At 39.0% G+C, this 49662-nt stretch carries 47 protein-coding genes, 1 tRNA gene and 1 pseudogene; 26 read left to right on the forward strand and 23 right to left on the reverse strand.

The features are described 5' to 3' along the window. Positions 1-83: 83 nt before the first annotated feature. Positions 84-1577 carry a glycerol kinase GlpK gene (glpK, locus tag C7B62_RS09025; RefSeq protein ID WP_106235003.1) on the reverse strand — a complete coding sequence of 498 codons (1494 nt, stop codon included), beginning with the start codon at positions 1575-1577 and terminating at the stop codon, positions 84-86. Positions 1578-1924: 347 nt separating this feature from the next. On the opposite strand from glpK, the gene C7B62_RS09030 reads away from it, so the two are divergent. Next, positions 1925-3736 (forward strand): ABC transporter ATP-binding protein, encoded by a 1812-nt coding sequence (locus C7B62_RS09030; RefSeq protein ID WP_106235006.1) that lies wholly within the window; start codon positions 1925-1927, stop codon positions 3734-3736. A gap of 85 nt (positions 3737-3821) precedes the next feature. On the opposite strand, the gene C7B62_RS09035 is transcribed toward C7B62_RS09030, so the two are convergent. Both C7B62_RS09035 and psbX read right to left on the reverse strand, forming a co-directional pair. Then, positions 3822-4976, reverse strand: coding sequence for a Ycf66 family protein (locus tag C7B62_RS09035; protein ID WP_106235009.1), 1155 nt, complete (start codon positions 4974-4976; stop codon positions 3822-3824). 256 nt (positions 4977-5232) lie between these two features. Further along, complete coding sequence (gene psbX / locus C7B62_RS09040) at positions 5233-5352, reverse strand: photosystem II reaction center X protein (RefSeq protein WP_106235012.1); 120 nt, start codon at positions 5350-5352, stop codon at positions 5233-5235. Between the two features lie 240 nt (positions 5353-5592). Here psbX and C7B62_RS09045 point away from each other — a divergent pair, with 240 nt between their 5' ends. After that, entirely contained in the window at positions 5593-5880 is a 288-nt protein-coding gene (locus tag C7B62_RS09045; RefSeq protein ID WP_106235015.1) for a YggT family protein, read from the forward strand. A gap of 194 nt (positions 5881-6074) precedes the next feature. On the opposite strand, the gene C7B62_RS09050 is transcribed toward C7B62_RS09045, so the two are convergent. The 3 genes from C7B62_RS09050 to C7B62_RS09060 form a co-directional block, all read right to left on the reverse strand. Next, positions 6075-6437, reverse strand: a complete 363-nt coding sequence (locus tag C7B62_RS09050) for a hypothetical protein (protein WP_106235017.1) — start codon at positions 6435-6437, stop codon at positions 6075-6077. Between the two features lie 111 nt (positions 6438-6548). Further along, on the reverse strand, positions 6549-7904 hold the full coding sequence (gene accC, locus C7B62_RS09055) for an acetyl-CoA carboxylase biotin carboxylase subunit (protein WP_106235019.1): 1356 nt from the start codon (positions 7902-7904) through the stop codon (positions 6549-6551). A 66-nt stretch (positions 7905-7970) separates the two neighbouring features. After that, positions 7971-8210 (reverse strand): hypothetical protein, encoded by a 240-nt coding sequence (locus tag C7B62_RS09060; protein WP_106235021.1) that lies wholly within the window; start codon positions 8208-8210, stop codon positions 7971-7973. A 278-nt stretch (positions 8211-8488) separates the two neighbouring features. On the opposite strand from C7B62_RS09060, the gene C7B62_RS09065 reads away from it, so the two are divergent. Next, positions 8489-9013, forward strand: a complete 525-nt coding sequence (locus C7B62_RS09065; RefSeq protein WP_199194119.1) for an NADPH-dependent FMN reductase — start codon at positions 8489-8491, stop codon at positions 9011-9013. 52 nt (positions 9014-9065) lie between these two features. On the opposite strand, the gene C7B62_RS09070 is transcribed toward C7B62_RS09065, so the two are convergent. The 3 genes from C7B62_RS09070 to C7B62_RS09080 all read right to left on the reverse strand — a co-directional run bounded on the left by C7B62_RS09070 (position 9066) and on the right by C7B62_RS09080 (position 12730). Beyond that, the gene (locus tag C7B62_RS09070; RefSeq protein ID WP_106235023.1) at positions 9066-11567 is read right to left on the reverse strand and encodes a HAMP domain-containing methyl-accepting chemotaxis protein; all 2502 of its coding nucleotides are present in this window, start codon (positions 11565-11567) and stop codon (positions 9066-9068) included. Between the two features lie 197 nt (positions 11568-11764). Further along, positions 11765-12295, reverse strand: coding sequence for a chemotaxis protein CheW (locus C7B62_RS09075; RefSeq protein WP_106235026.1), 531 nt, complete (start codon positions 12293-12295; stop codon positions 11765-11767). Positions 12296-12364: 69 nt separating this feature from the next. Beyond that, positions 12365-12730: a response regulator transcription factor gene (locus tag C7B62_RS09080; protein WP_106235029.1), complete on the reverse strand. Its 366-nt coding sequence runs from the start codon at positions 12728-12730 to the stop codon at positions 12365-12367. 699 nt (positions 12731-13429) lie between these two features. Between C7B62_RS09080 and hmpF the strand changes: the two genes are divergently transcribed. Further along, positions 13430-15148: a pilus motility taxis protein HmpF gene (gene hmpF / locus C7B62_RS09085; protein ID WP_106235031.1), complete on the forward strand. Its 1719-nt coding sequence runs from the start codon at positions 13430-13432 to the stop codon at positions 15146-15148. Between the two features lie 76 nt (positions 15149-15224). Here hmpF and C7B62_RS09090 read toward each other — a convergent pair whose 3' ends face one another. From C7B62_RS09090 to C7B62_RS09100, 3 genes are all read right to left on the reverse strand, one after another. After that, complete coding sequence (locus C7B62_RS09090) at positions 15225-15989, reverse strand: aminotransferase class IV (RefSeq protein ID WP_106235034.1); 765 nt, start codon at positions 15987-15989, stop codon at positions 15225-15227. A gap of 16 nt (positions 15990-16005) precedes the next feature. Next, entirely contained in the window at positions 16006-17913 is a 1908-nt protein-coding gene (locus C7B62_RS09095; protein ID WP_106235036.1) for a PP2C family serine/threonine-protein phosphatase, read from the reverse strand. 113 nt (positions 17914-18026) lie between these two features. Then, positions 18027-18737, reverse strand: a complete 711-nt coding sequence (locus C7B62_RS09100) for a 1-acyl-sn-glycerol-3-phosphate acyltransferase (protein ID WP_106235038.1) — start codon at positions 18735-18737, stop codon at positions 18027-18029. 201 nt (positions 18738-18938) lie between these two features. On the opposite strand from C7B62_RS09100, the gene C7B62_RS09105 reads away from it, so the two are divergent. Continuing rightward, positions 18939-19715: an ABC transporter ATP-binding protein gene (locus tag C7B62_RS09105; RefSeq protein ID WP_106235041.1), complete on the forward strand. Its 777-nt coding sequence runs from the start codon at positions 18939-18941 to the stop codon at positions 19713-19715. A gap of 250 nt (positions 19716-19965) precedes the next feature. Continuing rightward, on the forward strand, positions 19966-20643 hold the full coding sequence (surE, locus tag C7B62_RS09110) for a 5'/3'-nucleotidase SurE (RefSeq protein WP_106235044.1): 678 nt from the start codon (positions 19966-19968) through the stop codon (positions 20641-20643). Here the strand turns inward: surE and C7B62_RS09115 are convergent. Both C7B62_RS09115 and C7B62_RS09120 read right to left on the reverse strand, forming a co-directional pair. After that, positions 20633-21133, reverse strand: coding sequence for a thioesterase family protein (locus C7B62_RS09115; RefSeq protein ID WP_106235121.1), 501 nt, complete (start codon positions 21131-21133; stop codon positions 20633-20635). The genes surE and C7B62_RS09115 overlap by 11 nt on opposite strands. A 160-nt stretch (positions 21134-21293) precedes the next feature. Further along, positions 21294-22091, reverse strand: a complete 798-nt coding sequence (locus tag C7B62_RS09120) for a DUF2993 domain-containing protein (protein WP_106235046.1) — start codon at positions 22089-22091, stop codon at positions 21294-21296. A 338-nt stretch (positions 22092-22429) separates the two neighbouring features. On the opposite strand from C7B62_RS09120, the gene gap reads away from it, so the two are divergent. From gap to C7B62_RS09140, 3 genes are all read left to right on the forward strand, one after another. Next, a complete protein-coding gene (gene gap, locus C7B62_RS09130; protein WP_106235050.1) occupies positions 22430-23467 on the forward strand; it encodes a type I glyceraldehyde-3-phosphate dehydrogenase in 1038 nt (345 codons plus the stop codon). A 184-nt stretch (positions 23468-23651) separates the two neighbouring features. After that, on the forward strand, positions 23652-24944 hold the full coding sequence (gene eno / locus C7B62_RS09135) for a phosphopyruvate hydratase (protein ID WP_106235052.1): 1293 nt from the start codon (positions 23652-23654) through the stop codon (positions 24942-24944). Between the two features lie 262 nt (positions 24945-25206). Continuing rightward, the gene (locus C7B62_RS09140) at positions 25207-27750 is read left to right on the forward strand and encodes a glycogen/starch/alpha-glucan phosphorylase (protein WP_106235055.1); all 2544 of its coding nucleotides are present in this window, start codon (positions 25207-25209) and stop codon (positions 27748-27750) included. 373 nt (positions 27751-28123) lie between these two features. Here C7B62_RS09140 and C7B62_RS09145 read toward each other — a convergent pair whose 3' ends face one another. Further along, a complete protein-coding gene (locus tag C7B62_RS09145; RefSeq protein WP_106235058.1) occupies positions 28124-28684 on the reverse strand; it encodes a manganese efflux pump MntP family protein in 561 nt (186 codons plus the stop codon). Between the two features lie 514 nt (positions 28685-29198). Further along, a complete protein-coding gene (locus tag C7B62_RS09150) occupies positions 29199-29405 on the reverse strand; it encodes a hypothetical protein (protein ID WP_106235060.1) in 207 nt (68 codons plus the stop codon). A 117-nt stretch (positions 29406-29522) separates the two neighbouring features. Here C7B62_RS09150 and C7B62_RS09155 point away from each other — a divergent pair, with 117 nt between their 5' ends. The 10 genes and pseudogenes from C7B62_RS09155 (at position 29523) to C7B62_RS09200 (ending at position 34879) form a co-directional block, all read left to right on the forward strand. Then, entirely contained in the window at positions 29523-29990 is a 468-nt protein-coding gene (locus C7B62_RS09155; RefSeq protein ID WP_106235062.1) for a cupin domain-containing protein, read from the forward strand. A 213-nt stretch (positions 29991-30203) separates the two neighbouring features. Then, on the forward strand, positions 30204-30794 hold the full coding sequence (locus tag C7B62_RS09160) for a TetR/AcrR family transcriptional regulator (RefSeq protein WP_106235065.1): 591 nt from the start codon (positions 30204-30206) through the stop codon (positions 30792-30794). 66 nt (positions 30795-30860) lie between these two features. Then, entirely contained in the window at positions 30861-31271 is a 411-nt protein-coding gene (locus tag C7B62_RS09165; protein ID WP_106235067.1) for a thioesterase family protein, read from the forward strand. Positions 31272-31372: 101 nt separating this feature from the next. After that, positions 31373-31801 (forward strand): potassium transporter TrkG, encoded by a 429-nt coding sequence (locus tag C7B62_RS09170; RefSeq protein ID WP_106235070.1) that lies wholly within the window; start codon positions 31373-31375, stop codon positions 31799-31801. Between the two features lie 20 nt (positions 31802-31821). Beyond that, positions 31822-32715 carry a hypothetical protein gene (locus C7B62_RS09175; RefSeq protein ID WP_106235072.1) on the forward strand — a complete coding sequence of 298 codons (894 nt, stop codon included), beginning with the start codon at positions 31822-31824 and terminating at the stop codon, positions 32713-32715. Between the two features lie 18 nt (positions 32716-32733). Continuing rightward, positions 32734-33144, forward strand: a complete 411-nt coding sequence (locus C7B62_RS09180) for a hypothetical protein (protein ID WP_106235074.1) — start codon at positions 32734-32736, stop codon at positions 33142-33144. Continuing rightward, a complete protein-coding gene (locus tag C7B62_RS09185) occupies positions 33141-33431 on the forward strand; it encodes a nucleotidyltransferase family protein (protein WP_106235076.1) in 291 nt (96 codons plus the stop codon). The genes C7B62_RS09180 and C7B62_RS09185 overlap by 4 nt, the downstream gene beginning before the upstream one ends. Continuing rightward, positions 33428-33604, forward strand: a pseudogene (locus C7B62_RS09190) (DUF86 domain-containing protein); the annotation flags it as partial. The gene C7B62_RS09185 and the pseudogene C7B62_RS09190, both read left to right, overlap by 4 nt. A 4-nt stretch (positions 33605-33608) precedes the next feature. Further along, on the forward strand, positions 33609-34184 hold the full coding sequence (locus C7B62_RS09195) for a glutathione binding-like protein (protein WP_106235081.1): 576 nt from the start codon (positions 33609-33611) through the stop codon (positions 34182-34184). A 23-nt stretch (positions 34185-34207) separates the two neighbouring features. Continuing rightward, entirely contained in the window at positions 34208-34879 is a 672-nt protein-coding gene (locus tag C7B62_RS09200) for a glutathione S-transferase family protein (protein ID WP_106235084.1), read from the forward strand. Positions 34880-34973: 94 nt separating this feature from the next. On the opposite strand, the gene C7B62_RS09205 is transcribed toward C7B62_RS09200, so the two are convergent. The 3 genes from C7B62_RS09205 to C7B62_RS25360 all read right to left on the reverse strand — a co-directional run bounded on the left by C7B62_RS09205 (position 34974) and on the right by C7B62_RS25360 (position 38915). Further along, a complete protein-coding gene (locus tag C7B62_RS09205; RefSeq protein WP_106235087.1) occupies positions 34974-35732 on the reverse strand; it encodes an SDR family NAD(P)-dependent oxidoreductase in 759 nt (252 codons plus the stop codon). 1501 nt (positions 35733-37233) lie between these two features. After that, positions 37234-38361: a hypothetical protein gene (locus C7B62_RS09220; protein ID WP_106235094.1), complete on the reverse strand. Its 1128-nt coding sequence runs from the start codon at positions 38359-38361 to the stop codon at positions 37234-37236. Positions 38362-38405: 44 nt separating this feature from the next. After that, positions 38406-38915, reverse strand: a complete 510-nt coding sequence (locus tag C7B62_RS25360; protein WP_146132074.1) for a hypothetical protein — start codon at positions 38913-38915, stop codon at positions 38406-38408. 138 nt (positions 38916-39053) lie between these two features. On the opposite strand from C7B62_RS25360, the gene C7B62_RS26850 reads away from it, so the two are divergent. Further along, on the forward strand, positions 39054-39179 hold the full coding sequence (locus tag C7B62_RS26850) for a hypothetical protein (RefSeq protein WP_255413995.1): 126 nt from the start codon (positions 39054-39056) through the stop codon (positions 39177-39179). Positions 39180-39364: 185 nt separating this feature from the next. Here C7B62_RS26850 and C7B62_RS09230 read toward each other — a convergent pair whose 3' ends face one another. The 3 genes from C7B62_RS09230 to C7B62_RS09240 all read right to left on the reverse strand — a co-directional run bounded on the left by C7B62_RS09230 (position 39365) and on the right by C7B62_RS09240 (position 42000). Next, positions 39365-39610, reverse strand: coding sequence for a hypothetical protein (locus C7B62_RS09230; protein WP_106235099.1), 246 nt, complete (start codon positions 39608-39610; stop codon positions 39365-39367). A 269-nt stretch (positions 39611-39879) separates the two neighbouring features. Beyond that, positions 39880-41262, reverse strand: a complete 1383-nt coding sequence (locus C7B62_RS09235; RefSeq protein WP_106235102.1) for an ABC transporter substrate-binding protein — start codon at positions 41260-41262, stop codon at positions 39880-39882. A gap of 24 nt (positions 41263-41286) precedes the next feature. After that, a complete protein-coding gene (locus C7B62_RS09240; protein ID WP_106235123.1) occupies positions 41287-42000 on the reverse strand; it encodes a PspA/IM30 family protein in 714 nt (237 codons plus the stop codon). Between the two features lie 476 nt (positions 42001-42476). On the opposite strand from C7B62_RS09240, the gene C7B62_RS09245 reads away from it, so the two are divergent. Further along, positions 42477-44333 carry an L-histidine N(alpha)-methyltransferase gene (locus C7B62_RS09245; RefSeq protein WP_106235104.1) on the forward strand — a complete coding sequence of 619 codons (1857 nt, stop codon included), beginning with the start codon at positions 42477-42479 and terminating at the stop codon, positions 44331-44333. Between the two features lie 40 nt (positions 44334-44373). Next, positions 44374-44724, forward strand: coding sequence for a helix-turn-helix domain-containing protein (locus C7B62_RS09250; RefSeq protein WP_106235107.1), 351 nt, complete (start codon positions 44374-44376; stop codon positions 44722-44724). 112 nt (positions 44725-44836) lie between these two features. On the opposite strand, the gene nagA is transcribed toward C7B62_RS09250, so the two are convergent. Then, entirely contained in the window at positions 44837-45994 is a 1158-nt protein-coding gene (nagA, locus tag C7B62_RS09255) for an N-acetylglucosamine-6-phosphate deacetylase (protein ID WP_106235109.1), read from the reverse strand. A gap of 140 nt (positions 45995-46134) precedes the next feature. On the opposite strand from nagA, the gene purE reads away from it, so the two are divergent. From purE to C7B62_RS09275, 4 genes are all read left to right on the forward strand, one after another. Next, positions 46135-46626, forward strand: coding sequence for a 5-(carboxyamino)imidazole ribonucleotide mutase (purE, locus tag C7B62_RS09260; protein ID WP_106235111.1), 492 nt, complete (start codon positions 46135-46137; stop codon positions 46624-46626). Between the two features lie 212 nt (positions 46627-46838). Then, positions 46839-47714: a beta-carotene hydroxylase gene (gene crtR / locus C7B62_RS09265; protein WP_106235114.1), complete on the forward strand. Its 876-nt coding sequence runs from the start codon at positions 46839-46841 to the stop codon at positions 47712-47714. A gap of 31 nt (positions 47715-47745) precedes the next feature. Then, complete coding sequence (locus C7B62_RS09270) at positions 47746-48684, forward strand: o-succinylbenzoate synthase (protein ID WP_106235116.1); 939 nt, start codon at positions 47746-47748, stop codon at positions 48682-48684. Positions 48685-48908: 224 nt separating this feature from the next. Then, a tRNA-Asp gene (locus C7B62_RS09275) sits at positions 48909-48982 on the forward strand. Positions 48983-49662 lie beyond the last annotated feature (680 nt).

Below are 49662 nucleotides of genomic sequence, written 5' to 3' on the forward strand. Positions count from 1 at the left end.
GTAGTAGGTAGTAGGTAGTAGGTAGTAGGTAGTAGGTAGTAGGTAGTAGGTAGTAGGTAGTAGGTAGTAGGTAGTAGCATTCTTTATTCAATCCAATTCTTAGCCCTGGCAACCGCTTTTGACCACATGGCAAAGTTTTCCTGTGCCTGGGCTTGTCCGATACCTGGCTCGATCTTTTCTACTTGGCGATCGCTAACTAATTTTTGATAGTCAGACCAAAAGTTAATAGTTAATCCTGCACCAAAGGCTGCTCCTTGAGCGGTAGCATCAAGCATTTTGGGGCGCTCTAAGGTCACTCCTAAGACATCTGCCTGGAACTGAGTCAAAAAGTTATTTTGCGCCACTCCACCGTCAATTTTAAGCAGGGTCACAGGACAATCACTATCTTGATTAATAGCATCAACTACTTCCTTGACCTGATAGGCGATCGCTTCTAAAACTGCCCGTACCATATGTTCTCGTTTAACACCCCCTGTAATACCCATAAAAGCTCCCCTAGCTTTCATATCCCAATGAGGCGCACCCAAACCACTAAGAGCGGGAACAAAGTAGACTCCATGGGTATTTTCTACCTGATTACATAAAGCCTCAGTTTCCGTTGCATCGTTAATCAGCTGTAAGCCATCCCGTAGCCACTGAATCGAAGCTCCTGTTGTAAAGATTGCCCCTTCCAGGGCATAGTTAGTTTGCTCTTTAGTACTCCACGCCACTGTAGAAAGAAGCCGATGATGCGATCGCGTTATCGTTGTTCCTGTCTGCGCCACGATAAAACATCCCGTGCCATAAGTACATTTAACTAGTCCAGGGCGATCTCCACCGTGGGCAAATAAAGCAGCCTGTTGATCGCCAAAGATTGCCGTAATCGGAATTTCAGCATTTAAGATATTGCGTTCGCTCTTGCCAAATATACCCATACTGGGTTTAATTTCAGGCATAATCTGGCGAGGAATGTTAAATAATTCCAGTAAAGACTCATCCCAGTCTTGGGTATCGAGATTCATTAACATAGTACGGCTGGCATTACTCACGTCTGTAGCGTGAACTTTTCTACCTGTTAAATTCCACAATGCCCAAGTGTCAATTGTTCCAGCCATGACGTTATCCCAATTGGTATCAGGTTGATGCTCCTTAACCCAATCAATTAGCCAGCCTAACTTAGTCGCCGAAAAATAAGCATCTAAAACCAAACCTGTAGTTTGCTCGATCACTTCGGCTTTGCCTTGGGCTTTTAGGCGATCGCAGCGATCGGCAGTACGGCGATCCTGCCAGACAATTGCCTTATGCAATGGTTTTCCTGTGGTTTTATCCCAGAGTAAGCAGGTTTCTCGCTGTACCGTTAGACCAATTGCGGCAATTTCTTGAGGGTTTACTTTTTTCTCTGTAATCACCTGCTGCATACAGCTACTAACAGCTTGCCAAATCTCAGCTGCATCGTGTTCTAACCACCCTGGTTGGGGATAATATTGGGTTAATTCTTGATATGCCTGATCGACAACATTCCCTTGGCGATCGAATAAAATGGCTCGATTGCCTGTAGTACCAAGATCGAGAGCGAGAATATATTTACTATCGGTCATAAGAAATACCAAAAGTCTGCTTATTGTAGATTTACAGCAAAGTTATGGTTAAAAAACATTATCTTAAGTTTTTTTAGCAATCTTGACAAAAATGTTACATAAATACTTAATCAATTGATAATTCAGCCAAAAGGACTGAGAAACTTGTCACCTACTAGCAAAAATGATACATTAACCACTAGTAATTTCCATTTGTGAGTCTATTAAGTAGAATATTGCAGCCATGAAGTAGTTCCTGCACCCCTCAAATATTTACTAGGTACAAAAAGACGCAGATATTAAAGGTATAACAGTTTGCTTTTGTGCCTAATTGCAGGACATAGTTTGAGTTTTAAAGTTTAAAACAAATGCAATATTTCAATTTATTCGCTAAATATAGCCAAATTTTGCTACGTTCGTTGCCCTTGATCTGGCAATCTGCTCCCAAAGAAGTCGCGTTTATAACTTTTACTATGTTGGTAAGAGGTATCTTTCCTGGGTTCGGTATCTGGATTAATAAACAAATAGTTGACGCTGTAGCAGGTGGTCTAAACTCTCAGCAACTAGACAATTATCAGAGTTTATTTTCTCTAGTTATTGCTTGGGTAGGAGCAATTTTATTACAAAGTATTCTAGAGCCATTTTATGATGCTAGTTTGAGAAATACCACTGAAAAACTTACGGTACATATTAATCTACTAATTCTTAATAAAGCTAATAGCTTTGTTGATTTGATTTATTTTGAGGACGCTAATTTTTACAATGAAATTCAATTAATTGAAGAAGAAGTAAACCAACAACCCTTTAATCTAATTCTGTTTTTTGGTAATGGCTGTCAATATTTGCTCAATCTCGTGACAATGTTGGTTTTGCTATTTCCTCTTGGCTGGTGGATTCCTCTATTACTTTTAGCTACATCATTCCCCCAGGTTTATTTTACTTTTAAAATTCAATGGGATCTTTGGACAACAATGTCATCAAAAAGTCCTCAATCTCGTAGGATGAAATATTATTCTTCCGTACTTTTAACAGATACTTATGCCAAAGAAGTGCGTCTGTTTGGATTAGGTTCATTATTTAGGCAACGCTATCAAGAAGCTTTTGACGATAAATATCAAGCCATGCGTAAGATAAGAGGTAAAAAGGCTTTGAGCTTAAGTATCTGGGAAATTTTAAGTGCTGGGGGTAGCGCGATCGCCTTTTCTCGAGTAGTAGTACAAGCAGTAAATAAGCAGATTACCGCAGGAAATATCTTGCTATTTATTCAAGCTTTAAATTCGATTCAAACCAGCTTGCAGGTTTTGGTTTCAGAATTTTTGGGTTTGCAAGAAGCTCTAATATTTATGGAGCGTGTGTTTAAGTTTTTAGACAGCAAGCCAACGATGGATCTTACTGTCAGTAATAAAAATATTCCCAACCCAATCGCCTCAGCAATTGTCTTTGATAATGTATCTTTTGCTTACCCCGATGGCAGGCTGGCATTAGAGGGGGTTTCTTTTTCCCTCAAAGCAGGTGAAACATTAGCTTTAGTGGGGGAAAATGGTGCAGGAAAAACCACCATCATTAAACTTTTAGCTCGACTTTACGATCCTAGTGCAGGCAGAATTTTAGTAGATGGGATCGACCTCAAACAGCTAGATATAGATCGGTGGCGACAACAAATAGCAGTAGTGTTTCAAGATTTCTGTCACTATAGTTTAACTGTCGGCGAAAATATTGCCTTGGGAAATTTAACCGCCATAGATAAATTAGATCACCTAAAATTGGCAGCAACAAAAGCGGGAATTGCCGAAAAGATAGAGCGCCTAGAACACCAATACCAAACCTTGTTAGGTAAACAATTTGATGGGACAGAACTTTCTGGAGGAGAATGGCAAAAAATTGCGATCGCCAGAGCCTTTATCCGCGAACAACAAGCACAGCTATTAGTCTTAGATGAACCGACGGCAGCTTTAGATCCTCGCAGCGAATACGAAATCTACAGCCGTTTCTCAGAATTAGTCAAAGGTAAGACAGCGATTTTAGTTACTCATCGCCTTGCGTCTGTTTCTATGTGCGATCAAATTATAGTTCTCAAAGCAGGTAAACTCATAGAACAAGGAACTCACGAGACATTGTTACAGCAGCAAAAAGAATATGCTTATCTTTGGCAAATGCAAGCTCAAGCTTATCAAATTTAGCTGCAATTGAGCGAAAATTTAAAGCGATCGTTTTTATTAGGGTGTCTAAGTAGATAGTATATCCATACTTTGTGTTGTGCTTTAATTAGTCGTAGTTGTTGTTGAAATTGATTGGTGTGCGACGTTGAGGTGAGTCATTATAGTCGTCATAATCATCTTGCTCAGAGTCACTATTTTCTGAATCATAGTCATTATCGTAATCATCCTGTGCAGAGTCATCGTAATCATCGTCTGCATAATCAGTTCCTCCGTTGTCTAGAGGCTGATAATCGACAACATAATCTCCAGGAATCGGCTTTTGCTCATCATCATAACTTCTTCCTATGTCAGAATCATTGTAATTATCCCCTGCATCATTCTCAGGGTAATCCTCGTCTGGTTCATAGCTTCTACCTAAATCCGCTGGGTTTGGTCTGCGTCTAGGTTCAGTGGGGGGAGTATAGCTTTCACGAACAGGTTTGCGATCGCGTTCATCGTAACTATCTACAGCAGGGTTCGTGGGACGACGAGGACGGGAAGCAGGTTTAGGAACATCATCCCACTCATCATAGGCATCTCTAGCGGTTGCCGCAGGACGACGACGGGGAGAACGACTATTAGGTTCTTCGTTGCCATAACGATCGCGTAGCGGACGCGAAGTTTCATCGCGAGGTGTACCAGTAGGATAATCTCCTTGAATGTCTCTGGCTACAGAATCTCTATTTTCAGGACGGCTACGAGGTGATCTACGTCTAGGTGCTTCATCCCTCAGATCTGCTGCTGGTGCAGTTCTAGTTCGGCTGGCAGGACGACGATTAGAGCGAGGTGTTGGATCGTCGTAGCCTCTTAATCTAGGACTGCTGTAGTTAGGCTCGGCCCCTTCATAAACATTATCATAAGGGTCGATTTTATCTAATTCCGCCTCAGTATAGACTCTAGTGCGACTCACAGGGCGATCGCGATCCACAGTGGCTGTGTTGCGTCTAGCTTGTTCCGTTGCTACACCGCGCATTCTCACACTCTCAAAAGCAAAGAAAACTGCTGTACCCGCTAGCAAAAATTGGCTAAATTGTAAAATCGGGTCGAGTCGCCAACCATTAAAAATTAAAATAACGCCACATAATAAACCTACAGCAGCAAAGAAGATATCATAATCCCTTGCCAACTCTGGGCGAATTGAGCGCAGGAAGAATAAACCTGCCCCTGCTATTGCTAAAAACAGACCCAAAATAAAAGCTGGGCCGCCCCCTAAATTGACCATGAATACTCTCCCAATCTAAATTCTCTTGGTTTTAATTAACACCTATTCTATCCATACCTAATCTTAAGTAGTGTATCTTCTCTGATTACCCAATCTCTTTTGGCATTAAATTGGGACGTTAAAACTAGTTTCTAAAACTAAAATTCCAACTTAAAATACAACGGCGAAACCTTGGTAATATTACCTTTTCTCTAATTTAGAGATGATTCCGCCGTCTAATTGCTTATGTTTTGGTAGCTAGAATCAGCCAGCTAGTTTATCCCCGTTCGATTTTATCGCTTTGACTCAGGACGATTAAAGCAATGGTTGCGGGAATAACTACGATTACTGCACCCAAACCGATACTTAAAAGAAAATTGAATAGAGAAGGGGTCATAATTTTTTATCCTGACTATATTTTGGTTTTAACTTTAATAGTTAATAGTTTACGTTCTTTTATAATTCTAAAAGTTTTTTAACCAAAACTAAAGTTTATTATGATGTTGGCTGTTCGATTATTTTTATTGGATTTATTTTGCCTTAAAGGCATCGAGGTTCTCAAACAACAGTACAATACATAATATATATTTACATTAAGTAATCTTTATCTCTGGCATTTAACATTTAGTTTGAGATTATGAATTCAACTATCACCACCCTCGGCCTTAGCTTGCTATTAGGATTAATGACAATTTTGTTTATTTTTAGAATTGTCCTTACTTGGTATCCTCAAGCAGAGCTAGGCAAGTTTCCGTTTAGTCTAGTGGTTTGGCCAACTGAGCCTTTTCTTCAGCCTCTACGTAAGCTAGTTGCGCCGATTGGGGGAGTTGATATTACACCAATTATTTTAGTTGGGGTGTGTACTCTGCTGAGAGAAATTTTAGTTGGTCAGCAAGGATTGATTACTATGGCTCTAAATCATTAGACTTTACCGACAAAGCGATCTTAGAGTGTGAGCTACAGTTCCACAATCAATCAACCGTTCGTTACTGTAGGGTAATCGCATCAAACAGAAAAGTAGTTTTGTATAAGTCGAGATACTATAGGCTTGTTTAGTATACGCATTTTCCCTTGGGCGATCGCCAATATTTAGACATTAAGATAATTAATATTTAATATTTATCTCATTGATTGAGTTGAGATTTTTTTAATTTTTATTAATTGAGAGAAGACAAAAGACCAAAATCGATCATGAATGGGCATTGTTCCGTAGAATACAGCCATCGCCAGACTAAATCTGTTGAGTTGAGCAGTAGTTGTGGAAGTATCCCAAATAGCTAAGACAAAGGTTGTTGCACCATTAATAATTGAATATGTAAAACTTAGATAAAAAAACTTATTGATTAACTTTTTTAAACTAACTGTCTGTTGTTCTGTCCTAATTTTTTTTAAAAAGTGTTCCAGAGCAAAATTAAATGAGCCAGCAATAAAGCCACAAATCATTGCTACTAATGTAATTCGATTTAGCTCGATTAATATCATATACCTTGCAACTTACTACAGAATACTTCATTTGTGTCTTATAAATTGAATTACATAACCTACAAACATAGTTAGCGATCTCATTTGGATTGATCTCATTTTAGTGATTGATTATGAAATCGCATCACTAAGATGCTCGGCAATGAAATTGGTGTAAATTTCTCCTTTAACAAAGGCGGGAGTTTCTAAAATTCGCTGATGAAACTCAATGGTAGTAGGAACTCCTGTAATCGCGCATTCTCTTAAAGCTCGTCGCATCCGCTTAATTGCTACATCACGGTTTTCACCCCAGACAATTAGTTTGCCAATCAAAGAGTCATAATACGGAGGAATCTCATAATCAGTATAAACATGAGAATCCATTCTTACTCCTGGTCCTCCTGGCGGTAAATAGGCACTAATGCGTCCAGGTTGGGGACGGAAATTGTGCTTAGGATCTTCAGCATTAATTCGACATTCGATCGCGTGACCACGAAGTTCCACTTGCTCTTGGGTAAATCTTAGTTTTTCTCCTTGAGCCACCCGAATTTGTTCGGCAATCAAGTCTATGCCTGTGACCATTTCGGTTACAGGGTGTTCTACCTGAATACGGGTATTCATTTCCATAAAGTAAAAATCCCCCGATTTGTCGAGCAGAAACTCAATTGTCCCTGCACCAACGTAATTAATTGATTTAGCTGCTCTAACCGCAGCGTCTCCCATTTTCTGGCGTAGTTTCGCGCTTAATACCGCGCTGGGGGCTTCTTCCAAGAGTTTCTGGTGACGACGCTGAATCGAACAGTCTCGCTCTCCCAGATGAACGACATTACCGTGACTGTCAGCCAGAATTTGAAACTCAATGTGTCGCGGATTTTCGACAAACTTCTCTAAATAAACCCCGCCGTTACCAAAAGCAGCCTCCGCCTCACCCTGAGCAGCCTGAAACATTCTAACTAGCTCCGCTTCTTCTCGTACCAAGCGCATTCCTCGACCACCACCGCCTGCGGTAGCTTTAATCATCACAGGATAACCAATTTGAGAGGCGATCGCTTTAGCTTCTGACTCATCCCGTAGTAGACCATTACTACCAGGGACAGTAGGTACTTTTGCCTGCTGCATCGTTTTCTTGGCGGTCGATTTATCCCCCATCGCCAACATCGCTTCTTTTGAGGGACCGATAAAAGTTAGCTGGTGATCGTTGCAAATTTCCACAAAGCGAGCATTTTCTGCCAGAAAGCCATAGCCAGGATGAATCGCCGTGGCATTACGAGTTAAAGCAGCAGCAATAATATTGGGAATGTTGAGATAGCTTTTACCCGATGGAGGAGGTCCAATACAGACACTTTCATCGGCCAACTGAACGTGAAGAGCTTGGCGATCGATAGTAGAGTGTACGGCTACAGTAGCAATGCCCATTTCAGCACAGGTGTGTAAAATACGTAGAGCAATCTCTCCTCGATTGGCGATCAGAATTTTGTCAAACTGCATTCTTTGAGTAGGTAACTAGAGTCATATCTTAGAATAGAGCCTTTTTGGGTACTAAAAAAGCCAAGCTTAAGTATCGCTCAATTCTGAGGGCGGACGATCGTCACTCCAGCCCCACCAAGCAGTACCACAGTTACACTGATAAAACTCTTGATATTTGCGTTTATTAGCGACGCTTACAGGAGCGCGACGATTTAACCAAACACTTTGTGCCTTTGCTGGTACTGCTTGACAATTGGGACAACAAAAATTGAGGGCATGACCTGCGGATTTTGTCCATTCTGGTGGAACTAAGGCAAAAGCATCCATAAAGCTGGTTCAAGATTATGTAAGAGATATGTAGGGTAACTTATCTAGCTTAAGTGTAGAAATAAGTTATGGTTTACTCGTATTATTGTACTTTGCTTTAATCAAAAAGCTTTAAGCTCTAAGCTTTCAGATGAACCACCTGCGATCGCCTAATGTTTGTTAGTTTTGAGCATTTACTATCTGAAGAACAATATAAATCCGCTTGAAACGTTTTTGCTTTGACTTAAAAGTATTTTTTGTCCACCTTCATGTCAGCACTGATATATTTTGTTACTCAAATGAAAAATCTGCAAATCTTAGCTATCTCAGGTAGTTTGAGAGCCAAATCGTCTAATACGGCTGTTTTACAGGCTGCCAGTATTTTAGCTCCAAAGGAAATAGAAATTATTCTTTACTCTGGACTGGCAAACTTACCACACTTCAATCCAGATTTAGATTGTGAGCCTTTACCCGATGCAGTGATTTCTCTGCGTCAACAAATCAAATCTAGTGACGCAATTATGATCTCTAGTCCAGAGTATGCTCATGGTGTTCCTGGTTCATGCAAAAATGCTCTTGACTGGCTAGTAAGCAGCACCGAATTTCCTGGCAAACTCGTAGCGTTAATTAATACAAATCCCAGGGCGACTATTGCTTTGAGTTCTCTTAGAGAAATATTAGTCACCATGTCGGCTCAAATTGTTGAACCAGCTAACCTAACTCTCAACCTTGCAGGTAGAGGTTTAAATACAGAGGGAATTGTCGCAGATGAAGAATTATCAAAGTCTCTAGGCAAGGCGATCCGAAGGCTGGGCGAAGCCTAATCGCTCTGTTGGCGGAAGCTATAGTTGAGATTAATTATAGAGTAGCTTTGGTTTACGATTCTCCCTTATCAATACGAAATCTTTCTACAGAAGAAAGTAAACCACGAGCAATACCTACAAGACTTTGTAGCGCACCACCAACCCTTTGTGACTCATGAGAGGTAGCTTGAGCAGTCAATTCTACTGACTGCATTACCTGCGCTACCGCCCGCGAGTTTTCTCGTTGTTCGACAGTATCAGCAGTAATGGAGCGTACCAGGGTATCAATGCGATTCGATACCTGAATAATATCTTCTAGGGCAGTTTTCGCCTGTTCCGCTCTTTCGGTTACGTCAATTACCTCCTGAATACCTTCTTCCATGGCAGTCATTACCGACCCCGTTTCACTTTGAATCTGTAGTACGATTTGCTCAATTTCTTTCAAAGATTTACCAGAGCGATCGGCAAGCTGTCTAACTTCATCTGCAACCACTGCAAAACCTCGACCTGCTTCACCCGCTTTTGCTGCCTGAATTGAGGCATTAAGAGCTAGTTGGTTGGTTCTTTCGGCAATTTGGGAGATCAATAGCACAATTTTGGAGATTTCTTGCGATGCTTCGGCTAGTCGTTTTACTTTACGAGCCGTTTCTGATACCGTTTCTCTAATTTGGAAAATCCCTGATACAGTACGTTCTACCGCCTTACCACCTTTGAGCGCAGTTACCGACGACGAACGAGCAACTTCCTCTGCTTCACGAGCATTTTCAGCTACCCTTTCAATCGATTCAGTCATCATCTGGACTGAATTTAAAGTAACTGCTAATTCTTCTGCCATCCGTAACGCTTCACTCGATTGGTTACGGGCAAATAGTTCACTATCAGTCGAACCTTGGTTCACCTGTTCGGCAGCTTGTTTTACCTGGCGCACAATTTCGCGTAGACTTTGAATAGTCAAGTTAAAGGCATCAGCAACTGCCCCCAGAACGTCGGCGGTAACGGTTGCTTGTACGGTTAAATCTCCTCTGGCTGCACCTTCTACATCATCTAGTAATCGAATCACCTGGCGCTGTAAATCTTCTTTTGCCTGTTCGGTTTCTTCCGCTCTTCTTTGTGCTTCCTGGGTGGTTGTCAAGATAACTCGTGTCATGCGGTTAAAGCCTAACGCTAACTTACCAAATTCATCTTGAGAATAGATTGTCGCTTTAGCATTAAGATTACCCTGATAAACATCATCAAACTGACTTTGTAGATCTTGACTGGTTTTAGTAACATGTTTGGCGGTAATATTACCAATCGCAGCAGCTGTCCCCGCACTGGATAATCCAGCCACCAAAGCTAACAAAATGTTATTGGGAATAGCTTCTTGCATAGTTCGGTCTGGATTACGTGCCGTAACACTAGAACCAATTAACCCAATTATTAAAACGGCGATCGCTGAAACTAAGCCTGTAGCACCAGCCGTAGCTAGCTGCTTTTGCTGCATAGGAGCATTAATAAACTTAGCTAAAGCTCCCTGTTTAACTTCAATTTCTGGTTTTTCCTGGGAACTAATAAAAGAAGTTGTAGTAGTAGGACTAACTTCACTGATGGCAATTTCATCAGGCTCGATGGAATCAGATTCAGCAACCAGGCTACTCGAAAAATTCGTACTGCCACTACTTGGATCTTCTACTACGTTGAACAGTCCAGTATCGGGAAGTCCTTGTTCTAATTCTTCAAGATCGAAAAAGCTACTATCAATTTCATCAAATTCCAACTCGTCTTGGTAATCTACTTCATCTTGTTCAGAAATGTTTTCCTGAGCGTAATCTTTATCATTCCCCATGGCAAAGGGTTCAGTTAAAACAGTATCAATTTCTAGTTCCGAGCTGTCATCGTAGTCATTGTCATAATCATTTTGGCTGATAGCAAAATCTTCTGCCGTATAGTTGGGTAAATTATGGTTGTCTTCTTCATCCATCATAAAAGCAGAACTATGATCAACACTGGGTTGTTCTACTTCAGGGAGAGGATTGTCTAATGGAGGAGAAATGAGCTCTGATTCAAATGGAGCAAAAGGATCTTCGCCCTCATCTTGCTCCATTGAAACTAATTCTGCTTCTGCTGATGACTGGTCGAAAGGATTACCATCAGCATCTCCATCTTCTAAATCCACCTCGTAATTTTGGTTGACAGCAGAATTGTCACTTTCAAAACCTTCTTCATAAGCTTGTTCATCAGGAAGAGCCATGTCGCTCAAATCATTTGCATACCCTAAATCTTCATTCTCAAATGACTGTTCATCTAGTTCGGACTGTTCCTGAAGCTGTTCTATCTGTTCAATCCCGCTACGGGCAAAATCGAGCAGATTATCTGAATCGCTTAAGCTTAAGACATTTTCATACTGCTGTTTTGCCAAGTCGTAGTTTTGAAAGCCATAGCAATAGATGTGACCACGCAGCAACAAGACATTTGGATCATTGGGAAATTCATCGGCTAAATGATCGATTATTTCTGCTGCTTGAGCGAAATTACTTTCTAGATAGGCTTTTTCTGCTTGTCCGTATTCCTGAGAATAATTAGTTCCTGATGCCATGATGCTTTTTGCCAATTAAATCTAAATTTTTATTGCTTGTACTGATGAGTTCCCACTTTAAGCTTTTAACTTGACGATGACTCTAAGTTTATATAAGTAACAAGAAAAGCAACAGAGGCTGTTTTTTTCAAATAATGCTTAAAATGCTCAATAGGAAGAAGTTTTAACTTAATAATTAGAGATTAATTATCCTGGTATCAAGATGCCCATCGTGCCGACCTTAAAATCTTGGCTGGATTTAACAAATTAATGAGCATTTTGTTCTCATCATCAGTTTGCCATTGAGCCTGGACAAAAGGAGCCATTGTGTCTGCTGGGGGTTGCTGAATTGCTAGTTGTTCGACATCTAGCCAATCCATCTCGCCAATACTATCAATTGCTAACCCAATAATTTGTTCTTGATCTTCAATTGCAATTACAGGAATACTAGGGCGATCGGTTTTCAAGGCTACGCTATCTCCCAAAAACTGTCCTAAATCAGCAACCCAAATCACCCTACCTCGTAAGTTAATAGTTCCCAATAGTAAAGGAGAGGCATTGGGAATTGGAGCAATCTGATCGGGAGTTTGCTGCATTACTTCGGCTATACCTGTAGCTGGAAAAGCACAGGCTTCTCCTGATGCCAAATAAAAGCGTAGATGTAGTTCTCCCTCTGGATTTTCGAGGGGTTTAATGTCTAGAGAAAGATCTAGACCGCTCTCAGTATATAATTCTGGATTATTAACCATAAAATTTTGTTGTAGTTGTAAATACTATTTACAGACTGCTAGCCAGATAACCTAAAAAATAATTTTGCTCTAAGCTCGAAGCAACTGCTTGACTGTTCCAATCAGTTCAACTGGTTGGAACGGCTTAGCTATGTAAGCATCTGCACCTTGCTTCATGCCCCAGTAGCGATCAAATTCCTCACCTTTAGAAGAACACATTACCACAGGAACATTTTGTGTTTTTGGATCAGATTTTAGACGACGACATAATTCATAGCCGTTCATTCTAGGCATAACGATGTCCATTACGACTATGTCAGGACTAAATGTCTCTAAATGCTCCAAAGCTTCTACGCCATCGCAAGCAACCGTTACTTTAAGACCACTATCTTTTAAGAGATCTGAAATCATTTGTCTCTGCGCCAGACTATCTTCTACGATTAGAACTTTGCTCATAACATGCTATCTACGAAAAGTCACACTTAAGTTAAGTCTACTTGGCAAATCATTAAATTAATAGAAGCTAAACCTGTACTTAAATTCACTTATTATTAATAAAATTACTTGATTCGTAACCTCTCCGCTTCAGAATATACTCTACTTTTTAACCAATCGCCACGTCATCAACAACATATATTTTAAACAAGTTTCTTTTTTGGTTAACCCACTTTAGGTTTGATCTAAATTTAAGCGAAAATGTCTTATTACCCAACTAGCCTAAATGTATGTTATTCATTGGTAGATCTAGATATCATAAAAATTTTGAAGTCCGAAAATATTTTAGACATGACATAATCTTGAGTTTTTATTTTTGGCAAAAACAGTTTAATTAAACTTTAATTAAACTTGAGTTTATTCTAGGCATTAATTGCTGGGTAGCTATTGATCATTTAAGTAAAATAAAATTAGTTAACTATGACTCTATGACTTATTATTCTTGCTTTAGCTTAAATTATAGTTATCAACACTAACGTCATGAATAACATATAAATGCTCGTTATGTAACAAATATTCAATTCCCTGAAGTTTTACGCCAAAGTCAAATTAGAGGTCGAAATTTAATTTAGTCTGGTTGTTTTAATAAATCAGCAGTAAACTGGAAAAGCTTAATTTTTCTGAGTTCCTGCACAGAAGAAATCAAGAGGAAGGCGCATAGTGCTATATCTGGCAGAAATACAAAAACAAAGTAAAGGGTTTATGAGTGGCGTAGAAACAAAGCTTAAGCTCATAGCTTGTCAACGCAACGATCAAAGTTGGGGTGTAGTTGGCAATGAATTAATTGCTGCTGAAGAAGCAAATGATTTTGGTGATGGCGCTTTAATTGTGGTCAATTTAGGCACTAATCGACAAGTACAAGGCAAAATCGAGTTGGCTTCGTCAAAAATCGTTGCTATTTTAAAAAATTTCTCTCGTTTAGTCGAAAAGAACCAAGAACAAGAGCAAGAAATCAGTCAGTGGAAAGAGTCTTTGGCAATTCAAAGTGAAGAATTGAGTCGGCGACAGCTTGAAATGGAAGCTCGCCTCGAACAGGTTGAGCAGATGGAAGAAGAGTTTAAGCAGTTTGAACAAGAAAAAGCTGAAATTGCTCAGGCTCAGGCAGAAACTGACAGCATTAGAGCAGATTTTGAGGCAAAAAGTGCTGAACTAGAAGGTGCTTGGGCGCAATTACGAGGTCAGCAAAATAGCTTGGATGAACGGCTAAAGCAGGCTAATACCTTGGATCACCATCAAGCTGACGAACTTAAGCAACAGTTAAAAATTATTGCTAGTGCAAATGAAGCTGTTAATACTCTTCGTAACCAGCTTAAACAAGCCGAATCAGCCGTGGCAATTCAACAACAGACAATGAAGTCTCACTGGGACAATTTAACTCACAACTTAGCTGAGATTGATATCAAGCGACAAGATCTTGATAGTATGACTACAGAATTGAGCGCCAAAAAAGCACAACTTAAATCTTTGCAAGAAGCGATCGCCAAAGCGGAACAGCAATTAGAAATAGAACAAAAATCTTTAGATGTTCAACAGGAGCTAATACAGTTTTTTAATCTTCAGTCAGAAAGTCATCACAAGATGTTCGAGATTTTATCGGGTTCGTCAACGGATGCTGAAGGTACAGCCAAAATCGATCTCGAAAAATTAGAAAATATTCCTCTGCCTAACCTAGAAACTATCGTCGAAAGCCTGAAAAAAGATTTGGAGAAAGTAGCTCGATTTGTCAATGATCAGGAAGAAGAACTGAGTTGGCAATGTAAGGCGGTTGAGGAATTAGAAGCTAAAATGTCTCAAGTTAATGATTTTGAGCGCTTGACTTTGGAGCAAGAATTAGCCGATGAGAAAGAAGCGAAAAAGATGCTAGATCAAACTTTGGTCGGGCAACGGCGCTCTCTTAAAGAGAGGCATCAAGTTTTGTTGCAACACTCTAGAGTCTTAAAACGTCGCCAGGGAATTGTTGATTTTGATTTTGAGTCAGCAATTCAAGATATTGACTTAACTCCCATCAAACAAACTTTAGAACAGCAACAGCAAGAGCTACAACAACAGCAACAACAGTTAAACTCAGAAGTAAACCAGAGTAAACTAAATATTCAGGAATTGATAGCAAAGCTGGAGCAGGAAAGAACCCAGAAAAGCCAGCTAGAGCAGGAAATTGCTCAACTACAGGACAAATGGCATGAGCTAAATCTTCAGACAGCAGCAACGCAGTCCCAGATAGATTTTTATCAGCATGAGCTACAGCCTTTGCAAGATACTCTAGATCAGATTAATCATCAAGTTACCGAGATGGAAAAATTACTGATTGATAGTGAGGCTAGTAGTCCTGGTATAGCTATAAGCAAAATTGAGCAACTAGTTGACGAATTAGCTACTTAACGGCTGAGCAAAGCCGAATATTTGGGCGATCGCCAATTAGCTAATATTGATAAAAATATCAATATTTTTTTACTGACTATTCAAGTTGTTTAAGCATATAGCTAGTTGTTTTTGCTCCATTTATAACTGTTTTGATTGGCAGCCAATCTACCACACAATTACTGTAGGCGATCGCTTCTAGGGTAGAGATAAATTCTGGATGCCAAATATTTTCAATCACCTTAATCTTTCGGCTTTGGCAGAAATCAAGCCAGCGCGATCGCGCAATTCCTGCTAAAATTCCTGAGTCTAAACCAGGAGTATACCAGCAATCATTTTTCCACCCCCAAAGATTGCCTGTACTGGTTTCTAGCCAATTACCCTGAGTATCGACCAAAATTGCTTCTTGAGCCTTACGACTTATTGCTTGATTACGCGCTAAATAGGCAGAGAGATAATTACCTGTTTTATATTGAGGTAAATCTCGACGGTATAAAGAATCTTGAGCTACCCAGGCTGTAATACCAGTAGTTTGAAATTCCTCTAGATTAGCAGGTAAATTGCGTCCTGTGATCCACTCTCGACCATCGGGAAATATTGCCATTCTTAAGACAGGAAAAAATTCCGCTAATATTTCTGCACCTTGCCTTAGCTGCTGCCAATCAGGTTGCTGCCAACCAAATGCTAATAAAGACGTTTTTAGGCGATCGCAATGAGCCAGCCAGCTAGTAAAAGGATGATTGAGGAACTTGTCATAGACACGCATTGTGGTAAAGCTAGTCGCCCCATAACATAAGCCAGGGTCATTAAGATCCAGATGTAACTGGGGAGCATCAATTAGCTGGCGATCATACCAAAACATTCTGTACGCTTTGTTGTTAAGAATTCGTTTCTGTAGGGTTGGGTAAAGGTGGCGTAAGGTCAGGGTCTGGATCTAAGGAGTCTTGTCGCAGTTTATAGGCGAATAAACCAACAATTGTGGCTAGGACTAGGGCGAAAATGAGAATTTTCATCCATTTTGACTGTTTGGTAGTTGTTAAAGGTTCGCCAATTGGTTCAGAAATCTGTTTTTCTGTGATCTTAGTTGGTGGTAGGGATGCCTCACCAGGAGAAATATCTGCGGGATCAGAGTCAAATTGATCGTTTTCAGACCAGTGGGCAGATTCTGTCAAAACAATTTCCAGGTCAGACCAAGAGACGGCAGCTTGTGAGCTACCAGGCAAAGGATTTACTTGACAGTGAACTAGCGCCACTGTTACGTTATCATGACCATTTTTGTCATTGGCTAAAGCAATCAAATCTTTGACTGTGCTGGCAAGGTCTTGTTTTCCTTCTAAAAGTGGCAGAATACTTTGTCTCCATTGCTGTTCGATCCGGTCAAAATCACTTAAACCATCGGTGCAAAGTAAGAAAACACATTCATCATCAATGATATATCGTTGCAAGTTTGGATGGAGCGCTGCCGAACCTCTCATGCCCAGAGCCTGAATCAATGCACCCGCTGAAGGATATTGTAAAGAATCTCGATACAAGGCATAGCCCAAACGAACCTCTCTAGAAGCCAGATCGTCGTCAACAGTCATTTGATGACAACTATTACGAGTGATCCAATAAATGCGCGAATCACCAATATGACCCAGATACATTTCTTGGGCGCGAGCAAGAGCCATCACTAAAGTTGTACCCATGCGCTGTCTTTCCTGACGATGTTCAGCGTCATTGCGCTGATTAATTAAATCGTTAGCATCTTTGATATATTGGGCTAACTTGCTAGAGATTTTGTGTGGTTTTAGTTTGTCTAGCTTCAGGGCAGAAATTTTACCTTGCAAATAATCGATTGTTTCTCCTGAAGCAATTTCGCCACCGTCATGACCGCCTACACCATCACAAACGATCGCCAAGCCATTTTTACCATTTTGAGTCGCCGTAATCTCCTGAGGATGGGAAAAGAGGGGATAAGCTGCATCCTCGTTGTTACTACGGCTAGGACCAGAATCGCTTTGGGCATATGTCTGGTAAGAATATTGTTGAGTCTGACAATAAAGAGAGATTGCTCGATCAAGTAATCCCACTAGTTGATTTGCTTGAGCAATAACTCCTGTCTCTAAATTGCTAGCCAGCTTGAAGACTACTTCTTTAATATTGGGATGGGCATGAGTCGCCCATCGAGACCAAAGATTGCCTAAATCTTGAAGACTTGCAGCCCGATCAATATCTATCTGTAGCTGCTGTAACTGTAGGATCTGTCCGTTAACTCTAATCAGGTTAGGCTCTAATAAAGTAGCTGCTACACCCTTTTGTGAGAGAGGATGCCAAAGCTTGGCAATTTGCCAAAGCCAGTTTAACTGTTGTAGAGGGGTTGCACCAAACCATAAATCTTGAGCTTTAGGAATTAACTCTTGAGGATACGCTAGTTCTCCTGTAGAACTGGCAGGGACAGTCCCGTAATCAAACAACCAAATCTGTCGATCGCTTAATAAACCATAAGGTTGAGGAATATGAGGATAATAGGAAAAAAGCTGGAGATAAACTACTATTTCTGGAGGAACTTCTTCAGGGGTCAAAGGTGGGCTACTGGGTTGAGTATCCAGAAATATTTGCTCAGTTAAAGCTAAATATCGCTCCTGAATCAGGGTTTGCTTTTGCTCGCTCACGATCGCTTGGCTACTCCATAAGTAGCGTCTAATTATGGGGGTATTACATCGATCACAAAGAATAGCTTCTAAATCATTAGAGGCTAGACATTGAGAGTTGGAGCATTGAATTCTAGGCTCAGGATGTGACATGGATATTTTAAACTATTGAGCATCTTACTTAGCATTTAAGATTTCTCTATAGTAAATTAGAAATTTTATTTATGTTAGTTTTTAATGTCAAGATCTTAAAAAACTAGATAGTTTTAAGCTTTATACAGTTGTTCTAAACTCTCTTGTAAAGCTGCGGTTAGCTTTTGAGAGCTTTGGCGTAATGATTTGCCATGATATTCTTTGACTGCGATTGGTACACCAATATCTACCCTGACATCTGCTCCCCAGGTGGGGTAGGGCTGACTATAGCGTATACCTACAGGTAATATTTTAACCCCTATCTCTGATTTATCTGTTTCTGCCTGAAGAGCGATCGCCGCTACACCTCTTTTAAGGGGATGAATTTGATAGTCATTAAAAATACCTCCTTCAGGAAAAATGACCAGCATTTCCTGGTTCGACTTTAATAGTTCAATACTATGACGCACACTATTTAACTGAGGTCGTTCAGTATCCACTGGAAAACCGCCCATATGGCGGATTACCCAACCTTGAATACCTTTTACTTCATTAGCCGAAACCATAAACCGTAAATCTCGACCACTGACTAACCGACCAATGGCATAGGGTACAATAAAAGCGTCCCAGCGAGAACGATGTGTTGGGGCAACGATTACGGGGTCGTGTCGAGGAATATTTTCCTGTCCGAAAATTTCAATTTTGCCAAAAAAGCCTGGTATTACTAGATAACATCCAAGGGGATAGAGTAGTTTAGCTAACCAAGGAGATACACGCGAATTTAATTCATCTGTTCTGTTTGAGTCCAAAGTAGCTAAATTTTGCGGCGATTTTGACTGAGTCATTAATGAATTGCAATTTGCTCCGTTCTCTCCATTGTATTTACTACCTTAATTTTTCTTTAATCGGATGTGTTTTAAATACTGGACACTTACTGAGTTGTCATTCAGATGAATCAAAATTTAAAGCTAAGGAATGAAAACTTTTGATACCCTTTTAGCTAAAATTGTCACGCACAGAATACAGAATATTGTTGAGGAAGTTAAGTGCAGTTAGATTCATCAACGGAGTTATTGCTCCAAGCAACAAATTTATCGAAAAGTTTTGGTGGGATCAAGGCAGTTAATAACGCTTGCTTAGAGGTTGAAAAAGGCAGCATTACAGGGTTAATTGGTCCTAATGGAGCAGGAAAAACAACTTTGTTTAATTTGCTGGCTAACTTTATTCAGGCAGATCATGGTAAAATTTTGTTCGATCATCAGCCAATTGATCATCTACCATCCCATCAGATTGCCAAGCGAGGGTTTATCCGTACTTTTCAAGTAGCCAGAGTCTTGTCCCGTTTGTCAGTGTTAGAAAATATGCTCTTGGCTACACCGAATCAGACAGGGGAAAATTTTGTTCAGGTTTGGTTGCAACAAAAAAAATTAAGAGTCGAGGAACGAGCTAATAAAGCTAGAGCAATGGATATTTTAGAATCTGTCGGCTTGGCAGCCAAGGCTCACGATTATGCAGGAGCATTATCTGGAGGACAAAGAAAGCTGTTGGAAATGGCTCGAACTTTGATGACTAATCCCAAGCTGATCTTGCTGGATGAACCAGCAGCAGGAGTCAACCCCACCTTGATTAATCAGATTTGCGAACATATTGTTAACTGGAATCAGCAGGGCATTTCCTTTTTAATTATTGAACATAACATGGACGTGATTATGAGTTTGTGCGATCGCGTTTGGGTCTTAGCCGAAGGAACTAATCTTGCATCAGGCACACCAGAGGAGATTCAAAGCAATGATTTAGTCTTAGAAGCTTATTTAGGTCAATAATTTGATAGTAATCAAGTTTGAAAATTAACTTCTCGACTAGAAACTCCACTGGAATCAATTTAGTCAGGATGTATAACTCTGCACAATTGACAAAATTTGTGGGTGTTTTGCTCAATTTACACCGTTGTGAGTGAGGAAAGCTGAGACGATAACCAAGGCTCTATTCGCTAAACTAAAGCAAGAATCGGCATTTAAATTCAAATTTCTACAGAATGATATATTTCTATTTACCAGAGTTCTCAGCAACTAAATGACAATTATCTTAACTAACGACGATGGCATTAATGCCCCTGGGCTTCGAGCTTTGCAACAAGCTATCTCAGAAAGCACCACTATTGTTGCTCCTCATCAACCCATTTCTGGCTGTGGACATCAGGTCACAACTAATCAAGGTATCAAGCTCAAAAAAATATCCCCCAGTGAATATGTCTTAGAGGGAACTCCTGTTGACTGTACTCGCGTGGCTATTACCAAGATAGCGACTAATACAAAGTTGGTTTTATCGGGGATTAATGCAGGAGGAAATCTGGGTATAGACGTTTATATTTCGGGTACAGTAGCTGCGGTGAGAGAAGCTGCAATTCATGGCATTCCTGGTATCGCTATTTCTCACTGGATTAAAAATCCTCTGGTGATCGATTGGTCGGTGGCGACGCGCTGGACAAGTAGAGTGTTAGAAGATTTGCTAGCTCGTCCTTTGCCTCCTGGTAGCTTTTGGAACGTTAATTTACCCCACCTGGAAGCAGATCAGCCTGAACCCAAAATCATTTTGTGTGAACCAAGTATTGCCCCCTTACCTGTGGATTATCGAGTTGAGGGGGACACTTATTATTATCAAGGAGAATATGCTAAACGCGATCGCACTCTGGGAACTGATGTAGATATTTGTTTTGGCGGCAACATTGCTGTGACTTTAATTAGACTGTAGTGTGTTTCACTAATGCTTCTTGAACTTTTGATGGTAGCTGACGCATAATCTTACCTTTTTCGCGATCTATTCCCACTAGGATGACTTTCCCCGTTAAGAATATTTCTTGTCGATCATAAGACTGTATTTCATAGTCCCAACTGATACGGACTCCTATGCTTTCTACTAAGCGAACCTTGACTAGGGCAGATACTCCCAAACGAATTGGCAGATGATAGCGCAGGGAAAGTTCCACCACTGGTAGATCGCAACCCCTTGCCACTAAGTCGGCAAACTCAATTCCAATCGATCTTAAGTATTCTACCCTTGCTTCTTCCATCCAGGTTAAATAAGTACCATGCCAAACTATACCTGCATAGTCAGTGTGGTGGGGTTGAGCTTTAACTGGATATTCAAACCAGCTTTGGGTATTTGCCTGTAAACCCTCTTCTGTCTCAATTGCGGAAGTTGGTAGTTTAGGTAGCTGAGGGGCTTGCTGTTCTCGATCTATCAATTCCTAACACTCCTAACATATTTTTTTAGTAGTTTCTTACTTTTTTTATTTTAAGATTTTAGGCTGATAATGAACAGTGAACAATGAACAATGAACAATGAGCAATGAGCAATGAGCAATGAGCAATGAGCAATGAGCAATGAGCAATGAGCAATCATCATTCGTCATTTATTTGGGCGCTCATAGATTTTATTGATTGAGAAATGGAGTCGGGTAATCTTTTGATTTGGGTATTGCCTTTGATCATTAGTTGTTGGTCTTCGATTTGAATGCTTGTAATATTTAAGGCTAAATCTTCATTGGCAAAGTGCCGCAGGTAAAGTAAGTCACGAACTTTATTCATAATCGCTATAATTTCGTCTAAATCAAAAGTTTGATCCCCAAGATAGCGACTCCCCATAAATTTAATACCTAAACCAGCTTGGTAAAACTGTAAGGCGATTTTGAATCTTACAGTCTTAATCTGTTGTTCTCGATTTAAAACAATTGTGGTGTTTAAAAACAACTTTCCATCTTGCTCTAAGTTACATTCAGACTCTTGAAGATGAAAACTGGCTGATTGTTGATCGATTGTTAAAGATAAATTTTGTAAGAGAGTCCTGACATATTCAGAATTTAGTAAGCGATCGCAATCTGACTGGGTAAAGACTAGTTTGACTTGAAAGTTACCTGGCTGTTCAAAAGTGATTTTGCCTAAAAGCGCCTGGGTCAAATCCAGGGACAGATCCTGGGAACTGATATCTATTTTTTCCAGATGAATATCTTTAACCGCAATAATTTTTTCCCCCACTAATTTAAGAGAAGTTGTTTCTCCTTTGAGTAGTTGAGATATATTGCTTTCTAGGTTTACATCTATATTGCCAGCGGATTGTACTTGACTGGAGATGGCTGTTTCGGAAACTTTATTGATTAGTAGCTGCTTAAGATCCTGGTTAGCTTTTGATTCATTGCTCATGTTTTCAATTTAGCTATGGGTAAATTTAATGTAGCTATATTTGAGCTTAAAACCAATCAAGATTAAAGAAGACGTTGAACATTAAGGGTAAATTTTTAATTAAAATACTCGATTATGATTCAACAACAAGAGATAAAAAGTCAGGCTCGAGCATGATAATGATCATCAGATTGTTGACTAAAATTTATTTTTTCTTAAGCACTTCACTGTTTAAAAAAATTGCTTTTGTGGATTTAATAGTGATTAAGCCCCAAAAACCGCAAGCAAGATTACTGGGGCAAACAAGCATTTTTTGATCTCACATATACCTGATACATAATTAATTTCAAGGAGTAATCATGGCAACCGTCAAAGTAGCAATTAATGGCTTTGGACGCATTGGTCGTTTGGTATTTCGGGCTGGAATAGATAATCCACAGATTGAGTTTGTTTGCATTAATGATTTAGTTCCCGCAGAAGCGATCGCCTATCTCTTAAAATATGATTCTACTCATGGTCGTTTTAAGGGCAGCGTAGAAGCGCAGGATCAGGGAATTGTAGTTAACGAGCGATATATTCCCTGTATTTCGGTGAGAAATCCTGAAGAATTGCCCTGGAGAGAATACCAGGTAGATTATGTTGTGGAAGCCACTGGATTATTTACTACCTATGAGGGCGCGTCAAAACATTTAACTGCTGGAGCAAACAGAGTGGTGATCTCTGCCCCAACTAAAGATCCTGACCAGGTTAAAACCCTCGTGATGGGAGTTAATCACAACCAATTCGATCCCCGCGTTGATGCGATCGTTTCTAATGCCAGTTGCACCACTAACTGTCTTGCTCCCATTGCCAAGGTGATTGATGACAACTTTGGTTTAAAAGAAGGTTTGATGACCACTATTCACGCCGTGACAGCTACTCAGCCAACGGTAGATGGCTTTAATAAGAAAGATTTGCGCTCAGGACGTGGTGCAGGTCAAAATATTATTCCCGCCTCCACAGGGGCAGCAAAAGCAGTGGCGCTAGTATTACCACAGTTGGCAGGTAAGCTGACAGGAATGGCAATGCGAGTACCGACCCCTGATGTTTCGGTAGTAGATCTGACTTTTCATACCGAACAGGCGACGAGCTATGACGCAATCTGCCAAGCTATGGCGATCGCTTCCCAGGGGGAAATGCAGGGAGTTTTAGGCTACACCAGCGATCCCGTAGTTTCTACTGATTTTACTGGCGATCCCCACTCTAGTATTTTTGATGCGACTGCTGGTATGGAATTAAACAGTAACTTTTTTAAAGTTGTGGCATGGTATGACAATGAATGGGGCTATTCCAATCGAGCGATCGACTTAATTTTAAGCATGGCTGCCAAAGAAACAGAAATGTTGATTTCTGCCTAATTTCTGCCTAAATCAATATTTAGAGAGGAGATAGTAGCTAAACTTTCAGTCAGGGCGAGCGGTTGTTCGTCCCGACAAATTTTGGAGGCTAGGTTTTAAATTAACGTTACAGTCACAAAAAAAGATATATTAATTTTCGCCTGCATCTTTGTCGAGATGTCTCAAACTTTAAATAGGAGAATAGATGCTTAACCAATCAGAAGCCGTAATTGAAGCGATCGCCGCAAGAGAGATTTTAGATTCTCGTGGTCGTCCCACCATCGAAGCAGAAGTGCGACTAGAGACTGGAACAGTCGGTTTGGCTCAAGTACCTAGTGGAGCTTCCACAGGAAGTTTTGAAGCCCATGAATTGCGCGATGGGGACAAAAACCGTTACGGAGGTAAAGGAGTTTTAATCGCCGTCCGTAACGTTAAGGAAAAAATTACTCCCGAGTTGATCGATGTGGATGCTTTAGAACAAGCAACAGTTGATCAGATTATGATTGATCGCGATGGCTCTCCTAACAAAAGAAACTTGGGGGCAAATGCAATTTTAGCCGTGTCTTTGGCGACAGCAAAAGCAGCAGCAGCAGAAGTAGAACTACCTCTTTATCGTTATCTGGGCGGGCCGCTATCTAACGTTTTGCCAGTGCCAATGATGAATGTGATTAACGGTGGTTCTCATGCAGATAACAATGTTGATTTTCAAGAGTTTATGATTATGCCCGTGGGAGCAGATTCTTTTCGCGAAGCTCTGCGCTGGGGAGCGGAAGTATTTGCCACTCTAAGCCAAGTTTTAGGGAAAAAAGGTCTATTGTCTGGAGTAGGGGACGAAGGGGGGTATGCGCCCAATCTAGGCTCAAATCAGGAAGCTTTAGACCTACTGATTACAGCTATTGAAAAATCGGGCTATCAGCCTGGGTCAGAAATCGCCCTGGCGATGGACGTGGCTGCTAGTGAATTTTATGCTGATGGCAAGTATACCTATGACGGTGAGGCTCATTCTCCAGAAGAATTTATTGACTACATGGCAGAATTGGTTGAGAAATACCCCATCATCTCCATTGAAGACGCTCTACACGAGGATGATTGGGATAGCTGGAAAATTCTCACGGATAAGTTAGGGTCGAAAATTCAGCTAGTGGGAGATGATTTGTTTGTTACCAATAAGACTAGACTGCAAAAAGGTATCGATCTTAAAGTGGGTAATGCTATTTTGATTAAGTTAAATCAAATCGGCACTTTGACAGAAACCTTAGAAACTATTGATCTAGCAACTCGTAGCGGTTATCGTTCTGTGATCAGCCATCGTTCGGGAGAAACGGAAGATACAACCATCGCCGATTTGGCGGTTGCTACCCGCGCAGGACAAATCAAAACTGGCTCTTTGTGCCGTAGTGAAAGGGTTGCCAAGTATAATCGTCTGTTGAGAATCGAAGAAGAACTAGGCGATCGCGCCGTGTATGCAGGCAAAATCGGTTTAGGGCCAAAAGGCTAAAGATTAGCTGCTTCGTTTCTCAACCCAAGATTTCTCAACCAAAAATTAAGGGTTGGGTCTTTCCCAGCCTTTAGGATTGAATCTAGTAGTAATCTATAAACAGTTAAATTAAATTTGACGTGACAATATAGAAGCGAGCTATACAAAACTATTTAGGCAGCGATCGCTTCTTGATGCAACCACTTCTAGGGGATGTCAAGTAGCAGATTGTCTGTTTATGCCTTAAGTAATCCTTTATATCAACATCATTTTTCAGGGAAATATGGACTCAAAAACTTCTCAACAGCTTGGTCAAACAGTTACTGCTAGTAATTCGGCTAATCGTACGATTCAGGTAGAGGACGACCGCACAGGAATGAGTGTAGAGATTCTTAAACGAGCCTTTGCGGATAACCTGTTTTACCTCCAGGGAAAAGACCAATCCAATGCTACTCTGAATGACTACTATCAAGCACTAGCCTTCACTGTACGCGATCGCCTGTTACGTCGCTTTATTAAGACAGGTCGTACCTACTACGAAGAAGACGTTAAAGTAGTTTCTTATCTCTCTGCCGAGTTTTTAATGGGTCGCCATTTAGAGAATAATCTGATTTCTCTGGGAATCTATGAAAAGATGCGCGAGGTGGTCAGCGAATTTAATCTCAATATTGAAGATTTAGTCGAAGAAGAACCAGATCCTGGTTTGGGCAATGGTGGTCTAGGAAGACTTGCAGCCTGTTTTCTCGACTCTTTGGCTAACTTAGAAATGCCTGCTATTGGTTATGGAATCCGCTATGAGTTTGGCATCTTTCACCAAGCTTTGAGAGATGGTTGGCAGGCGGAAATTCCTGATAACTGGCTGATGTTTAAAAATCCTTGGGAGATTGCTCGTCCTGAAGATTCCGTAGAAATCAAGCTGGGGGGACATACAGAAACCTATCGTGATGCCAAAGGACACAGTCGCACTTCCTGGATTTGCGATCGCAAAGTAAAAGCCGTCCCCTACGATACTCCTGTCCCTGGATATCGCACCAATACAGTTAACTCTTTACGTCTCTGGAAAGCCGAAGCCAGTGAACAGTTCAACTTTGAAGCTTTTAACGCAGGTAATTATGACCGTGCTGTCGCCGAAAAGATGAGTTCGGAAACTATTTCCAAAGTACTCTATCCCAACGACAATACACCCCAAGGTAAAGAATTGCGCCTAGCGCAACAGTATTTCTTTGTTTCGGCTTCCCTACAAGATTTAATTAAGATTCACCTCCATATTCATCCCGATCTGACGAATTTTCACGAACGAGCAGCAATTCAGCTTAACGATACTCATCCTGCCGTAGCGGTTGCCGAATTAATGCGTCTGTTAATTGATGAACACGACCTTGATTGGGATCTGGCTTGGGATATCACTCAGCAAACCCTAGCATATACCAACCATACATTACTGCCAGAAGCTTTAGAAAGATGGTCAGTTAGTCTCTTTGGTCGCATGCTGCCCAGACATATTGAAATCATTTATGAAATCAATCACCGTTTTCTCGAAGATATTCGCACTTGGTTTCCTAATGATGAAGAACTAGCATCAGAACTTTCGATTATTGAAGAAGGTTCCGAAAAGAAAGTTCGGATGGCAAACCTTGCCTGTGTTGGCAGTCACGCGATTAACGGCGTAGCTGCTTTGCACACTGAATTACTACAAAAGTATACCTTACAAGGCTTTGCTAAATTATGGCCAGAGAAGTTTTTCAATAAAACCAACGGGGTTACTCCTCGTCGTTGGATCTTGTTGAGCAATCCCAGATTAGCCAAGCTGGTAACGGAACAAACGAACAGTGATAGTTGGCTTAAAAATCTCGATCAGATGAGGGTGCTAGAGAAGTATATTGATGATGCCCAATTTTGTGAACAGTGGCGAGATATTAAGCGCCAGAATAAAGCTACTCTAGCAGCTCAAATCAAAAAACTGAAAAACGTTGATGTTAACGTTGATTCTATCTTTGATGTTTTGGTTAAAAGAATTCACGAGTATAAGCGTCAGCACTTAATGGTGTTGCATATTATCACCCTCTATAACCGCATTAAGCACAACCCAAATATTGATATTGTCCCCCGTACCTTTATCTTCGGTGGGAAAGCTGCTCCTGGCTACTTTATGGCCAAGCTGATTATCAAATTTGCTAACGCGGTGGGAGAAGTTGTCAATAAAGATCCTGATGTTAAAGGTCGTCTAAAAGTGGTGTTCTTACCCAACTTTAACGTCTCTCTAGGACAAAAAATCTACCCCGCTGCCGATCTATCAGAGCAGATTTCTACAGCAGGAAAAGAAGCTTCTGGGACTGGTAACATGAAGTTTGCTATGAATGGCGCTTTAACTATTGGCACTTTAGACGGCGCTAATATTGAAATCCGTGAAGAGGCGGGTGCAGAAAACTTTTTCTTATTTGGTCTGACTGCGGAAGAAGTATATCAAATGAAAGCAGATGGCTACGATCCCATGGCTTTTTATAACAATAACGAAGAACTTAAAGAGGTGATCGATCGCGTTGCTCATGGTGACTTTAGCTATGGGGACACTAAACTATTTAAGCCCATCATCGATTCTTTGCTCTATGACGATCCTTACATGCTCTTAGCCGATTATCAAGACTATATCGACTGTCAGGAGCGAGTTTCTGAGACTTATAAAGACCAGCAAAAATGGACTAGAATGTCAATTTTAAATTCAGCGCGAATGGGTAAATTCTCTAGCGATCGCACTATCAAAGAATATTGTGAACAAATCTGGGATATTGAACCCGTTAAAATTAATTTAGATGTCTACAATCGTTAGGCTGAAAGCTTATTAATTGATTAAGATCACAAGATAGATGTTCTACCAAGGGCATCTTTTTTTTTCTTTAAGTCCCTAGATAGTTTGCCTAAGGAAAACGCGATCGGTAATAATTTAACCTGAGTTCGGGTTAAGCAGATTAATTGGTGGAGATAGCTGTAAGCTAATAGCTAATAGCTAATAGCTTTTGAGATAGTTTGGATGCAACTCTACTATGAAAGAAGAACGGAAAATAGTATTTTTTAAATACCTTCAAAATAAGGATTTGAGCTAATCCCGAACTCAGGTTAGGTACTTATATTTTATATAGTCAAGAATTTTTAGTTGAAGCGCGATCGCCTTTTAAGTTTGTTTTTTACTAATTGATAACAATTTATGCGGTTAAATGCTCTAATAAAATTTTGCTACCAATAAATATCAAAATTAATCCGCCTACAAGCTCTATTTTATGATTAAATTTATTGCCAATTCTGTGACCAATAAAAACGCCGATAAAAGATAAACCGAAAGTAATTGCTCCAATTAAAGTTGCTGTTAAAGTAATAGAGGTTTTTAATAAAGATAATCCTAACCCAGCAGCTAAAGCATCAATACTAGTGGCGATCGCTAATACTAAAAGAGTGGATGAATCTAAAGGATTAATTTTTTTTCGTTCATGCTCTGTTTGAAGAGCTTCATAGATCATCTTTGTGCCAACCAAGCTTAATAAACCAAAGGCAATCCAATGATCAAAGTTGGCGACAAGATTACTAAAATTAATTCCTACCGCCCAACCAATTAAAGGCATTAAAAATTGAAAAAAACCAAAAAACAAAGCGATTTTTAAAGCTTTATTAATTTTGATTCTTTGTATTAGCAAACCGCAGGAGAGAGAAACGCTAAAGGCATCAGCAGCTAACCCTAAAGCTAAAAAAGTTGTTGACAAAAAATTCATTAACTATAATTTAGCATCACTAAATATTTCAGACTATTGCTTAGTATAGTTCTTTATTTAGTTTTTTATTTATCATATTCGTCTCATTTTTTAGATATTATTTGCTCAGAGTTGAACTATTAAATCAATGAATGATAATTAATGCTTGATGTGAATTAGTTCTCTTCAAATTTATTAGTTTTAGGCTTGGGAAAATTATGTAAAAAGCTTTGAGCTTAATTCTCCTAACTAATTTTCTCGTAACGGAGGAGATTTAGGAATGTATTTTAATATCTGGCGTTGCTGAAGGTAGAATGCTAATTATAATCAAGAAATCACGTTTTTTAATCATTGATTTCTCTTAGACATTTGCATCAAAAATATTACGCACTCAGCAACGCTCAATATCTATTAAGTAGGTAGGTGGAATTAAATATAAAATAACGGATTCTTATTTTTCTCCCCTATCTCCAGTACTCCACTACCTCACATCAGTCTTTAAATTAATTATGCCTATAGCTGCTTAGGTCATAGGTTAGTCATCTTCGCCTCCTTCGTCTCCTTCGCCTCCTTCACCTCCCTCGCCTCCTTCATCTTGAGTAGGAGCGGGTTGCTCAATTGATGTACCCTCTCCGTCTTCGTTCTCAGTATCTCCCGCATCACATCCTACTAGAGAGGACATCATACCTAGAGAAAGGAATAGAGCAATTACTTTTTTAGTTGTTGCTTGATAATTATTCATGGTGATTTTTGATCGCGTTAGAGTAAATTAAGAGCGTATTTTTATTTTGGAAAAATAGTTATACCAAAAGATAACTCTAGAATATCAAAAAACCTCGATTGTCTATAAAATATACTTATGAACAAAGAGTTCCCTTCGCCCTCCCCCGCGGTTCAAGATCTCATTCAATCCTTGAATCTACAAATGCATCCAGAAGGGGGTTTCTATCGAGAGACATGGCGCTCAGATCTGATCTTGCCCCAATCTACTCTACCTCATGGTTATACGGGCGATCGAGTGGCTGGCACCGCCATTTTATTTTTGCTACCCACTGGTCATAGTTCACGCTGGCATCGAGTTAAATCCGCTGAACTCTGGTTTCATCAAGCTGGAGATCCTTTAGCATTAACTATTGCAGCCTCAATTGAGCCAGAATCACCATCAATCTATTTAGGTCGCGATCGCTGTTTTCAGGCAGTAGTACCCCCTCACTGGTGGCAAAAAGCACAACCGATAGGGGGGGATGCAGGATATTCTTTGGTCGCCTGTGTAGTTGTTCCAGGCTTCGATTTTGCTGATTTTGAGCTGATTAGTGAGGAGGAATAATTGTGCAAGTTGCTTTAAATATCTACAAAAATGTTTACAAAATAAAAAGGGGAATCAGCCCATTCCCCACAATATAAGTCGTTTATCGCAATTGTTAACCTAATTAGTAATATAGTACTTATTGATGTAATAGTCAACACAATATTTAAAGTTTTTCATAATAAATAAATGATGTTAAGGTAAACATAAAGACCAAGCGGTCTGAAAAGTTAGATGTCCAAAGCCGAACAAACTAAAGCACGTATAATTCAACAGGCAGCAGAGTTATTTAACCAACAAGGTTATGCAGGTTCTTCGATCGCCGATATTATGCAGGCAACGGGATTAAAGAAAGGAGGAATTTATAATCATTTCAAAAGTAAAGATGAACTGGCTGTAGCAGCGTTTGACTATGCCGTCAGTCTAATGAGTCGAGAAGTGTGGAGTGCCGTGAAAACTAAACGTAATGCGATCACCAGACTACAAGCATTGGTATCCAGCTATTTGGTCTATATTGAAACACCGCCAATTGTCGGTGGATGTCCGATTTTAAATACGGCAATTGAAGCTGATGATACTGATTCCCCCTTACGAAATCGCGCGATCGCCGCTATTGATAATTGGCGTAATTTGATTGTGCGGATTATCAATCAGGGGATCAAAAAGGGAGAAGTTGCCACAACCATAGATCCCGATATAGTTGCCACAATTATCATCTGTAATATTGAAGGAGCGATTATGATGAGCCAGCTAGAAAAAAATCCTGTTCATTTAGAAAGAGCGATCGCTCATCTACAAAATTATATTCAGACTAATCTTGCCTAAATCACAGCTAAATTTTTTTACCTTTAAAAAGACCAATCGGTCTGTAAAATTAATCATTAATCTCAAATGAAGAAACAACCCTTTGAAGTAGCTCTAGACTTACCAATTAAAACCTATGACATCGATTTTGCAGGAATCGTCAGTAATATTGTCTATATTCGCTGGTTAGAAGATTTAAGACTGAAAATGTTAGAGTCTCATTTCCCGATAGAAAAGTTAATGTCAAAGGGATACTGTCCAACTGTTAACTCCACCGAAATCAAATACCAGAAAGCTTTAAGGTTAGGCGATCGCCCTATAGGCAAAATGTGGATGTCTCAATTGGGGCGTTTACGCTGTACTTTACAAGCTGAGATATGTCTGGGGCAAGAAATAGCTGCTACTGCGACGCAAGTAGGATTTTTTATGAGTTTAGAAACTATGCGTCCAATCGCTATGCCCGAAGAATTGAAAGGGATTTACGCTGAATATGATTGATGCTATGCAAGTGTTAATTGCATTTTTGAGAGATAGTTGTTATTTTGAGGATCGAAAGCAAGTGATACTTGCATAGACCTTGATAATTTTGGAAAAATACAATGAATTTATCTCTACAACTGTTATTTCATGGTGCAATTGTTCTGCTAATCGGTTTATTATCGGGAATTCCTTATGGTTCAGCTATTACTCAGAAAAAAGACGAAGAGGTTGTTAGGGCATGGCGTGTAGCTCATTCAGGACTATCAATGGGGGGAACGACAATGATTGCTTTTGCTGCTGCGATTAATCAGTTAGATATAAATGCGATCGCGTTATTAATCTTAGTTTGGTCGTCTGTTATTTCTGGCTATGGCTTTTGTGTTGCTTTACCTTACGGTGCTTGGGTGGGACATCGAGGGCTTTCTATTGGTCAAACGATTGAGAACAAAATTGTTTACCTGGGCAATATGGTAGGTGCTACTGGATCGTTAGTTAGCACTTTGGCACTGATCTTTGGCTGTTTAGAGTCGATGAATATTTTTAGTTGAGAAAATGAAGAAGTAAATAAATGTTAAACAATAACCATCAATCAATAGCGATTACCCAAGGGGGACGCTTTGCGATCGCCTGTGCATCAGGGGGTTTTAAAACCATATTTATTCACGGTGTGTTGAGTGCTTTTGAAGAGGCAAATATCAAGGCAGATGCTTATGCTTCCGCTTCAGGTTCAGTAATTCCCAGTGCTTGGGCAGCTATTGGTAAAGCCAGAGAATCGGGGGTGAAATATTGGCTGGAAGGTTTAAAAGTTCATCACCGAACTAAAAGTATGACTCAGGTAAGTCTGGGGGGAATCTCTTACTTTAACGCTCAAAGTGGTCAACAGCTTTTTGAATTAAATCAGCCAGATTTTTATATTGCTACCAGTGCAGTAACTAATGAAGAGGCTGCCGAACAAACTCAAGGAAAACAAGCAAGAAGATTAGGTAAAAAGCTATTAATATCGGCTGCGAAAAAAGACCGTAGTTGGGTGAATAAACATTTAAAAATCGAGCTTTTTGGTAGTGCTAGAAAAGGCAATTTAGCTCTTAATCAAAACAATTTTCGTGAAGTTAGCTATGCATCCAGTAGAATGCTACACATTTATGACACACCAGCTTGGATTAATAACCAGCCTTATATAGATGCTTGCTATACCTGCGTTTGTCCTGCATTGGAAATGGTTGAACAGGGATATCAAACAGTAATTGCGATCGCTACTGAAGCGGGTAACTTTTATCGAGATTTATTCCAATCTCAAGTTATGCCCACACATTACCAACAAGTACCAATACGTATAATTCAGCCAGATATAAATCCCAAAGATATGGGTGTAGACGTTTTCCAAGCTACGCCCGAAGGAATAGCAGCAGTTTATCAGCATGGTTTAGATAAAGGCAGAGAGTTTTTAGCGCAATTCAACTAACTACGGAGGATTTAACCAATGCAGCAAAGTAAAATCTGGCTACTATCAACTTTAATTTTGAGCATTGCTATTACCAGTCTCCACTACACCGATAACGCTATATATGTTCGTGAATATCCCGAACCAGAATGGTTTACAACTTCTGGCGTATTGATTACCTGGGTAGTCATGACTGCGATCGCGATTATATCTTACTGGCTTTATAGCCGACAAAATTATTGGTTGAGTTATTTCCTGCTAGGTATGTATGCTGGCACGGGTTTATCTAGCCCAGCCCATTATTTTTATGGTGAACTGTCTCAGTTTTCTATAAAAATGCACATTCTTATTTGGACTGATGTAATTACAGGATTATCGGTAGTTGCATTCCTAACTTGGTCACTATTAATTGCTCAAGAATGGCGTAGTAACAAGGAGATAGAAGGATGAACACAAAAGAATTACTTCGGGAAAAACGAGTGGAAATTCTCAAAATTGCTGCTCAATATGGAGGTTCCAATGTACGAATTTTTGGTTCTGTAGCCAGAGGAGAAGCAACAGCAGATAGCGACATAGATTTCTTGATGGACATTCAAGCTGGACGTAGTTTATTAAATAGAATTGCTTTAATTCAAGATTTAGAAGATTTACTTGGGTGCAAAGTGGATGTTGCCAAACCAGAAATTCTACATGAAAGTATTCGCGAACAAGTATTAAAAGAAGCTGTACCCTTATGAAGAATGATCTGCTCTATGTCAGTAATATACAAGAAAGTATTGAAGCAATAGAGTCTTATACCCTTGAAGGGAAAGAGACATTTATGCAAACTCGCATGATTCAAGATGCTGTAATTCGTAATTTTGAGGTGATTGGAGAAGCAACCAAAAGATTATCACCTGAATTTAGAGCCAATCTTGCATTATTTAGATACTATTGTCCCTAATCAGCTTTATGCCCAAGATCCAGAATTACGCCAGCAAGCAGAAACCTTAGAAGCATTATTTGATGACAAATTAGGAGTAGCAACGCGCAATTGGGCTTATTACTATGCTATCCAACAACCTTGGTCAATTCTAGCTGCCTGGAGTAAAGGAATAAGCTGGATGGAGAAAGTTAAAAGTGCGATCGCTTTTCCTGTATCAACTAAGATAATCAAACAAAAATACAACTTAACTTTAGAAGGTAAAGAAGCTGCTGTACAAGATATTAGAGAAGTTTTCACCATAGTTGAGCAAAAATTAAATTCAGGTCAACAATACTTAGTGGGCGATTGCTTTTCCTCAACAGACATCACTTTTGCTGCTTTGGCTTCTCTCGTTCTTCGTCCTGAACATCATCCTTTTTATGATTCCCGACTAGCAAAACTGCCAGCGGAAATGGTTGCGTTAGTAGAAGAGTTACGGGCAACCCCCGCAGGTGAATTAGTTATGCGTATGTATCGAGAACATAGACCCGTAGGGGCGAACGGCCGTTCGCCCTTACAGTATTAAAGAAAATTTAAGTTTATTCATTCATGCTGCAATTTTATTACAATCCACTATCCCCCTTATCCCGTCGTGTATGGATCGCTTTGTTAGAAAAAGAAATTCCCTTTACACCGATAACCGTCAATCTTAAAGAAGGAGAACAATTTAAGCGCGAGCTTCTGGCAATTAATCCCTTTCATCATGTCCCAGTAATTATCGACGACGGTTTGCGAGTTTTAGAATCTTTGGCGATTTTAGATTATTTAGAATGCAAGTATACCCAAAATTCCTTGCTACCCAAAGATCCATCGCAATTAGCTAAAGTCAGAATGGCGCAAATGGTAGCCAATAATGAATTATCTGCTTTGGTCATCCCGTTGATTAGCGAAACACAAGATTCACCAAATTTGAAAAAAGCAAAACGCAAAATTACTAGAATCTTGAGCTTTTTAGCAGAATTGTTAGCTAGTAATGCTTATTTTGGCGGAGATAGCTTATCTATAGGTGATATCGTTGCAGGAAATGCGGTGATTCTAGTTGGAAAATTAGGTTGCGATTTAAGTCAAATTGAGCAGATTGAACAGTGGCGCGATCGCCTTATGCAAAGGCAAGTCTGGCAGCAAACTCAACCTAATGATAGACAATTAGCCATATTTAAACAAACAGTACAAGAATTAATTCAATTACAAGGCAAAAACCAGATTATTAGTAAGATATAGTGATCGCACTAGAAATTAAACAAAATTAAAAGCGATCACCTATTAATTAATCAGGATAATCATTTAATAGGCATCGCCCTAAGTTATTTTATCTTTAATTACGTCCCGCTGTTACTCCACCATCTACAGGCAAAACAACCCCAGTAATCCAGCCAGAGCGATCGCTATCAGCTAGAAATAAGACTGCTTCGGTAATGTCTTGGGCTTGTCCATTGCGACCAAGGGGATGAAAATCATTAAACGAGGCTAATTGTTCAGATGTTAATAAAGAGTCAAATAAGGGAGTTTCCACCACAGCAGGAGCGATCGCATTTACTCTAATTTGGTCAGGTGCAAATTCAATGGCTAGATTTTTAGTTAGTGCATGAACAGCGCCTTTGGCAGTCGAAGAACCACTACAGGGAGTAGCAGCTACAGCATGTAATGCCCACATTGAACCAGTATTAATAATCGCGCCACTACCTCTTTTTTGCATTTTGGCGATCGCAGCTTGTGACAGAAAAAAGTAGCCTCGGAGTAAATTAAGATAATCTTCTAAATCTTTTTCTGTATGGTCAAGGAAATGTTTTGGCTCAAAGACACCTGCATTATTAAACAAAATATCTACCCCACCGAAATGTTCAACAGCAGCAAAAACTAACTTTTGTCGGATTTTTGCTTGACCGATATCCCCTGCAACCCAAGCAATGTGTTTTCCTGTCGGATCGATTTGTGCTGCGGTGTATTCCAATACCTCTGAACGACGACCATTTAAAACTACTTTTGCCCCTGCTTCAACAAATGCGCGGGCTGTATTTGCCCCAATACCACTACCACCACCAGTAATCAACACGACTTTATCTTGTAGGCTCATAATTTGATTTCTCTCAATAAATCTCGATCGCAATCATAATCAGCGATCAATTATGCTTACAAGCAGACACAAGTTTGTGAGGTAGGGTACTTTTATGAAAGAATTGCCGTCGTGTCAGGAGAAAATTAATCTGCAAAGAAATGTAAACGTAGCTACTTTCGTTCTCGTTTACTTTAATTGAAGCTATAAACGATATTATTCAAGATTTCAGACATCAAATTAGCAACGCCTTTTTAGTAATATTTTTATTTAAATTTTATTAATAAATCAAATTGAGACTTATATTTATTGGATATGGTAGCATTTGCACCAATTTCTGACATTGAATTCAGAAATCAACTATATTATTTGAGGCTTATTTTGACAAGGAAAGATTGACAAACGTGGCTCCAAAAAATAACAGTAAAATACTCCTATAACTTAACAGAGTCTGCTGAACAAATATGAATGTAACCCTGAATAGATGCGAATATAACACAGCCAAGTATGATTGCAAAAAAGCAAAAAAATACTAAAAGAAATAGAAAAACAGATGGTTTTTCATCTTTGTACACGTACACCTTTTTATGGACTCCATATGTGGGGGCGATGACTTCAATACATCCTGTTCTAATAGCATTAATAATATTGACTAAAACTGTAATTTCTAAAGTTATTAGTATAAGAATATATGTGATTAAACCTATTTTTTTTAATAGCATAAGTATGGCATTATTAGAATTGCACATAATAATTACTAATTTCCTTCTTATTTATTGATTAAACGATCAATTTTGCCAAGTCAATTCATCTACACCTCCAGCTTTAATAGACCTCTTGCATGAATAGTAGATTAAGGTTTTTTTTCCTTTACCCTTGCATCAAGATAGTTAATTACGATTCGCGCAAGAAGTCTAATAATTAAAAATGCTTTCTGATTAGGAAGATAGTCAATAATCCTAACTCAATCATTTTTTTGAGTTTTTTTATTGCGCCCAATCTGCTAAATCAATAGTGATTACTTGAATAATTTTTTCTTGATTGTCGAAGAATAAAGCATCACTAGATTTATTCTTTTGAAGAGGTTTATAACAAATTTTTGCATTAGATTTACCTTTTAACTAAATTGGCAAAAAGCCTAATTTTGTCTTGAGTTTCGAGTGTTAATTTCAATTTTATTTAGCAGATCGATAACTACAATAATCGTTTGAGTTCCGATGTAGTTAGCGACGCATAACAATACAGATAAGACCAAAAAGACCAAAAATAAAGTTTTGTAGTTACTTTCAATCGTATAAAGAGACGCAAGTTTTGCATACATGACTGCAAGAATAAGCGCACCAATATAGCCAAGAAGTTGGAAGAATTTGAGAATTGTAACTAGTTGAGAATACATACTTATTTTTTATGATTTTGATATTGACCAATTACTCCAAGAATCGGTTCAATTAGTAAACATATAGCTGGAAAAAAGCCGATGATAGTAAAAAAAGCGCAATCACACCACGATGTTTCGATCAAATCAAATTAAACTTTGACTATCTACCGTATCAGGCAGAGCATAATAAGCAATTCCTTCAGATTGAAAATCAGGTAAATTCTCAGTTACATTATCTCTTTCGGTTGCAGAAGGAGTATAAAAATGCGCTCCTGTAGTGGGATTAAAAAAGCGATAAATTGGAATTGTGCCTTCTACTTGAGTTTCATAAGCAAAGAATGCCTCTCCCTCAAAACTAAAGTTGTCCAAATTCTCAACTGCATCTCTTTCATCTTCAGAAACTGTATACAAATGAACTCCCGTATCTTGATTAAGAAAACGATAAACTGGTACAGGTTCACCTGCTCCAGTTAAAGGATCTACCCCTCGATAAGAAGCTCCTTCACCTTGAAAATTAGTTAATTCATCTTCAATAAAATTTCTTTCTTCTTCGTTAGCGGTATAAAAATGAACTCCTGTATCGGTATTAAAAAAGCGATAGACAGTTGTTCCTGAATCTCCGCCATCTATAGGCGTAGAATTAGCAAAAAAGTCAGCAACATCCTGATGTTCTGTCTCTATAATATTGTTAAGAACTACAGGCGCACCCGCTCCTAAATTTCCTTGCCCATCAAAGTAATTAACAATTGTTAGATCATTATTTGCCTCAGCGACACCGTCACGATTAAGATCGACGATTAAATTAGTGCCAGATTTTTCTAAGCCGACAATTCCCTGTTGAGGACTAGATATTTCTATCGCAGCATCACCCCAAGTATTGGGATCGTTAAAAAGTTTAACACCTTCATTAATTTCATCAATAGTGCTTATATCTGCTAAACTCGCTAAAGATGCAACATCGGTATTTCCTGCAATAATTAAAATACCATTATTACTACCCTGCTCATCTTGAATAACACTGCCTCCTCCTGTTTCTAAGGCAATAGTGTAAAAATCATCGCCTTCTCCTCCTTTTAAGGTATCGCTGCCACCGACATCAATAATAGTTTCACCTTTACCACCACCATACAAAAAGTCATTTCCTGCTCCCCCAGTTAGGCTATCATTACCACCAAAGCCGAAGAGAACGTCATTTCCTAAACCACCTTCAATAGTGTCGTTTTCTGCTCCACCATTAAGAGTATCATTGCCAACAGTTCCAATCAGATTCATATTTAAATACCACCCTTTATTTTTTCTTTTCTTGTTTTTTGTCTTTAACTATTTGTCGATCGCGAGAAACCAGATACATCTTTTTGAATACCGAGTCTAAAAGACTGCTGGCTCGACTTTGAACCAATACTAATATTCATGCTGTTAATCAAGTATTGACCGCTTTCCTTGACGATCTGAATTTCGATATTTGCCATGCTTTTTTCAAAGATTGCCACGATTTCATAGTTCATTAAAATGAATTTCCAGAGTTTCATTGGCTCTGGCTTGATAGTAAAAAACTCCCACCACTTTGTTGTGGACGAACCATTGGCACGCTCACTTTTGAAACCTTCTCTACTTACTTGATAACAAGTTAGTTTTCCAAGAGTTTTGGCACAAAGATCGAAGATTGTTTGCAACTCTTTTTCCTCTAAATATTTTAGAAAGTCAGATGAGGCTCTTTGAACAAGTTCTTGGTAATTCCAATTAGAAACAATCTCTGGAATAGCAGCGTTTAAATATTTGTCTACTTCCCCCTTGACTTTCTCAAAAGCTGTGTCATAGATCGGCATTGTTATAAAAAATAGTGGAATAATAATTAACCAGCTAAAGAGTAATAGAAAAGGGAAAATTAATAGGAGGAAAACCAATTTTAATAGAAAGAAAATAATTCTTAATATTTTGATTAGCTTTTGTATTTTTCCAAGCTGATGGTAGCTTCTGTGACTGTTAGAATTGAGGTCACTATTATAAAAGGTATGGCGATCACTGCTGCTTACAACAAAATGACTGGAATGGCGACGAGAATTCATGCTTTTAACTGCATCAACAATTAACAACACAAAACCAATTACCAGTAAAAATAAAATAATAATTTTCATAACAGGTCTATTTAGTTCGATTAATAGTGAGTTTGAGACACTGCATCTAAAAAAATCTTGCTCGATTAAAGCGATCGCCTTGACTAACTACCTTAATATGTTCAATTGAAGTAAAACTAGACAAAGCGGAAATTATACTTTTAATAACTGCCCCCAGCACCGCCACCTCCACTTTCACCACCATTGAGTTGACTTTCGGTGCGATTGCTGAGAATATCCGCTGAATCTGTAACCCAAGCATCATCAATCTGTTTAGGATTAATCTGTTTAGGATTCGGTACTTCTTCAAGGGTTAGAGCGTAGCTAGGTAATGAAGCCAACAAAGCGCTCGAGCTAGCTATACCTGTTCCTATTGTTTGTTTGTTTTTAAAAAGTCTTTTGTTCATCGTTTTTGCTCCATAAATAATTTATTTTTATGACAACTACTCTTCGCTATTATCGGAACTATTTGGTGTTTCTAATTGATGTCGAATCAAGATTTGGTTTTGCTTTCTAATATCTCTAAGAAAAAGCTGAGTATCGTGAATATTTACGGCGATTTATTTTAATAAGTTGATGATTTTATCTGTCCCATATATCCATCTGGTAAGAGCAACATATACCAACAATAAAACCACCCAGAATACTAATAAAAATGTCAAGTCCATATTTTTTATTAATCTAAAGGTACAAAAGAATAGCCAAATTCCGAATTAGAATCGACTTCAACCTGAACTAACTGCACTGCCTGATTGCGATCGCCTGAAGGCAAAAACTTAACTGTTCCCGATGCGCCAGTTATCGAAAAGTCTGCTTGTGATAAGGTTTGCTGTATTCCTTTACGGCTAGGATTATCTTCTATACCTGGAATCAAAGATTGAGTGGCATCATAAGCCATCGCCGTGCGCCAGTTAACTTTTCCTTTCCAAAGATTATTTGCTGCTTGAATAAAGTCAGGGTTAGTATTTCCCTCTATGTGCCAAGGTACAGCTAACACCATACCCACCATATTTTCTCCCGCACTCTCTAAAGTTTCGGGGATATAAAGATCATCACCACCCAATAAAGGTAATTGGCGATTGTTAACTTTAGCAATCTCGAAAGTTTGGTTAAGAGTCGTGGAATTGGTTAGCAAAACCAGTGCTTCTGCACCTTGATTCATTGCCTGCTGTACTGCCCGATCTGCATCAAAATTAGGATCGATAACGTCTAATTCGGCGACAATTTCGCCTCCATTGCTTAATAAACTAGTGCTAAAAGCATCTTTAAGGGATTTACTGTAATTACTCTCAGAATTATAAAAAATAGCTGCCTTTTGCTTGCTTAGTTTTCCCAAGAAATATTCAGCTAAAGAATTCCCTGCCAGAAAATCGCTTGGTACAGTACGAAAGATATAATCTCCAGCATCAGCAAGCGATGTAGAGGTACTGATCGGGGAAATAGCCACTAAACCATTTTGTTGATAGATAGGTGCAGCAGCTAAGGAGGCATCACTAGAATAATGACCTACAAGTCCCAGAATTGATTGATCTTTGACTAGTTGATTAGCAACCTCGATAGCAATTTTCGGTTCGTTTTCGTCATTGACAATTTCCACCTGCAATTTACCACCTTGGGAATTAAATTCATTTTGTGCTTGTGCTACTCCTCTCAGCATTTCTTGTGCCAGATTTAAATCACTACTAATGGGAGCAACAACAGCAATTTTGACAGGATTTAAAGTAGCTACTTGAGCATTATTTAAATAGATTAGTGTTTCTGGATCGTTAGGAAATTGTTCTAGAGATGCTTGAAAGGAAGCGATCGCACTTTGGTAATCTTGATCGGCGAAGGCGTTTATTCCTTCTTTTTTTTCATCAGTTGCTTTGGCCATAATTAATAAATGTTCTCCCAGACTGAAGCTTTTTTTTAGCAATTGAGGTTGAGCAATTGATGGTAACAAATTACTAACTTGCTGAGAATTTTGCTTGAGTAATTTAGTTCCACCAAAAATAATTAAGCCCATTAAAATAAAAACAATTGGGGGTGGGGCTTTTCTAGTTTTAGATTGATTAGTCATGACTAAACCCTTCTTTATAAACAACTATACTTTTTGGTTTTTTAAATTTTCTAGACGACTATTTATTTGTTCATCTAGGGATAACTTATCGATATTATTTTGTATTTGCTCTGTTTCGTCTTCTGCCAATTCAGCTTTGGTAGTTTCATAGACATATCTTCCCTCAACGCTATTTTGTGCCTCTTCAAACTGCGATCGCGCTGAATCAATATCCAATTCTGTAGTAATGTCATGAATATCTGCCATTATTTCATTTAGTTCCGACACAGCTTTAAGATTTGCCATGTCTAATTTATAAGCTTGGATTTTTTCTTTTTCTTTTTTCAGTTTTTCTGTGGCTGCCGTGGCGATTTGTTTAGCCTGTTCAACTTGCTGTTTTAATTGAGGCATAATCTTTTCAATGGCGATCGCTTTAGTGATTAATAATCTGGCTGCTTCTTCATCTCCTCGGCGATAGGCTAGTTCTGCTTGCTGTTCGGCTTCTCGAAATTCTTGCTGTTTTTTGTCATATCTATCCTGTGTCAATTTATATCCAGCCACTACTTTTGAAACTCCTTCAGTTAGTTGTGCGATCGATTCTTGCATTGACTGTAAAGACTCTTGTGCTACTTTTTGGGCAATTTTGCCTCCAGATTCTACAGGTAAACCCCAAACCCATTTCCAAGTTCCTACTAAGGTTCTTCCTGCTGTTTCACCCAATAGCCAATAGATAAATTTTTTAAAGGTAATTTTTTTCATTTCTTTCATTTTTTATAGTCAATTCAATAATTAGATCTTCTTCTTTTTGCTACTTTAAGATTTGACTATTTTATGTTATGAACTTTGTCACTGGAAAATCAATCCCCAAAAAAGTAGACAACTGTAATGAACTAATAATCATTTTTAATTGATGAAGTAGAAAAAGATGAAAATAAAAAGAACAAAAAAATATTCCCTAACTCTTTCTTTGTTCTTAATCTCATTTTTATCTTTTTTTTAAATCTTTGTCGATACAAAAAAGTTAGTTAAAATAAGTAATTTTTGTTTAATTTACAATCTTTTTTTTAGTTTTTATTGTATTTTTTTTCGACAAATATTATAAAAAGTTATTTTTTGTTATAAAAAGTCAGATCTAGTTTTTCTCAAGGCAATAATTTTCCAATCTAAATAATAAGGCTTGCTTGCTCTAATTTCTTTGATAGTTTTATACTTTAAAGAGTTTGCAGATTAACAATATGTGTAAAAAATGGCTAGAGCGTGTAGAGAGAGGCTTTTATCAAGAGCATGGCAAGTATTTAGACGATATACAAAGAGAAATATTAATAAGATGCTATGATTCAAAACAAAGCTATGAAAAAATAGCAACAGCATTAAACTATAGTCCCAGAACTATAAATTTACTCGCTTCTCAATTATGGAAATTACTCACGGATGTATTTAAAGAAAAAGAAAAAGAAAAAGTAAAAGTTACTAAAGCAAATCTTCGAGGAGCAGTAAAACGTTTTATAGATCAACAAGATCTAGAGGAGGTCGATCCGATCAACTCAACGACGACAAAAACTTTTCAAATCTTCATCAGCGATCGCAGCAAAAACTCAGAACCCAGCATAGCCGAACAACTGCGAAAAACTTTACAGGACGCTAGACAAGCAACAACTATCGGTCAGGATTGGCTGCAACGTAGTAACAAAGAACTAAATGAATATGATTGTTTCCTGCTGATCGTCTCCAGTCACTCAGTAGATGAAAGTGAGATCATGATCGAAGAATTACAAAGAGCTAGGGAATCGCGCGAAACTAGACCAGACAAACCATTAACAATTTTACTCATTCACGCTGGTTCTCATCTGTCTTTACCGCTTAATCATCCTCTACATAAGCAGCTTCAGGATATTTCTCAATCAGAATGTTTATCGTCAAGCGATTTGCCAATTCTTGTAGCAGAAATCATGAAGTGCTTGGAAACGACGAATGAATCAACTTTACGGGGATTGTTATTATTAATACAAAAATTAGGTAAACTCAAAATCTCAGATAATTGGATGCTAACCTACGTTGGCGAAAATCAACTACATAAGCTAGGTGACTTAGTTCTTGATTTAAAGAATCGTAAAATTAGGTCTGGATACGCATACTGGGGCGTGGGTCCTACTAGAATGTGGACAACAGCTTGTACAGATCCCTGTTATCACATGAGGGAAAATATTGAAAGGTTTCCCGATCATGCTCGTCAACTCGCCAATTATGTCAATAAAGAGCAATACAACTTTGTTAGTCTTGGTGTGGGAGAAGGAAGCAAAGATAGCAATATAATTAGAGACTTTTTTAACCGAGACGATCAAGCCAAACCCAGAGATGATTTTTCATATCTACCTGTAGATATGAGTCTCGATATGTTGAGGGTGGCGATCGGCAGAATTCAAGAATTACCATCTCATCGTCGTATTGCGATTCAACGGGATATAGAAACCAAAGAAGGTATGGCAGAAATAGCTCATATTGCTAAGGTACTCGGAGAAAATAGACCAATACTTTACGGATTTATAGGTAATACTATTGCCAATGTAGAAGACCCAGAACACGTTCTAAATAATATAGTTCAGGTCATGAAAAGCAATGATTTATTACTTTTTGAAGCTCAAATAATTAATGACTCTGCATTAACGAATAATCAACTTCAGAAAACAATACAGTATGTTAAAGAAGAATACGAAGGAATTTCCTTTCGACAGTTTGCATTAAGCGCTCTTCTGCAAAATTCAGACTTGTCAGTAGAACCAAAGGAAAGAGATTCATGCTATTTGGTTGAGGTATCCCTACAGCCTTGGAAATATGGACAGGTTTTACAAATAGGGTGTTGTTTTGAAAATAATACTGACAAGGAACTTTATCTGACATTCCCCAATGAAGATACAACTACACTGGGTTTAAAAGAAAAAATTCATCTTTATTGTTCGCGAAAATTTACCCAAGGCACTTTAGAACATTTTGTTCAAGCGACAAATCTCAGTATTCTAGGAAAAAGTTTGTATCTAACTAATAGAGGTACTGGATTTGTGGTGATGATGCTTCAAAGAAACTATCAGAATTGATTTGTGGTGTCCTGAAGTTGTTGTGACAAAGCATAATTTTATGAAAAAATCGCCGTCGCCTCGCAAATCAAGCGATCTGCCCAAAAATATCAACATAGCTGCTGTAGTAGAAGCAGTTTTTGGCTGTAAATGGTCATTGAGTATACTAGGTTTAATTCGTCGTGGTGTATGTCGCCCTAGTGCGATTGAGCGAGAAATAGAAGGCTTGACTCCTCGCGTTAAAAACTATTATTTTCGTCGCATGATGAATTTAGGTATTTTAGAAAAGATTGTTTATCCTGAAGTCCCACCCCATGTAGAATATCGACTAACTGATTTTGGACGACGTTTTCTGCCAATTATTGATGCAATTGAAAAGCTACAAAAAGATCTAGAACAAGAAAATCAATAATTTAAAGTAACAATATTTTTGATCGAATAAGCGATCGCCTGAGAAAAAATCTCTCACACCATTTGTCGAAAAATAAGAAAAGACTTGGTGAGCGAATACTAAAAATACTTGATTACACCTTTAGCACTACCAATTTTTGTTTTGTTTCATCCCAATGCCAGCGCAATAGATTAGCCTGTTGCCCTACAGCAATATCTGGTAGGGCGATCGCTTGGCGGGGAGATTTTGTTGCCATGGCGATCGCTTTTTCAACATCGCAACCCCACTTCACTAAATTCTCTACACCGACTAATAGCGGTAAGGTAGTACCCGATAACGTCCCATCCTCTAATCTGGCTGTGCCTTTGGTGACGGTAATTTGTCGTCGATCCCAAGGATAAACCCCGTCAACTAAACCCATTGGAGAGAGGGCATCACTCACCAGAAAGATACCCTGTTCGTAGTTGCTAGCCTTGAGGATAATTTCGATTATGGTGGGACAGACGTGATTGCCATCGGCGATTAAACCACAGTAGACATTGGGGTTGACGATCGCTGCTCCTAATAATCCTGGTTGGCGATGGTGTAAACTAGGCATGGCATTAAAAGCATGAGTTACCATTGATGCACCCTGCTGGAATGCTTCTTGTGCTTCAGTGACTGTCGCCTGGGAATGTCCTAAGCTAACGATGATATTTTGCTCTCTTAAATAGGGAATTGTTGTCTTGCTACTGTCTAACTCTGGTGCAAGGGTGATTAGCTTGACAATCTGGCTATAGTTGCCCAAAATTCGTTTAATATTTTCAATGGTTAAGGGTAATAAATATTGTTCTGGATGAGCGCCTCGCTTCTGGTAATTTAAAAAAGGCCCTTCTAGATGAACTCCTAAAATTTGCGCTGTATTGACTGGATCTTGAATTGTCATAAATTGAGCGATGGTGGCAAGCGATCGCTGGATTTTATCTACGGAAGTAGTTACAATTGTTGGTAAAAAGCCATCCACTCCCTGTTGCCATAAAAAATCGCAGATCTGCTTGAGTCGAGGTAAGTCGGTTGCTGCTAAATCAGGAAAAGCTAAACCCAAACCACCATTGATTTGAAGATCGATTCCCCCCAAAGATAGCCAATCTTTTTGCAGGTCTAGTATGGGAATGTCTGTTGCTCTTAGCTGGGTTGCATCGACGCTATTAGTCGCAGACATCTGGTGAATTTTGCCCGCGGCGATCGCCACCTGGTACAGCCCTTCACGTCCTACAATCTGAGCATTTTGAATTAATAAATCCGCTTTCATCTTCATCTTCCCTGTTGATTTCCTTCGTTTAAAGATAAAGCTAAATTTTGTCGAATTACGTCAATAAACAAGATAAAATACAGAACCTAAGAATTTTAACAACAACCTTGAGTGAAACTACACCATTAATTGGCATTATTATGGGCAGCGATTCCGATCTGCCCACGATGGAAAAGGCGATCGCCGTTTGCGAAGATTTTGCTATATCTTATGAGGTGGCAATTATTTCGGCCCATCGTACTCCAGACAGAATGGTTGAGTATGCTCGCAATGCTCACCAAAAAGGCATTAAAATAATCATTGCTGGGGCTGGAGGTGCTGCCCACTTGCCAGGAATGGTAGCTGCTTTGACTCCTCTACCTGTAATCGGTGTCCCTGTGACAACTCGTCAGCTACAGGGGGTTGATTCTCTCTATTCTATTGTCCAGATGCCTAGAGGTATTCCCGTCGCGACAGTGGCGATCGGCAATGCTCAAAATGCAGGGTTGTTAGCCGTACAAATATTGGCGATCAGTGAACCGCAACTGCAAAATCAGATTCAACAATATCGCCAAAATCTAGCTCAAACTGTTCTTGACAAACAAGAGCGTCTTGATAAATTAGGTTATCAAACCTACTTAACTCAGATGTAAATTTACCGCTCAATTTACCAAATTACACTGATTTTCAAATTAAGATTTTAATTTAAATCTTAAAATCATTAGGCAAATTAATTGTTATTTGACCGTTAAATGAGAAAATGCTGTAGAACACGTTACAATTCTTTACCCAGGATAGGAATTAGTGTAAACTACCTGAGAAAACTCGTATATCATATCAAAATTTAAAAGGAGCAAACGAAAAGATGCAGTTGGCTCAAACACTGCGAACAGTACCTAGAGAGTATTTAAAAGCTCCTGGGGGATTTAATCCCAATGTGTTGATGGTGATTGCAGCGATCGCGTTGCTGATAATATCGACCACGGGATATTTTTGCTGGGGATTCCCAGATTGGTTCTCTTTTACGGCAAATGTCTTGGCACTACATTTATCAGGAACAGTTATTCATGACGCTTCTCACAATAGCGCCCACAGCAATCGTATAATTAATTCTATCTTGGGTCATTGCAGTGCCTTAATGCTAGGTTTTGCATTTCCCGTGTTTACCAGGGTACATTTACAACATCACGCCCACGTAAACGATCCTGAAAATGACCCTGACCATTTTGTCTCGACAGGAGGACCTTTATGGCTCATCGCTGCCCGCTTTTTTTACCATGAGTTTTTCTTTTTTCAAAGACGCTTATGGCGTAAATACGAATTGCTGGAGTGGTTTCTTAGCCGTCTATTTTTAGTAACTATAGTTATGTTGGGAATTCATTACGGCTTTATCGGTTATGTGATGAATTTTTGGTTTGTCCCTGCGATGGTAGTGGGTATGGCTTTAGGTCTATTTTTTGATTATCTACCCCATCGCCCTTTTCAAGAGCGCGATCGCTGGAAAAACTCTAGAGTTTATCCTAGTCCGATTCTCAATCTACTCATTTTGGGGCAAAACTACCATTTAGTACATCACCTCTGGCCATCTATTCCTTGGTATAAATATCAGTCGGCTTATTACGAAACAAAGCCTTTATTAGATGCTAAAGGTTGCGAACAATCTTTGGGTTTATTAGATGGTAAAAACTTTTTAAACTTTTTATACGACATTTTTTTAGGTATTCGCTTCCATAAACATTAGATTTTATGAAGTAGTTAAAACTAATTCAATAATGGACTATGAACTAAAGTTTCAATTTAAGCTATATCAAAATTATTTTAAACAGCCCTTGCAGACTAGCCATGGTGTTTGGTCAATACGTGAGGGCATTATTATTAGCCTGACAAATTCAGCAGGAGTTACCAGCAGAGGAGAAATTGCTCCTTTACCTTGGTTTGGTTCAGAAACTTTGGCTCAAGCAGTAAAATTTTGTCAGCAGTTAGGAGAGGCTACTACTAAACAAGAAATTATGGCTATTCCCGATCACCTTCCCTGTTGTCAGTTTGCCCTAGAATCAGCCTATCTGGCATTGACTCAAGATGATTTGGTTCGTTCCTCTCACACTTTAAATTTTTGTTATCTTTTACCTGCTGGAAAAGAAGCCTTGACTGCTTGGCAAGATTTATATCAAGCTAATTCTGCCACTACTTTTAAGTGGAAAATTGGAATTTTAACTCTCGCTGAAGAAATCGCCATTCTCAAGCAGCTTACCCTGAATTTTCCCCCAGAGGTTAAATTAAGACTGGATGCCAACGGGGGATTGAATCTCACTCAAGCTCAACAGTTACTCTCTGTCACAGATGCTTTGCCAGCAATAGAATTTATCGAACAACCTTTATCTCCAGACAAATTTACCGACGTTTTGCAACTCAGCCACAAACATACCACTGTTCTAGCGTTAGATGAATCTGTTGCTAGTTTTCAACAGTTACAACAAACCTATCGACAAGGATGGCTGGGAGTATACGTAATTAAAGCAGCAATTATGGGTTTCACTACTAGATTAAGGCAATTTTGTCAGGACAATGACTTAGATGTAGTTTTTTCTTCTGTGTTGGAAACAGAAGTTGGTCGTGAGGCAGTATTAAACCTAGTACAACAGTTGGATCATCCCCGTGCATTTGGTTTTGGGGTACAGCATATTTATAACAAATCTCTTACTCGATTATAAAGATTAATTATTTTTCCCCGCAAATTCTCTTTTTAGATCGTGGGAAAGATAACCGTATCTATATTTCAGCTTGATTTTTACTATGACAAATTAATTGAGCTTGTTTATTTTATGCTATGAAATATCCAGGCGTTTTCTGAAGTTGCGGAGCAATATTTGACATTCTAGTTGATTTCTTTATTTTATATGCTACTATGTATTCCGTGGCAAATAAAACACAAATTGGGACTGTAGTTCAGCTGGTTAGAATGCCTGCCTGTCACGCAGGAGGTCGCGGGTTCGAGTCCCGTCAGTCCCGTTCGCGCAAAAAGCGCTCACCTTATAGACTCTCTCTTGCGACCTCCTGCGTGACAGACAGGCATTTGCTCAAAACTTGCTCAAAAGTGAATATAGCAGCAGGACAAGTAGGAGTGCAACAAGTACTTGTGTACCCCAATTATTTAAGCGCTTATATAGCTATGCAGTAATAGAGGCCATAAAAAATCATGACCTCTATTTTCAATCTGCTTTTGACTAAATTAAGCTATAGCTGTTCAGTAGCCCCGACCTGGGAGATACTCCCCAGGCATCTAAAAAAACCGCCTACTATACCACTATTTTTCAGATCTGTCAAACGGGCTAACCGACTCGTTTATAGAGCAGGAAAGCCTATTTGAATACTCATCTTAAGCGCTGTTTACTCAAGGTTTGATGACAATTAGATATCGCCCCTAGGAGGGGACAAGCCACCGTCTCATCTGAGAGGAGGATTTCTAGTTAGGGTGAGTTAAGCTTTTTTACTAGCCTTATTAAAGGCATATCTAGAAAGTGTTAAACACTTTGTTTAACACTTTTCAAAGCTGCCTCTTCTTTCTTTTTCTGTCTACTCGGATAATTGACCTTTCACTGGTAGCATGAGTACTGATACTGTTGGCGAAAGTAATCAATTGAAGTTTCAGACGTAATCTTCGGGAAGATAGTTAGTACAAGTACTCTGTA

It is taken from the genome of Pleurocapsa sp. CCALA 161 (genome assembly GCF_003003995.1).
In the GTDB taxonomy this organism is placed as follows: domain Bacteria; phylum Cyanobacteriota; class Cyanobacteriia; order Cyanobacteriales; family Xenococcaceae; genus Waterburya.

What these genes read in the sequence shown, in the direction of transcription:
- glpK (WP_106235003.1), bottom strand. Translation starts at nt 1,577, where the DNA reads ATGACCGATAGTAAATATATTCTCGCTCTCGATCTTGGTACTACAGGC.
- C7B62_RS09030 (WP_106235006.1), top strand. Translation starts at nt 1,925, where the DNA reads ATGCAATATTTCAATTTATTCGCTAAATATAGCCAAATTTTGCTACGT.
- C7B62_RS09035 (WP_106235009.1), bottom strand. Translation starts at nt 4,976, where the DNA reads ATGGTCAATTTAGGGGGCGGCCCAGCTTTTATTTTGGGTCTGTTTTTA.
- psbX (WP_106235012.1), bottom strand. Translation starts at nt 5,352, where the DNA reads ATGACCCCTTCTCTATTCAATTTTCTTTTAAGTATCGGTTTGGGTGCA.
- C7B62_RS09045 (WP_106235015.1), top strand. Translation starts at nt 5,593, where the DNA reads ATGAATTCAACTATCACCACCCTCGGCCTTAGCTTGCTATTAGGATTA.
- C7B62_RS09050 (WP_106235017.1), bottom strand. Translation starts at nt 6,437, where the DNA reads ATGATATTAATCGAGCTAAATCGAATTACATTAGTAGCAATGATTTGT.
- accC (WP_106235019.1), bottom strand. Translation starts at nt 7,904, where the DNA reads ATGCAGTTTGACAAAATTCTGATCGCCAATCGAGGAGAGATTGCTCTA.
- C7B62_RS09060 (WP_106235021.1), bottom strand. Translation starts at nt 8,210, where the DNA reads ATGGATGCTTTTGCCTTAGTTCCACCAGAATGGACAAAATCCGCAGGT.
- C7B62_RS09065 (WP_199194119.1), top strand. Translation starts at nt 8,489, where the DNA reads ATGAAAAATCTGCAAATCTTAGCTATCTCAGGTAGTTTGAGAGCCAAA.
- C7B62_RS09070 (WP_106235023.1), bottom strand. Translation starts at nt 11,567, where the DNA reads ATGGCATCAGGAACTAATTATTCTCAGGAATACGGACAAGCAGAAAAA.
- C7B62_RS09075 (WP_106235026.1), bottom strand. Translation starts at nt 12,295, where the DNA reads ATGGTTAATAATCCAGAATTATATACTGAGAGCGGTCTAGATCTTTCT.
- C7B62_RS09080 (WP_106235029.1), bottom strand. Translation starts at nt 12,730, where the DNA reads ATGAGCAAAGTTCTAATCGTAGAAGATAGTCTGGCGCAGAGACAAATG.
- C7B62_RS09090 (WP_106235034.1), bottom strand. Translation starts at nt 15,989, where the DNA reads ATGTTTTGGTATGATCGCCAGCTAATTGATGCTCCCCAGTTACATCTG.
- C7B62_RS09095 (WP_106235036.1), bottom strand. Translation starts at nt 17,913, where the DNA reads ATGTCACATCCTGAGCCTAGAATTCAATGCTCCAACTCTCAATGTCTA.
- C7B62_RS09100 (WP_106235038.1), bottom strand. Translation starts at nt 18,737, where the DNA reads ATGACTCAGTCAAAATCGCCGCAAAATTTAGCTACTTTGGACTCAAAC.
- surE (WP_106235044.1), top strand. Translation starts at nt 19,966, where the DNA reads ATGACAATTATCTTAACTAACGACGATGGCATTAATGCCCCTGGGCTT.
- C7B62_RS09120 (WP_106235046.1), bottom strand. Translation starts at nt 22,091, where the DNA reads ATGAGCAATGAATCAAAAGCTAACCAGGATCTTAAGCAGCTACTAATC.
- gap (WP_106235050.1), top strand. Translation starts at nt 22,430, where the DNA reads ATGGCAACCGTCAAAGTAGCAATTAATGGCTTTGGACGCATTGGTCGT.
- eno (WP_106235052.1), top strand. Translation starts at nt 23,652, where the DNA reads ATGCTTAACCAATCAGAAGCCGTAATTGAAGCGATCGCCGCAAGAGAG.
- C7B62_RS09140 (WP_106235055.1), top strand. Translation starts at nt 25,207, where the DNA reads ATGGACTCAAAAACTTCTCAACAGCTTGGTCAAACAGTTACTGCTAGT.
- C7B62_RS09145 (WP_106235058.1), bottom strand. Translation starts at nt 28,684, where the DNA reads ATGAATTTTTTGTCAACAACTTTTTTAGCTTTAGGGTTAGCTGCTGAT.
- C7B62_RS09150 (WP_106235060.1), bottom strand. Translation starts at nt 29,405, where the DNA reads ATGAATAATTATCAAGCAACAACTAAAAAAGTAATTGCTCTATTCCTT.
- C7B62_RS09155 (WP_106235062.1), top strand. Translation starts at nt 29,523, where the DNA reads ATGAACAAAGAGTTCCCTTCGCCCTCCCCCGCGGTTCAAGATCTCATT.
- C7B62_RS09160 (WP_106235065.1), top strand. Translation starts at nt 30,204, where the DNA reads ATGTCCAAAGCCGAACAAACTAAAGCACGTATAATTCAACAGGCAGCA.
- C7B62_RS09165 (WP_106235067.1), top strand. Translation starts at nt 30,861, where the DNA reads ATGAAGAAACAACCCTTTGAAGTAGCTCTAGACTTACCAATTAAAACC.
- C7B62_RS09170 (WP_106235070.1), top strand. Translation starts at nt 31,373, where the DNA reads ATGAATTTATCTCTACAACTGTTATTTCATGGTGCAATTGTTCTGCTA.
- C7B62_RS09175 (WP_106235072.1), top strand. Translation starts at nt 31,822, where the DNA reads ATGTTAAACAATAACCATCAATCAATAGCGATTACCCAAGGGGGACGC.
- C7B62_RS09180 (WP_106235074.1), top strand. Translation starts at nt 32,734, where the DNA reads ATGCAGCAAAGTAAAATCTGGCTACTATCAACTTTAATTTTGAGCATT.
- C7B62_RS09185 (WP_106235076.1), top strand. Translation starts at nt 33,141, where the DNA reads ATGAACACAAAAGAATTACTTCGGGAAAAACGAGTGGAAATTCTCAAA.
- C7B62_RS09200 (WP_106235084.1), top strand. Translation starts at nt 34,208, where the DNA reads ATGCTGCAATTTTATTACAATCCACTATCCCCCTTATCCCGTCGTGTA.
- C7B62_RS09205 (WP_106235087.1), bottom strand. Translation starts at nt 35,732, where the DNA reads ATGAGCCTACAAGATAAAGTCGTGTTGATTACTGGTGGTGGTAGTGGT.
- C7B62_RS09220 (WP_106235094.1), bottom strand. Translation starts at nt 38,361, where the DNA reads ATGAATCTGATTGGAACTGTTGGCAATGATACTCTTAATGGTGGAGCA.
- C7B62_RS25360 (WP_146132074.1), bottom strand. Translation starts at nt 38,915, where the DNA reads ATGCCGATCTATGACACAGCTTTTGAGAAAGTCAAGGGGGAAGTAGAC.
- C7B62_RS26850 (WP_255413995.1), top strand. Translation starts at nt 39,054, where the DNA reads ATGGTAGCTTCTGTGACTGTTAGAATTGAGGTCACTATTATAAAAGGT.
- C7B62_RS09230 (WP_106235099.1), bottom strand. Translation starts at nt 39,610, where the DNA reads ATGAACAAAAGACTTTTTAAAAACAAACAAACAATAGGAACAGGTATA.
- C7B62_RS09235 (WP_106235102.1), bottom strand. Translation starts at nt 41,262, where the DNA reads ATGACTAATCAATCTAAAACTAGAAAAGCCCCACCCCCAATTGTTTTT.
- C7B62_RS09240 (WP_106235123.1), bottom strand. Translation starts at nt 42,000, where the DNA reads ATGAAAAAAATTACCTTTAAAAAATTTATCTATTGGCTATTGGGTGAA.
- C7B62_RS09245 (WP_106235104.1), top strand. Translation starts at nt 42,477, where the DNA reads ATGTGTAAAAAATGGCTAGAGCGTGTAGAGAGAGGCTTTTATCAAGAG.
- C7B62_RS09250 (WP_106235107.1), top strand. Translation starts at nt 44,374, where the DNA reads ATGAAAAAATCGCCGTCGCCTCGCAAATCAAGCGATCTGCCCAAAAAT.
- nagA (WP_106235109.1), bottom strand. Translation starts at nt 45,994, where the DNA reads ATGAAAGCGGATTTATTAATTCAAAATGCTCAGATTGTAGGACGTGAA.
- purE (WP_106235111.1), top strand. Translation starts at nt 46,135, where the DNA reads ATGGGCAGCGATTCCGATCTGCCCACGATGGAAAAGGCGATCGCCGTT.
- crtR (WP_106235114.1), top strand. Translation starts at nt 46,839, where the DNA reads ATGCAGTTGGCTCAAACACTGCGAACAGTACCTAGAGAGTATTTAAAA.
- C7B62_RS09270 (WP_106235116.1), top strand. Translation starts at nt 47,746, where the DNA reads ATGGACTATGAACTAAAGTTTCAATTTAAGCTATATCAAAATTATTTT.